Here is a 55,041-nt window from a genome sequence, read left to right as displayed (position 1 = left end):
CTAGCTGATGGCTCATGAACGCGATGCCTTGAATCATTGCCTGCCATCGCAATCCGAACATCTCGGCAACGGCCCCAGAGACGAGTGGACCTACGCCCAGCCAGAGGAACCCCATTGCGGAGGCGAAGATGAGCGTGGACGCGGGCGTTGGAAAGGCAGCAAAGTACCAAGCTATGACTAGTGAGCGAACAACATAGATTGAACCAAGGAGCACAAGCTTCGACCAGCGACTTCCAGCCCATCCAAAGAATAGACTCCCGGCGACGTTGAATAGCGCAACGCAACTGAGCGCTTCCGGGGCGAGCATGGGGTCCATGCCGCACAAAGCCAGATAGGAGGGCAAGTGTGTCGCGATGAACAGCAACTGCATGCCGCAGACGAAATACGCTGTCGTCATAACCAGAAAAGCAGGTCGATGCAGTGCCAAGCGCATTGCTGCCAAAGCACTCTTGTCCGCGCGGTTGCGGGAGGCCGTATCCGGTAGAGGGATCCGATCCACGCGTCCAGCGACCCAAGCGGCAGGAAAGAGCAGTGACGCAAGCGCAAGCACGGCTAGAACGCCAGCTCGCCATCCGTAGACATTGGTAACGGATTGTCCAAGTGGCGCCGCAGCGAGTGCTCCGAGCGAGCCGACTCCGACGATGAGGCCGAGCACGATGCTTCGCCTTGGGCCCGAGGTGGCTCGGGAAGCGACCGCTTGAGATATCGCTGAGCCGGTGCAAGCCAGCGATGCTCCGACGAGCACGCCGGCGCCGAGCATCACTGAAGCCGTGCCGTTAGCAGCCGACAGAATGCCGAGCCCTGCAACGTAAAGTGCAGCCCCAGCAAGCAGGATCGGTCGAAAACCGAACCTGCCCACAAGTGCACCTGAAAAGGGCTGCAATATCCCCCAGGCGAGATTCTGTATCGAAATCGCGAGCGTGAGATCGGAGAGCGTGAGCCCGAGGTCCTTGACCATTGGCTGAACGAATAGCCCGAATACCTGCCGTATCCCCATGCTGATGCTGAGCATCAGTCCGGTAGCAATCAGGATTGTTATTGGACGGTAGTTTGGACCGGAATTGTCCACGGTGTTCTCCCTAGAGCTTTGCAATCTTGGCAGGAAGACTTGATTACACAGAACAGTGTTGTAGCCTCCCGAGGTACGATCGACCATTCCTTTAACTACACTCTTCGGTGTTATCATGGGTAGATGGGCGCCCAAGGAGGCAATGCAGGAACGGATCCTGGAGACAGCCGACCGACTATTTTATCGGAGGGGAATTCGCGCTGTAGGCGTTGACACCGTCGCTGCGGAGGTAGGGATCAGCAAGCGTACCTTGTACAACCATTATGCTTCCAAAGAGGCCCTCGTGCTCGCGTACCTTCGTCGTCGACTCCTGCCACCCATAGCGGAACGCGGAACGCCTTCGAAGTTAATCGCAGCGGCCTTTGATCGGCTTGGCCGGTCGATGACGCGAGCCGGGTTCCGCGGATGCGCGTTCATCAACGCCGTCGCGGAACTTGGAGAGCTTGGAGAGAATGCAGCTGAAGCCCGAAAAGTCGCGGTGTTGTTCAAGGAGCAACGTCGGGTCTGGTTCCGAAATCTCGCCGCCCAGGCAGGGGCGGCAGATCCAGATACGTTGGCCAGCCAGCTCTTGTTGCTCTGGGAGGGGGCAATTGTGTGGGCGCTAGTAAGGCGCAATGAGTTTGGCGCCCAGTCAGCGCGGAAGGCGGCATTGGTACTTCTCGCTGCAGCTTGCCCGGCTACGCGGCTGCGGAACGCTCGCAAGATGGACAAGGTCGCAGCGACATACCCGGAACCACCACCACGTCGTGGTGGCAGGCGGAGCAACGGCGCTCACCGTTGACGGCGACCGGTCCCGCTGTCGTCAGGGCGTGGTCGGTCGGTTGCTTCTGCGCCAGACTGACGTCTTTGGCCCTCGGTAACTTCGTCGAAGAGGATCCAGGCTGCAGATCGACGTCGGCATCAGAGATCGTGGCCGGGCGCTCGCACGGTGACATGCCTAGTACGGCCCGGCACATTGAAATGGCAGCCCCAGCGTAGCCGTTGTTCTTATGGATGATCATCTCTGCAATGACACCGTCGAGGACAATCATCAAACAACGTGCCTTGCCCGCGGGATCGAGGATGCCTTCAGCTCTGAGTTCGTCAGCCAGCCACGCCTCGAAGCGCCTTTTGTGCGCGGCAGCGACACGACGCGCGGGATGGCCAGGCAGGTTGGCGAGTTCCACGGCAACCCGCAGGAATCCACAGCCCCGCCATTTGGGGTCTGCGGCGGCCTTCGCTAGCTCTCCAAACATTCGCTCCAATCGTACAAGGACCGGGCCCGGAGCCATGCCGAGCCAAGTCCGGTAGCGCTGCATAGTCGGCACGTCTCGCTCTGCGAGGTAGGCGGCGATCAAGTCGTCCTTGCTGCGGAAATGATAGTATAGTGTCCGCTTGGTGATAGCAGCTTTCTCGGCGATACGGTCAACGCTAACTGACTTGACGCCTTCGCTGTAGAACAACTCGTCTGCTGCCTCGATGATGCGACGACGCGTCGCCGTGGTATCACGGCTCATATTGAACCCTCGCTAATTGGAATATCGCATTTGGCGCAACCACGCGGACATGCACGATAGACATGGCGGCAAGCGGACGTGGCAAGCACTGGCGTGAATATCGTTCGACATGCCTGCGACGACCGTGGCGGGTTTGCTTCTTGCTCGTCAGACCAGCCTAACGGCTTCATTGGCGTTGGGAGTCGACTACTCAGTATACTATCGGCTCCAAGACTCCCCGCTGGTACAGAGGGGAATTTAGCGAGTCTCTGTCCAAACAGACACTGGCCCGTGTAGCGATCGAGCTGGCCACAGCCAGCGGGCAATCGTGCATCGCTCGACGATGGTGACTTAAAGGCTGCTGCCGAGTGTGGTCTGCTGTCGGCAGGCCATGTAAACTGGCGCCTTCGTCGAATGACATGGCGGTGTATTCATTTAGCTTGCCCTGCCGATGATATTGCTTACCCCCGGTGGGTGTCGTTACAGCACTTGCTAGTCGCGGCGCCATGCAACCGCGGTTTGCCCATTTTGAACCACGCACGTGCTATCTTGCCATGCTCGATCTGATATATTGCGAGCACATCGATTTCACCTGCGCCCTCCGGGAAGGTTCGCGTAACCACCTCCTGATCGACTACGACATCGCCTACGGTCATTCGACCGATCAGCTTGCCATGCAAATTCAACTCGCCGAAACGCGCTTCGTGTCGCGCTTTGATCTCGGCTGTGCCGTTGGCAACTAATCTCGTGGGAAACTCATAGTACTGAGCATCATCCGCCCACCACCGCATGAACGCCTCGATATCGCGGGCGTTGTAGGCTTCAAGCTGCTTTTGCACGGGAAGCTCAATGCTCATATGTTGTTCCAATCGCAAGGTCAGGGTTGGATGCGCTGCACGCGAAGTGTCATCCCCATCAAGTAAGAAGTTCCTGGAGGCCACTTACAATGCTGCCGACCAGTTCGCGGGCACTTGTTCCTTGGACAAGGCCAGCGGCCTGTCCACACGACAGAGAAAGCAAGTCATCTCGGTCCTGTGAAACGGCTGCGCTGCGCATTGTGTTGATGAGCCATGCCTGGGCAGGATAAGGCAGAAGAGGTAAATCACCGGCCGCACACGCATCTGAAAGCCCGTTACGCACACTGCGAGCCAATCGTCCGCTGAACGCTTTTGTCAGGACCGTCTCCTTGACGGGGACACTCAATATCGCCTGGCGATGCGGCTGGGGCAGGTTGGCTTCAGCGCACGCAAGAAAGGCGGTGCCTATCTGTGCCCCTTGCGCTCCCAGCATGAGTGCGGCTGCGACACCCCGCGCATCGGCAATGCCGCCTGCAGCAATTACTGGAGCGGTAACGCTGTCGACCACTTGGGGAACCAGAGCCAGCGTACCGATCAGGGATTCCTCCGCGGGCCGCAGAAAGGAGCCACGGTGGCCGCCAGCCTCGAAACCCGAAGCCACGATCGCATCCACGCCGGCGCGATCTAGAATGATCGCCTCCGCGACGGTGGTGGCCGTGCCAATGGTTGCGATGCCGTGAGCCCGGCACTTATCTAGCACGTGCGTTGCAGGCACTCCAAAGACAAAGCTGAAGACTGGCGGCCGAACCTCCAGCAATGCCTCAATCTGCTGTTCGAAGGCCGGACCAGCGCACGAGCTTGGCACCCCCGGCGGCTCTATTCCCAGCAGGTCGTACCACCTGCCCATTCGCTCAATAGCTCGAGCGAGTTCGGCTGGCGAAGTATCAGATTGTGGACCGGGAACCCATAAGTTGATTGCGAACGCCTTACGGGTTCGCGCCCGAATAGTGTCAACAAGCTGAGCAATGGACGGGCCGTCAAGGTTGTTGGCTCCAAACGAGCCGAGGCCCCCAGCTTCGGATACAGAAACTAAAAGCTCAACGGTCGACAAACCTCCGCCGTATGGGCCTTGAATCAAAGGATACTGCATATCGAGCAGCGCGGTGAGCCTGTTCCGCCTCATGTCGGGCCGCTGCATGCCTGAATCATCCACCTTCACAAACTCTTATCCAACGTTACGGTCAGAGGCGGCAGGGAGGTTTGAGTCTACTCGTCGTATCGTTCGACAGATCGATCGCCTTTCTGTGCACGTCTGTGACACTTGGAGCGCGGTACTTAGTCCACGGAGCAAATCTCACAACTCTATACCGGATTTCTGAATCGCTGACCGGGCAGAAGCTCGTATGGCGGCAGCCAGCCTGGCGCGTTGGCGATCCGCTGAAGCCACGCCCAAGTGGCAGGATGAGATTGTGGAAGCTCGTAGCCTGTCTCCTCCGCTGGATAGGATAGATATGCGCACATCGAAATATCAGCGATACTCATGCCCACACCGAGTACGAAGTTGTGGCGCTCCAGTCGGCGCTCCGCGATCGCAAGAGCAGCGTCGACCCGGCTGCGCATGAAATTCAGAACGCTCGGATCGGGATTGCGTGTGAAGGCACGCATGAACCGATAGGTGGCAAGATAGCTGGTCAGCTTGTGATTGTCCCAAAACAGCCAGCGTAACAGCTCGTAGTGCTGTTCCTTACTGGCGGCGCCGAATTGACCGAACCGCTCCGACAGACGTAACAAGATCGGTGCTGTTTGCGTGAGGCGGCTGGTTCCATGTTCGAGTACCGGTACTTCGCCCATTTCATTGACGGCCTCTCGCCAAGATGGCTTTCGGGTCTCACCGCCGAGGAAGTCTACCCAAACGAGCTCGAAAGGTTTGCCACACAGCCTCAACATGAGCGCCAGCTTGTAGCTGTTTCCGGATTCGGGGAAGTAATGAAGCCGAAACTTGTCCATTGTCTGCTAAACCCAGACAGTCTCAACATGCTCCGCTGAACGTGGCGACAGGACGCCAGGGCGGTAGATCCGCTGGCAGTCGTTCAGTGGGCAACGACGGCAAGTGCTCATCCGCTGTTAGAATGCGCAATCCACTGGCCGGTATACGATTGCGTTCAGCATGAGCGGCGATCACTCTAGGAGATACCCGCGATCTGACGAAGCGGAGGTGATTGTCCAGCCAGCTGTCGGGTACGGCGTTGGCAGCACCGGGTTCGCCGCCCGAAGGTGGAAACATGCGATCCGTTGGGCGCGAAGCCAAGTTCGCGGCGAGCTGCACGCCTTCCATCATGTCGCCTCATCAAATCGTTCCGTGTGTTCGCCGGAGTGAGCCGCGAGTACGCCTTCGTCACTCCGCCTCTCGATCGCTCGTATCACTGCGACCATGTCCAGCTCACCGAAGCCCAGCGCCATCGCTTCTTGGTAGAGCGCGACGCAAACATCACTTAGCGGCGAAGCGATTCCGGCCGCGCGAGCAGCCTCGGTCACGAGCGCAATATTCTTCAAAGCATCAAAGATCGCTGCCTGTCGCGCGAAGTCGTGATCGCGGAGCTTCGCCCCTTTTCCTCGGGAGACATCGCTAGCCATCGGTCCTGCATCGAGAACAGAAACGAGTCGCGCGAGGTCGAGGCCGTTACGCTGTGCGAAATGCGTCGCCTCAGCGAGGCCAGTCACCAAGGTGATCAGAAAGATGTTGACGGCAAGCTTCATCAGAAGAGCGCCAGGAACGTCACCGCACTCCACACTCTGGCGGCACATCGGCGCGAGCAGCGGTCGAATTGCTTCGACATCCTCTTGTTGGCCGGCAAGCATCGCGACGAGCTGACCTGCCTCTGCCGGCTTTCGGGAACCGGAGACTGGCGCCTCGACATAGTGGCCGGCGGCCGCACGCACCTCTGCGGCTAACGCCTTGGAATAGCTCGGTGACACGGTGGACATATTGACCAGCGTGCGCCCGCTCACCCGCGGCGCGAAGATATCCTTGCCGCGCGCGAGGACGTCGTCGATGGCCGACTCGTCAGCGAGCATGAGGATGATAATTCCGCAGGCTTCGAAGAGCGCACCGAGATCCGGTGCTGCGCGGGCGCCGGACTGCACCAGCAGGTCGCATTTGGCCGGAGAGCGATTCCACACTGTGAGCTGCCTACCCGCCCTGACCAGGTTCAGCGCCATGGGTTCGCCCATCGTTCCGAGGCCGATGAACCCGACAGTGTTAGGGCTCGCGGTCATTGTCCCTCCGTCTGATCCAGCCTGAGCGCCGCAAAGGAGATGATGGGTGCATTGGTCTGGCCATTGGTTGCGCCATACAACTATATGAGCCTGCGCACTGAAGAGCAAGTTCGTTGGACCGGAGCTCATAGCTAGAACGACCACGCCGAGGTCTAACCTCCTAAAAGTTGCCTAACCCGCCGTCCGAATACCGTTCCGAATTCAAAGCCGCGGAGCGCAACCGCCTTGCTACACTTCGCCGCTTTCCATCGCTCGGCTCCTATTCGCCTCCGTCGGGATGCCGAGTGCCATGATCGTGACGCCTGCGAGCAGCAGAGCGGCAACGGCCGCATTGATATGGAGCGCGGTCAGATCCGCAGCCCGAGCGCTACCAACCGACCCGAACACCGCAACGCCGACTGCGCCGCCACATTGGCGCGCCGTGGTGAGTACGGCTGATGCCGTGCCTGACCAGTCCGGGCGCACGCTACCGAGAACGATTGCCATGGCTGCAGGTATCGCCACGCCCATCCCAGCCGGGATCAGCACCAGGCCGGGAATCATCGTCCAGAGGCCATCGTTCCAGACGAACAGTGAAGCATACCCAAGCCCCATGACGGAGCCGCCCGCCACGATAGAGCGGGACAGGCCCCAGCGGCGGATAACCGGTATGCTGACGAGATTGGATAGAATGAACGTTGCGGTCAGCGGCAGGAGGGCTAGGCCGGTGGTGAAGGCATCGAGCTTGCGGCCCTGCTGCAGATGCAGGCTGAGGCTGAACAGCATCCCGTAATAGGCAAGGTTCGAGATTGTCCCGAAGGTAACGGCACGCGCAAATCCCGCCGAACGGAACAGCGAGGGCGGCATCATGGGCTTGGCGCTATGGGTCTGAACGCGCAGGAAGGCCACGGCCGCGACGATCGCGAGCAGGAGAGCTGCGGTCGGACGTCCCTGATTGAAACCGCGGGCGCCGAATTGGACGACCGCCATGGTGAAAGCGGTGAGCGCGCCAGCAAGTAGCGCCTGGCCGGCATAATCGATGCCTCTTGGATGCTCCGACGCGGGTGTGGGTGGAACGCACTGCCTCACGCCGATCAAGCCGAGCGCGCAGCACGGTAGTGCGGCAAGGAAGACGAAGCGCCAAGTAGCTGTCGCGACAATAGCGCCGCCGAGCACTGGCCCTAGCGCCAAGCCGATGCAGCCGAGGGAGGTCCAGAGACCGATCGCCCAAGAGCGCAGGTCTCTGCCACCTCCGAAGATGTAATTGAGGAGAGACAGTGATGCCGGCACGGTGATTGCCGCGGCGATGCCTTGCATGAGGCGGGCGGCGATGAGGTACGGAATGGCCGGCGCGGCGGCACAACAGATCGATGCGAGCAAGGTGAGCTGAAGCCCGGCGAGATATGCGCGGCGTCCGCCGAGCCGGTCGGCTACTGCTCCTGCCGCCGGCATCGCCGCCGCGAACGAGACGGTGTAGGCGTCGACGATCCACTGCAGCCCGGCACTCGAGGCCTTGAGATCTGCTGCCATGGCAGGAACGGCCAGGTTGACGATGCCCACGTCGAGCTGGACGACGAAAAAGCCCAATGACAGGATCGCCAAAATATGCAGCCGGCTTTCGCGGCGCATGGACGCCGATTCGATCAAGCTCATAGTCAAATCCGATGAGAAGCTCTCGGGCCCGGCCCGAACGCAGGTCCGTGGGCGATCAGGCGAGAAGCGCGCTCGCCTCCTGCCAGAGCTCCTTGTAAAGGTCAGCGGCCGGCACAGGCCGGGCCAGCGCGGCTGATTGGCCAGCCCAGGCCTGGATGCGGTCAATGTCATTGGCTTTGGCTCCCGCGGCGCGCATTGCTGCCGTCAGGCCGCGCTGCACCGGATAAGGCGCCGGAACTGGGGCATCCGGCGCCGTTGCCGCCTTGACGAAACCAGTCGCGATGCTGCGCCCAGCCCGGCCGCTGAACACGCGGCTGACGATCGTGTCCTCCGGAAGTGTCCGGCTCAGGGCATCGGCCCATGCGGGCGCGATCTTTGCCTCCGGGCACCGGAGGAAGCCCGTGCCGATTTGCGCAGCGCTCGCGCCAAGCATCAAGGCCGCGGCGACGCCGCGGCCATCGGCGATGCCACCGGTCGCGACAACCGGCACCTTGACCGCGTCGACCACTGCGGGCAGCAGCGAGAACAGCCCAATCTGGGTGCGCTCAGCGGCTTCCGCATCGAAACAACCGCGATGGCCGCCAGCTTCCGACCCCTGGGCGACGATGACCTCGGCGCCGGCAGCCTCTGCGGCCTTTGCCTCGGTCACCGTAGAGATGTTGGCGAACCACGTGATCCCGCGGCTCTTCAGAGTCTGGACCATTTCCGGTGGATAAAGACCCATGACAGATGAGACGATCGGTGGCTTGGCCGCGAGCATCGCTTCGAACTGCGCCTTGAAATCGGGCGGGGTCGCGTCACCAGCTTCGGGCGGCACCGCAGGCCCCCACTGCTTCAAGAATTGCCTCACGGCCGCTTCCCGCGCTGCATCTCGGAGCGGGGCGGGATCTGGGATCCAGTTGTTGAGCTGATAAACGCCCGTGCTTTGCCGGCGTACTTCGTCGGCCCAATTCGTAATTTCCTCCGGCGTCATCAGCAGCACGCCGCAGGCGCCGAGGCCGCCGGCATTGGCAACGGCGATCGACAGTGATGGCGGGCAGGCGCCGGCCATCGGCGCTAGCAGGATTGGCGCCTTCAGGCCGAAGCGGTCGCAGAATGAGCGGGTGCGATCTAAGATGGCTTGCATGGACATTTCTCCCGGTCAGGCAGCTTCGAGGAACTGCTCGATGCGGGATGCGGCCCAAACGGGCGTCTCCAGCATCATGTAGTGACCCGCTTCTCGCGAGACCTGAACAGACAGGTTGGGAAAAAGAGGGCCGAAATTCTTGACGATCGTCGCTTCGCGATACGCCTCAATGTCGTGCTCACCGACCAAGACGCTCACGGGCGTCTGGAGCCCCGCCACCTCGTCGGCGAAGTCCGTGCCCGTGAACATTCGCAGGTAACCCATCATCGGCTCGGATTGACCGCCCGCCGCCATGAGGTCGAGTTTGCGCGCGACCCATGCAGAGCCGTACCGGTACCCCGTGCGCGCCCCTACGGCAGCGGCTGCCGCTGCTCGGTTTTCCACAATCGCGGCCATGCTCCGGAAGCCTGCTTCATCGGTCTTGAAGCCGGAGGCCGGTACGGGCGAGATCAGCAGCAGACGGTTCACGCGATCCGGCGCGTCTGCAGCGACCCGCTGGGCGATCACGCCTGACATCGAATGGCCGACAAGACAGAAGCTCTCGAACCCTAACGCGTCGGCGAGGCGCAGCACGTCCGCCGCCGCCTCAGCAGCTGAAAAGTCTCCCAGAAAATTACCGGACAGGCCGTAACCGCGCAGATCAGCGAATAGGTAGGTAAAGCGCCCCGCATCAACGTAGCTCAGCATCGGAAGATAGTTGTGATGCGCGGCGAGCCATTCGTGCAGCACAAGAACTGGTACAGATCCTTCGCCATACTTGTAGTGCCCCAGAATCATCAAATCGATATCAGCGGGGATAGCAGTTCCCATATTTCCAACATTGGACGCCATGGTTTGCTCCGAAACGCAGCACCGCTTGTGTGTAGCGTTGTTTGCCGGATCGGCGGGAGCGATTTGATCTGATTGCAACGATCTCTGCAGAAGATCGCCCCTACTCGGCGGACACAGGACCTCAACATCGATCCTCAGCGCCAACATGGGCAACCTCACGCCCTACGCGTGGCTCAACGGTGTCTAGCCCAAACGAATCACCGCTCTCCGCTTGAGCCCTCAGCGTTCGGCAGCGCTGAACCGGCCTGCACGGACAGCGTCGTTGCGAGAAAGGCGCGCAAGGCGCTGAACTCATAAATATCGTTCCTGCGGATAAAGAGAGTCTCGACCTCTCCTTCGCGCGGCGGCAATTTGTGCAGTTGAAGATTGCCGCGGCCATTTGCGCGTTCCAGCACGCTCCGGGGCAGCATCGTGAAGCCGAGCCCCGCTTCAACACAGCCGACAATTGCGTCGAGCGTGCCGAATTCCAGTCGGTCGAACTGCGAGACACCCTGCGCTTCTAACCAGGACTCTAGTCGCTCTCGATACGCACAGCCGGGTGCCTTGATCAGGATCTTGCAGCCGGGTGTGACCACTCCTTCCAAGGACTGCACTGTGGAGGCCGTCGCAACGACCAGCTCCTCGTGGAAAGCGACATTCCCCTTGATGTCGGGGTGCCGGATCGGCGCACAGACAAAGGCCCCGTCCAACTCATGGTTGAGAACCTGTTCGATCAGCGTACTGTTGGTGCCGATCCTGAGGCTCAGCTTCACCTCCGGGTATTTGCGTCCGAAAGCGGCGACGACGGAAGGCAGTCTCAACGAGGCGGTTGTCTCGAGCGAGCCAATAGCGAGCGGACCACTGGGCGAGTCGGTGTCCGTCACTGCTCGTTTGGCCTCGGCTAATGTCGAGGCCACCTTGACCGCGTAGGGTAGCAACTGCTGTCCGGCATGAGTCAGCGTCGCGCCCCGGCTGTGGCGGCGAAACAATGCGACGCCGAGTTCTTCCTCAAGGAAGCGGATTCGCGCGGTCACGTTGGACTGGACCGTGTTTAGCTCCTGCGCCGCCTTATGCATTCCGCCCAGGCGCGCCACGGCCTCGAAGATGCGTAGATCAGCGGCGTCCATGCAAATCAGCTTCCATACTTTCGTCAGGTATCTTGTGCGGGCCAATCATCATGAGCGGACGCGCCAGGGCAAACAGAGGTTTGTGATCGGGGCGATCTCGGGATGTGATCGCAGGTGCCTTACATGCACATTCCAATTGTCGCTTGCCCTCGCGCCAGCTTGGTAATATAGTTGTAGCACACAACTAATCGGCTGTCACGATGTCCGCGAGTCCAAAAACCATAGAGCGCTTACGAGACGCCTCCCGTCAGCTCGTTCGTGAACTCGGTTTCATGAGGAGCTCTCTCGCTGGTACCGATCTGCCGCCATCGGCTGTTCATGCACTCATCGAGATCGACGGCCGGGAAGGAATTACCGCCAAGGAACTCGCCGAACGGCTGCGCCTCGAGAAATCGAGCGTGAGTCGCATGCTCCGCAAACTGATCGAGGCGGGCGAGGTCGCCGAGGAGCAGGGAGAGCAGGACGGAAGAACCAAATCGCTCGTGCTGACGTACAGCGGGCGAAAACTGGTAGGGAAAATCCACTCCTTTGCGCGAGCTCAGGTCAAGGACGCCTTGGAACGGCTGCAGCCTGAGGAGCATCGGATCGTTGTCGATGGAATCAGTCTCTACGCCCACGCATTAGGTGCGGAGGCGCCGGCCAAGCATGATGACGATGTTCGTATTGAACGCGGGTACAGGACCGGGCTTATCGCCCGGACCACAGAGATGCACGCGCGCTACTATGCGCGGGCGGCCGGCTTCGGCCAGTCGTTCGAGTCCGTGGTCGCCAGCGGCCTTGCCGAATTTTGCGGGCGACTGGACAACCCGCGCAACGCAATCTGGACGGCGATGCAGGACCAATCGCTCGTGGGCGCCGTTGCGATCGATGGCGAAGATCTAGACCCTGGGGTCGCTCACTTACGCTGGTTCATTGTCGAAGACGGGCAGCGCGGCCGCGGCATCGGGAAGAAGCTGCTCTCCACGGCAATCGCCTTCTCGGAGGCCAGTGGCTTTTCAGAAATCGATCTTTGGACGTTCGCCGGTCTGGATGCCGCGCGTCATCTCTACGAGGCGCACGGCTTCGTCTGCGTCGAAGAGCGGCCGGGAACCCAGTGGGGCGCTCAGGTGAATGAGCAACGCTTTGTGAGGCGCGTGCAATGAATGCCCCCTCGCTCGTCGAACTTGCTGGAGCGCTTCCGGCGTACGCGCCAAGTGCGCGCCTTGCGGGGCGCATTTGCCTGGTGACGGGCGCGACGAGCGGTATTGGCCGAGCAGCCGCATTGCGCATGGCCAAGGAAAAAGCACAGGCAGTCGTCATCGCGGGACGGCGGCAGCCTCTGGGTGAAGCGCTGTCAAAGGAACTCCGTCAACTTGGCACTGAAAGCCTGTTCATCGCGACCGACGTCTCTCGGGATGCAGAGATTGAGAAGCTGGTTGAAAAGACGGTGACGCGTTTCGGACGCCTAGATGCGATCTTCAACAATGCCGGCTTCCAGGAGAAGCGCGCACTGCTAGCGGAGCAGACCGACGACGTTTACGCCCAGGTCTTCGACACCAATGTCCGCGGCATGTTCAATGCGATGCGTCATGAAATCACCGCGTTACAGCGTTCCGGAGGTGGAGCGATCGTCAACAACGCGAGCGTCAGCGGCCTTCGCAATCCAAATCCTGGCCTTTCGCTTTACGGCGCTTCGAAGGCGGCTGTCATTTCGCTAACGCGAGCGGCCGCCATGGAATACGCCGGCCGTGGTATCCGAATCAACGCTGTCGCTCCAGGGCGTGTGGTCACCGATATGATGCTCGGATCCGCCATCGCGGACATGCGCCAAGTCGCGAAGGGATTGCCTTTGCGCCGAATGGGTCACCCCGAAGAAGTCGCGTCCGCCGTTGTCTGGCTACTATCCGACGAGGCCTCCTATATCGTCGGTCATGTGCTCTGTACGGATGGTGGCTTCCTAGCGGGTTGATGGTTTGACGACGAGGAAGGACCAACACCTACTGGCTTCCGAGCGTGCTAGAGAGACAGCAATGCCAACTTGTCTTTACCGGACCGAGCGGCCGGTGACACATCACTGGTCCGATCTTTACTGGCTGTTGGGCTGCGACAAGTCTTGGGTTTCACGGGGCGCCGTCTCAAGATCATATCCGCAACGTGACCCCGCTCCAATCTCCGATGCATAGGAATTCCCAATCGAGAGCGTTGCCGAAGGACGTAACTTCCGCCTTGGTCGGCCGACACCTGCTCGCGACTCCAGAATGGAACATCAGCCTTCGTTCCGTGTGGCACTCGATCGTTGCGGCGGAGCAACTGAGTTTTCATCGGGCGGCCTCCGTGCTCGGAACCGATCAGTCGGTGGTCAGTCGTAAGATCCGTGCATTGGAGGACCAACTCGGTGTTTCCTTATTCGAACGCAACCGAGCTGGCGTCCGTCTGACACGAGCTGGAAAAGAGTTTATCAATCAGGCGAAGTCGGCATTGAGCGATCTCGACTACGCCGTCAAATCGGCCCGGTGCGCCGGCAATGGCTCGCGCGGACAGCTTCGCATCGGCTTCTTTTGTTCGCTGGCCGCGGGCTTCCTTCGTCAGTTGCTGGTTGAGTTTGCGCGTGCGCATAAGACGGTTACTATCGACGTGAGCCATGGTGCTCCGCGCGATCATATCCAGCAGATACGCGATCGGGCCATGGACATCGCGTTCTTCACTGGGCATCCAGAGCTGCCAGATTGCGACGTCGAACTCTTGTGGCATGAGCGCGTATTCTGTGTTGTGCCAGAAGGCCACCCCCTTGGATCGGTTGAAGCGGTTGATTGGTCAAGACTTCGTAACGAGACATTTATTGTCAGTCACGACGAGCCGGGGCCCGAGATTCACGAGTATCTTATTATGCGATTAGCGACTGTCGGCTTTCATCCGAAAATTAGGCGCCTAGCCGTCTGCAGGGAGAGCCTAATTCATCTGGTAGCTATGGGCTTCGGCCTGACCCTGACCAGCGAGTCAACTATAGCTACGCCATTTCGGGGTGTCATGTTCAAGCCGATATGCGGGCAGACGGACGTTCTGCCTTGCGTCGGGGTGTGGTCACCTGCGAACGACAATCCAGCCTTGCGGCGCTTCGTAAGCTTGGCGCGGGCCTTAAAGACGGCGCGGGCAGCAGCGCGGCCGGAATGACGCGACAAACTCGAGCAACGAGAGATGATGACTGTGGCGTGGCGACGGCTCGCGTGTTCGACCCAAGATCAGCCTTGCGATGGCCTCAGCAAACATTCTGATGCGCTGACAGTCATGTGTGTGGACCAGATCAATCGCACCTATCCGAGAAACGTGGCGATGGATGGCAGGGCGAGGCCCTGAGCGGCTGGCTCGTCGATAAGGGATGAGTTCTCTGCGGGAATTTGCATGAAAGTTGTGCTTAGTCTGGAAGACGGCGATGGACTCCGTTGTGTGGACATCCTCGAAATTGGTGATGGCATTTTCGCTTTCAAGGAATACCGGAAAGACGTCGAAGATCCTAGTCGATGGTTTTTAGTGAACGATTACTCGAAAATGACGGTTTCCACGCGCGACCAAGCTGTGACCGCAGCATCCAAGACAGTCCCTTGGTTGAAGATGGGACCCGACGGCTCGGCAAAGTCCTGATATTGCCTTCTGGTTTTGTGCTCGACCGCGTTGGTCTCGTGGCGCGTCTGTATACCGACTGGTGTGTTTTGCTTGGTGAATTTGCGGTTAGCGTTCGGCAGCCAGGCCGTGCAAGAATGGAAACGGTTCGCCCATGCGCAATCCGCCATCTACAGCAACGTTGCAACGAAAACTCTCTCTTTACACGCTGACGATGCTGGTCTTGGCGGCTACCATTCTCTCGCTGAGCCAGGGTATGCGACAGAGTTTGGGGCTCTTCCTGCCGCCCTTGAAGAGCGAACTCGCGATTTCAGCCTCGACCTTCGGTTTCGCTATGGCGATCCAGAATATCGTTTGGGGCATAGGCCAGCCGATCATCGGTATGTTCGGCGACCGCTACGGCGCGCGTCCGGTCCTGATTGTGAGTGCAGCTATTTATGCTGGCGGCTTACTCCTAATGGCCGCAACCGGGTCGCACGCCGGTCTGGATGGCGGCCTCGGGGTAATGGTGGGACTTGGCGTCGCCGGCACTAGCTACGGTGTGCTGATAGGCTCAGTCTCCCGCGCGGTCCCGCCAGCGCGACGTAACCAGATGGTCGGCCTTGTTGCCGCAGCCGGCTCGCTCGCAACCTTCGTCTTGGCGCCTTTGGGACAATACGTGATCGGTATCTTTGGTTGGCGGCCGGCCTTGGCGGTCTTTGCGGGATTCGCGATCCTCATGGGCATTCTGGCAACTATGATCAGACGCGAAGGCACCCTGATCGATCAGGCAAATGCTGAAGGCGAAGCGTTGTCGCTTGGCGGCGCCTTGCGCCAAGCCGCCGCGCACAGCGGGTTTGTTGCTATGACGGTCGCATTCTTCGCTTGCGGCTTTCAGCTGATGTTCATTACCACTCATCTCGCCCAATTCCTTGCACTGTGCAGCGTATCGGCGACTATCAGCGCCAGCGCTATCGGCATCATCGGCGTGAGCAATGCGGTCGGCTCTTACCTGTTCGGCTGGCTTGGTGCCCGTTACAGCCAAAAGCGGTTGCTCGCGTCTATTTATCTGCTGCGCACGGTGTCGATCGCGCTTTTCATTGCCACGCCGGTCACCCCGGCATCGACGCTGACATTTGCCGCCGTTATGGGCTTTCTCTGGCTTGGGGTCGTACCTCTGGTGAGTGGATTGCTGCGTACGTTGTTCGGTCTACGGTATTTCAACACACTTTTTGGCATCGCCTTTTTCAGCCATCAGGTGGGCGGCTTTCTCGGCTCGTGGCTTGGCGGCGTCACCTTTGATCTTACCGGTTCTTACTCACTCGCTTGGTACGGGCTGATGGTGGTCGGCCTGACCGCAACAGCGATCCAATGGATGATGGATGACCGCGCGAGACCTGGCGCAGGAGCCGCGACGCCGCTGCCGCAGCCGAGCCTGGTCTGACGCCGTTGCAGCCAATCTATTCCTGCGCCGTGCGAACACGAAAGGAGGACTGAATAGTGCAGCCTCCAGTCAAGATAAACCTGCCGCAGCGCAAATCGAGGACATCTCCGGCGCATTCTCCTGCTGGATGTGGTTCTTCCATGGCTCGCGGTCGTAGCGCTGGAAAGCTTTTCTCCGAGCCTGCAATCCTTGCATTTGCAATCGGTGGGCTCTTCCCTGCAGCTTCCATTCTCGCGAGCTGGATCAAATTTCGTCGCGCTGATTGGATCGGCGTTGTCATCCTCTCAACTCTGGTGGGCGGGCTGATAACAGCATTTTTTTACAGGAAAAATAGAATTTGCTGCAATTAAAGCCGCGCCCGCTTTCGGACTTTTCGGACTGGGTGTGCCTCGTCTCAGTTTCTTCAAAGCGACCGCTGATGTTCTACGTGGCCCGCGCGTCCGAAAGCGGAGGCGATCCGGAAATACTTGCCTTCTGGAATGAAAGATTGGCGCAGCCAGGCTTCGTCGCTAGGATGCGACGCCTTAGCCTTGTCTGGGGGCTCGCTTTTGTCGCAGAAGCGGTCCTCGGCATAGGCGGCTCCCTTTTATTGCAGCCGCATCTCGTCCTCGTGGCAGAGCCACTGCTCGCGATCTTCACAGTGATAAGCCTTCTAGCGTGACTCATTCGCGTCGTCCAAGGGCCGAAGTGGCTCGTCCGGATTCCGCCAAGGCGAGCGGCGCCTATGGAATCTGAACTCGGTCACATGCCTCTTTTCTTTCTTGACGTCGTCGAAGACGGGCCGCCTCCAAGGCGACATATAACGACCGAGCTCGGCGCATGGTAGGAAAGCGCTTATGGCTTCCGCCTCGCGCTTGTGTGATCGCTCAGAAATGTTGTAGTCGCCAGGCAGATGTATACTGGAATGAATCTTCCAGCTGCGTCGCTCACGTAGACTGCGCCTGCTTTGTATCGCGCCGTGCCCTGGCGAACGCTCGATCTGTAGCCATGAATCGCTGAATCATAGGCGGAATTAGCTTTAAGGGGTCGGCTACAGGTTTGCCCGACTCGCGTGCGAGCACCTCAGCGTAGGAAACCAAATCCCGATGCAAAGCTGCAGAAAGCTCCAATGTCACCTTCACAGGCTTGTCGTCCTCAAGGGCACCAAGCTTCAGCTTTGCCATTGCTTATGCTCCGTACGGTTCGAGAACCAGGTCGCGCGTCACGATCACGCGGACCGGGAAGCCGGGCCGGATGGTCAGCGTCGGCGCCACGTTCAACTGCCGGCGGATGATTTCCTGGCCGGCGTCGTTGATCGTGTCCTGGCCGCCGTTGCGGATGGCGCGCAGCAACCGGTCATCGTCGTCGATCGCGAGCTCGGCGCCGACGCTGAGAAGCGTGGAGAGGCCCGCGGCCTTGGCGAGGTCCCACCAGTGATAGTCGACGCCATCCTCGAGGCCCGCATAGCCCGCCGCGTCCGCGCCCGGCTGGCGTTCGAGCACGATCGAGCGGCCGTTGGGGAGGATCAGCCGATTCCACACCAGCAGCACGCGGCGCTGGCCGAACTGCACCGCGTTGTCGTATTGGCCGATGATGCGAGTGCCCTGCGGCACGAGGAGAATCCGCCCGGTCGGGCTGTCATAGATGTTCTCGGTCACCTGCGCCGTGATCTGCCCCGGCAGATCGGAGCGAATGCCGGTGATCAGCGCGGCCGGGATCACCGCGCCGGCCTGCAGGACGTAGGGCGAGGCCGGTGGCATCACGCGATCCGGGGCGACGGTGCGGCGATCGACGGCGGCATTGAGGAAGGCGAGCTGCCGCTCCTGGGCGCGCTCTTGCGCCGTCGGCGTGTTGAATTGGCCGGGAAGCCCGAGGCCGGTCAGGTTCGCGTTGGTTGCGGTGCCGCCTGGCGCCGTCGAAGCCGCAACCGTCCGTGCTTGTGTCTGGAAGAAGACACGGCTCGTGCGTGCTGCTTCCGCTTCGGCGAGCCGGCGTTGCTCCGCCGCATCCACGGTTGGCTGTACGGCAGGCGGCACGACCGGCTGTCCACGATCCTGGGCGTTGAGGATCGGGCGGCCAAGGTCGCCCGGCAGCGGCGGTCCAAGTCGCGGGCCGGTGTAGTCGCGCGGCAAGCCAGCAAGCCCGTCGGCGGTCGGCCGATTGGTGGTGGAATAGAGTTCCTCGTTGCGGGGGCCGGCATCGCGGGTTTGCAGCGCGTAGATCATGGCGCCGCCGAGGCCGATCGACGCGACCAGGCCGATCCCTGCGAGCGCCTTGCGCGACAGGCGGGTGACGCGGGGCGGATCGCCGCGCAGCCGCATGGGGGCCGCGGTATCGCTCGCTTCCTCTGTTCCGAGGTCGCGGTCGCGATTGTCGGTATCGCTCATGAGGACGGCCTCCCGTCGCTGCGCGAGATCCTGACCGTTTGCTGATGGTCCCCGCTGCCGAGGCGAAGCTCGGCGGCGCTGAAGAGGCGATCGACGATCAGGATGTTCTGGTAGATGCGGCTATTGGCGATCTGGAGCTCGCCTTCCGAGCCGATGACGAAGAGCGGCGGCATCTCGCCCTGGACGATGCCGCGCGGAAACTCGACATAGACCCGACGTCCATCGTCGTAGACAGCGACCGGCCGCCAGGGCGGATTGTCGCCGCTCAGGGCGTAGCGGTAGTTGCGCGCCGCGGCGGCGGGAATGACCGGCGTCGCCGGCATGGCCTGACGCTGCGAAGCGGGCGGCTGCGGATAGGCCCAGGCCACGGCCGGCATGTACGGGTTGGCGCCGGCGCGCAGCTCAAGCATGTAGATGCGGCGGTCCGTGGTGATAACCAGGTTGGTGGTGATGTCAGGCCGCGTCGGCTTCACCAGCACGTGGACACGACGCGTGATCCCCGATCCGCTCTCGGTGTCGCCGATGATCCAGCGCGCGGTGTCGCCGGCGGCGATCGGGCCGGCGCCGGTCAGGCTTTCGCCGGGCTCCAGCGCGATATCGGTGATCTGCCCCGGCGCGGTATAGACCTGATAGAGCGCGCCCTCCGACCACGGATAAATCTGGATGGCGTTGTAATAGCCCTCGCGGCGCGGCTCGACGCGGGCGGCGGCATTGGCGTTCGCCACGCGCGCCGTCGGGGAATTGGCAACCGCCCCGCCATGGCTGGGAGTCCAGGCGGGCGGAATGTGCAGCGGTCGTGGCCGGTCGGTGAGCGCGGCCGGGACGGGCGGCAGCGGCGGAACGTCGGAGTCGTAGCTGATCTGCGGCGGCCGCTGTGTGGCGCATGCGCTGAGCAGTGTGGCCGACAGAAGCGCGGCCGGGATTGCGGATTTACGGAAAGCCGCATTTGCGGCGCGGACGTTCGTTCGGCTCATTGCCCCAGCTCCCGCGACCAGTTGATCGCATTGACGTAGATGCCGAGCGGATTGGCGCGGAGCCGCTCGGCGTCACGCGGCGGCTGCACGACGATGGTGAGGATGGCGGTCCAGCGCTCGGTCGATGCGAGCTGGCCGTTCTCGTAGCGCCGCTCGGTCCAGGCCACGCGGAAGCTGTCGGGCGAGGCCCGGATGACGCTCGAGACGTCCACCGCGACCTGCTGCTTGCCGACCTTGGTGAAGGGGTCGTTGGCGCGCGCGTAGTCGTTCAAGGCGGCGGCGCCGCGGTCGGTGGTGAAGTCGTAGGCGCGAAGCCAGTTCTGCCGGACGACGATCGGATCAGCCGGGATGGAGCGGACCTGCTCGATGAAGCGCGCAAGATGGAACGCGACCTGGGGATCGGTCGGGCGATAGTCGGCAACCGCGGGCGCGACCGCTTGCGCCTGGCCGAGATTGTCGACCTGCACCACCCAGGGCACGACGGTGCCGCGCGCCGACTGCCAGACGAGAGCTGCGGCGAAGCCGGCGGACAGGAACAGGCAGCCGAACGCCATGAGGCGCCAGTTCCTCGCCTGCACGCGCGCCGAGCCGATGCGCTCGTCCCATATCTGCGCTGCGCGCTGATAGGGCGTCTCGGGTGCGGGAGTCTTGCCGTAGTGTGTGGAAGGTCGCTTGAACATCATTGATCTCGTTGGGAGAGATTGACGGAGGCGCCGCCGCCATGGCTGTCGCCGCTGCGGATCGCGTGCGCGGCGGCCATGACGCCGTGATGGAGCTGCTGCGAGCGCTTCATGCGCCGGGCCCAGGCGGGGGGACCGTCAGACGCGGAAGCTCCTGACGCATCGACTGCGCCGCCGCCGATCGTGCCCATGGTCGAGGCGCCGCCGGTCGCCTCGAAAGCAGACTGGGCGCCTCGCGCGTAGCTGGAGTGCAAGCTGTCGGCCGCCCGCGCGACCGCGCGGCGAAGCGGCGAGACGGCCGCGCCCCCCGCGGCGCGGGCGACGCCTGAGGCGACGCCAGCCGCGCCGGATTGCCCGGCCGCCCCGAGGCTGTAGGCCGTCGCCGCGCCTCCCGCGAGGGTCGCGGCTCCGCGCGCTGCCGCGGCGGTGCCTGAGATCGCGGCCGCGCCGCCGCGCAAAGCGAGACCGCCGGCTGCACCCGCTGCGACCGCCGCGCCGCCGGCGGCAAGGCCGGTGCCCACGGCCGCGCCGGCGCTGAGCTGCGGGCCGCCGCTGACCAGGCCATTGGCGATGCCGGGTCCGAAGATCCCGAGGCCGAGAAGCGAGAGCGCCGCCAGCACGATCGCCATAGCCTGATCGATGGTGGGGCTAGCGCCACCGAAACCGGCGGTGAACTCGGAGAACAGCGTCGAGCCGATGCCGATGATGACGGCGAGCACGAGCACCTTGATGCCGGAACTGATGACGTTGCCCAGCACACGCTCGGCCATGAAGGCGCTCTGCCCGAACAGCCCGAACGGGATGAGGACGAAGCCCGCGAGCGTCGACAGTTTGAATTCGATCAGCGTGACGAAGAGCTGGACGGCGAGGATGAAGAACGCGAGCAGGACGAGCGCCCAGGCAAGGAAGAGGCAGGCGATCTGAATGAAGTTTTCGAAGAACGACCAGTAGCCCATGAGGCCCGAGATCGAGTCGAGCAGCGGCCGGCCGGCGTCGAGGCCCGTCTGCGCGACGCGGCCCGGGCGGAGCAGATCGGCCGTCGTGAAGCCGGTTCCGCTCGCCTTCAGTCCGAGGCCGGCGAAGGACTCGAAGACGATCTGCGCGAGGTTGTTCCAGTTGCCGATGAGATAGGCGAACACGCCGACGAACAGCGTCTTCTTGATGAGGCGGGCGAGGATGTCGTCATCGGCGCCCCAGCTCCAGAACAGAGCGGCGAGCGTGACGTCGATCACGATCAGCGTGGTCGCAACGAAAGCGACCTCGCCGCCAAGGAGGCCAAATCCGCTGTCGATGTAGCGGGTGAAGACCTCGAGGAAATGGTCGATGACGCCGGTGCCGCCCATGATGCTACTCGCCGCCTGGCGCGGCGCCGCGGCTGTGGCTCTCAGTGCTGGAGCCCGGCAATCCGGACCCGGTCTGCAGGCCTGTCGTGCCCGGCGTCAGGAAGCGCCGGCGGCTCTCCGCCCAGGCGCGCAGGCATGCGGGGTCGCGCGGGCCGGCCTCGCCAAGGCTCTGACAACGGAACAGCTCATCTCGGAGCGGGTCCGCCGCACCCGTCTGTGCCGGTCGCGGCATCGCTGCCTCCGGCCGCTCCTCCTTCCGGGTCAGCTCGATTACCGTGGCCGTGATCGCGACGGCGACAAATGCGACCGCTCCGATCCGGGCGAGGAGTTTGGAATCCACCGCCGCGCCCCATCAGTTGCCGCTGCTCGGGAACATGCTGGCATTGCCGGGCTGATAGCCGGCGCCGGGGGTGAGGAAGCGCCGGCGCTGCTCGCGGCCCTGTTCCGCCGCGGCCGCGCGTTCGGCGTCGGCAAGAGCACGTGCGCGTCCATCGGCCGCCACGACGGCGGTGAGGTCGGCGAGTTGCTGGGCCTGGAGCGCGAGGATCTGGTTGCCGGCCTGGGTCGCCTGCAGCGCGCCGGTCGCGCCCTGGCTCTGGCCGACCAGCGCCGACATCTCCGTCCGATTGGTGTCGAGATTGCCGACGACGGTCGCCTGGACGCGCATCGCGTCCTGCAAGCCGCCGACCGTGTTCTGCCAGCGCGTGCGCGCATCGGCGATCAATTGCTGGTCGGACGCGGACAGCGAGGCATTGCCGTAGGTCGTCTGAAACGCCTGGTCGATCTGCTGAACGTCGAATGCGATGTTCTGCGCCTGACCGAGAAGCTGCTGGGTGCGCTGGATGGACTGCTGCAGACGCTGCAAGGACGAATACGGCAGGCTCGCGAGATTGCGGGCCTGGTTGATCAGCATCTGCGCCTCGTTCTGAAGTGAGGTGATCTGGTTGTTGATCTGCTCCAGCGCGCGAGCCGCCTGCAGCACGTTCTGCGCGTAGTTGGTCGGGTCGTAGACGATCCACTGGGCCGAGGCGGGGGCGACCATGACGGGAGCGAACGTGAGCGGAAGCGAAAGAGCCGTCGCGGCGAGAAGCGCCGCGCGCGAGCGACGGATTGTCATGACGGAATCTCCAGATTGGTGAGGCTTGGGATGAGGTCGGCCGCCCACGCGACGCCGCGGTGGCGCAGCCATGCCGGCAGGAAGCCGTCGCGGCTGTGCTCGGCGAGGATGCGGTCGATGGCTGCCTGGTCGGTCTTGGAGGACGCGGCGCAGAGCGCGAGGGCGACGTCGGAGAGGCCGAGCTCGAAGAGGCGATTGCCGCGGCGGGATTGGCAGTAGTAGTCGCGCTTCGGCATCGCGCGGGCGAGGATCTCGATCTGGCGGTCGTTCAGGCCGAACCTGCGGTAGATCGCGGCGATCTGCGGCTCGATCGCCCGCTCGTTCGGGAGCAGCAATCGCGTCGGGCAGCTCTCGATGATGGCCGGCGCGATCGGCGAGTTGTCGATGTCGGAGAGCGACTGCGTGGCGAAGACGACGCTGGCGTTCTTCTTCCGCAGCGTCTTCAGCCATTCTCTCAGTTGGCCCGCGAAGCCTTCGTCATCGAGTGCGAGCCAGCCTTCGTCGACGATCAGCAAGGTGGGCCGCCCGTCGAGGCGATCCTCGATGCGATGAAACAGATAGGCGAGCACGGCCGGCGCCGTGCCGGTCCCGATCAAGCCCTCGGTCTCGAACGCCTGGACCGACGCTTCACCGAGATGCTCGTGCTCGGCGTCGAGCAGGCGGCCATAGGCCCCGCCGACACAGAAGGGCCGCAGCGCCTGCTTGAGATCGTTCGATTGCAGGAGCACCGCGAGGCCGGTAATCGTGCGTTCGACGACGGGCGCGCTCGCCAGCGAGGTCAGCGCGGTCCAGAGATGCTCTTTGACCTCGGGTGTGATGGCGACGCCCTCGCGCATCAGGATCGCCACGAACCAGTCGGCGGCCCAGGCGCGTTCGGGGACATGGTGGATGCCGGCGAGCGGCTGCAGTGAAACGCTCTCGGCCGATCCTTCCGTGAGACCGCCGCCGAGGTCGTGCCAGTCGCCGCCCATCGCAAGCGCCGCGGCGCGGATCGAACCGCCGAAGTCGAAGGCGAAGACCTGCGAGTTGGAATAGCGCCGGAACTGCGTTGCCATCAGCGCCAGCAGCACCGACTTGCCGGCGCCGGTCGGACCGACGACCAGCGTGTGACCGACGTCGCCGACGTGCAAAGAGAACCGGAACGGGGTGGACCCTTCGGTCTTGCCGAACAGCAAGGGTGGCGCAGCGAGGTGCTCATCGCGTTCCGGTCCCGCCCACACCGCCGACAGCGGGATCATGTGGGCGAGATTGAGCGTCGAGATCGGCGGCTGGCGCACGTTGGCGTAGACATGCCCGGGCAGCGAGCCGAGCCAGGCGTCGACCGCATTGATCGTCTCGGGCATCGCGGTGAAGTCGCGGCCCTGGATGACCTTCTCGACCAGCCGCAGCTTTTCGGCGGCGATGCGGGGGTCATTGTCCCAGACCGCCACCGTCGCGGTGACGTAAGCTTCGCCGGCGTAGTCGGCGCCCAGCTCCTGGAGCGCGAGGTCCGCATCGGCCGCCTTGTTCGCGGCATCGGTGTCGACGAGAGCCGACGCCTCGTTGGTCATCACCTCCTTCAGGATCGCCGCGATGCTCTTGCGCTTGGCGAACCACTGCCGGCGGATTTTTGTGAGCAGCCTGGTCGCGTCGGTCTTGTCGAGGAGGATGGCGCGCGTCGCCCAGCGATAAGAAAACGCCAGCCGGTTCAGCTCATCCAAAATGCCGGGCGTGGTTGCCGTCGGGAAACCGACGATCGTAAGCACGCGAAGATGCGCGTCGCCGAGCCGCGGCTCGAGGCCGCCGGTGAGCGGGTGGTCGGCCAGCAGCGCGTCGAGATACATCGGCGTCTCGGGCACGCGCACGCGATGGCGCCTGGTCGAGATGCAGGAATGGAGGTAGGTCAGCGTCTCGCCGTCATCGAGCCAGGCGCATTCGGGCATGAAGGCCTCGATGAGCTGCAGCACGCGGTCGGTGCGATCGACGAAGCCACGCAGGATCTCGTGCGGATCGACGCCGCGATCGGCCTTGCCCTCATAGAGCCAGTTCTCGGCGCGCGCGGCGTCCTCGACAGGCGGCAGGTAGGTGAAGGTGAGGAAGTAGCTCGACTCGAAATGCGCACTCGCCTCCTCGAAGTCCGCCTTGCGCTCGGCGTCGACCAGCGCGGAGGCGGCATCGGGAAAGCGGCTCGATGGATAGGCGCCGACGCCGTGGCGCTGCGCCTCGACGAAGATCGCCCAGCCGGAGCCGAGGCGACGAAACGCATTGTTGAGGCGGCCCGCGACCGCAACCAGCTCGGCCGGCACGGCGGAGTCGAGGTCGGGGCCGCGAAAGCGGGCCGTGCGCTGGAAGCTGCCGTCCTTGTTGAGGACGACGCCCTCTCCGATGAGCGCCGCCCAGGGCAGGAAGTCGGCGAGGCGCGAGGAAGCGCGGCGATATTCGGCGAGGTTCATCATCGGCCGCCTCACACGCCCAGGAAGCCCGGAATGCGCAGATGCCGGCGCGTGACCTCGGCGAACATCGGATCGCGCTTCGCCGCCCACACCGCCGCGAAGTGACCGACAGCCCAGAGGCCCAGGCCGACGAGCCAGAGCCGCAGGCCGAGCCCGAGCGCGGCGGCGAGCGTGCCGTTGAGGATGGCGATCGAGCGCGGCGCGCCGCCGAGGAGGATGTGTTCGGTGAGCGCCCGATGCACCGGCACGGAGAAGCCGGGCACCTCGGCGGCGTCGAGGGTACCAGCGGTCATACCAGCGCCCCGCCGCCGAAGCTGAAGAAGCTCAAGAAGAACGAACTCGCGGCGAACGCGATGGACAGGCCGAACACGATCTGCACCAGCCTGCGGAAGCCGCCGCTCGTATCGCCGAAGGCGAGCGTCAGGCCAGTGACGATGATGATGATCACCGCGATGACCTTGGCCACTGGGCCTTCGATCGATTGCAGGATCTGCTGGAGCGGCTGCTCCCACGGCATGGACGAGCCGCTGGCATAGGCCGGCGCCGCGTAGAGAAGTCCTGCCGCAGTCAGACCGATGGTGCCGATCCGGTCGAGAACCGAGCCGATGAATAGGCCTTGCTTAGTTGATGGCTGTCGGGCGGCGGTCATGCGTGATCTCCTGCTGAGCCTGCTGTCGCGGCGGTGATGCGGTAGTCGCCGCCGGGTCCAAGGCCTTCGACGCGGGCGAGCTCGGCAAGACGGCGCGAAGCGCCGCGGCCGCTCAGCACCGCGACGAGATCGATGGTTTCGGCGATCAGCGCGCGCGGGACCGTGACGACGGCTTCCTGGATGAGCTGCTCGAGGCGGCGGAGCGCGCCGATGGCGGTGCCGGCGTGGATCGTGCCGATCCCGCCGGGATGTCCGGTGCCCCAGGCCTTCAGAAGATCGAGCGCCTCGGCGCCGCGCACTTCGCCGATCGGAATACGGTCGGGGCGCAGGCGCAGGGAAGAGCGCACGAGGTCGGAGAGCGTGGCGACGCCGTCCTTGGTGCGCATGGCGACGAGATTGGGCGCCGCGCATTGAAGCTCGCGCGTATCCTCGATGAGGACGACGCGATCCGCCGACTTCGAGACTTCCGCGAGGAGCGCGTTGGTGAGCGTGGTCTTGCCGGTGCTCGTCCCCCCAGCGACCAGGATGTTGCGGCGGTCGGCGACGGCGCGGCGGAGAATCTCGGCCTGGTCGGCCGTCATGATGCCGGCGGCCACATAGTCCTGCAGACCGAATACGGCGACGGCGGGCTTGCGGATCGCAAAGGTCGGCGCCGCGACCACGGGCGGCAGCAGGCCCTCGAAGCGCTCTCCCGTTCCGGGCAGCTCGGCCGAAACGCGTGGGCTCCCTGCGTGGACCTCGGCGCCGACATGATGGGCGACGAGCCTGACAATGCGCTCGCCGTCAGCGGGCGACAGTCGCTCACCCGTATCGGCCAGGCCCTCCGAGAGCCGGTCGATCCAGAGCCGCCCGTCCGGGTTGAGCATCACCTCGACGATCGACGGGTCTTCCAGGAAACCGGCGATGGCCGGGCCGAGGGCGGTGCGCAGCATGCGGTTGCCGCGAAGGACCGCCTCGGATTGCTGGAATGAAACCGCCATGTCGTCCCCGTTCTGCGCGGGACCGCTCGCGAGCGGTCCTGGATCGGGGATGAGTAGAAGAGGCAGAAAATCGGGCGGCGCAACAAGCGCGATGGGGTCGTCGTAGTGTGGCGTAGAAATACAGGGAAACGGCGAAGCCGCTGACGACTTGCGAGCGTCGTGATCTCGCTTATTCGTTACTCGGTTCGCCCGGAACGTCCTCGGAGATTTCTTGGCCGAGCTTTGGCCCCTTGGCGAGTCGCCGGCCGAGCGCGGCGACGAAGGCGTCGTAGCGTTCGCCGGCCTTCGCACGCGCGGCGGCCTGCGCGGGCTCTGGCAGCGGTGGGTTCGTGGTCAGCCAGAAGCGGACGAAGACCGCGAGTGTCTCGACGGCGATGCCGAGATCACGCTCCAGGCGCGCCATGCGTCGATCGAGCTGATCGAGCCGCTTGGTGAGCGCTGCCTCCTGCCGTTCGGCGACGTCGGGTGAGAGGAATGAGGCGATGGCCGCCTCTGCGACGAGGGAGCGCGACTGGGCGCGTCGCGCGGCATATTCCGCCAGCGCCCTGGCCACGCCGGGTTCGAGATAGACGGACAGCCGCTGCTTCTTGTTCGGGTTCGGCATGGCGGCCTACAGCTCCATGCCGTCGTTGGGATCGAGGGAGACCTGGCGCGCGAGGCCTTGGACGAGACGGTTCATGCGGCTCAGCCGTGCGGCATCGTCCGGCTCGTCATCATTGGGATCGATCTCGAACTCGTTGTCGATCGGCGGCTTCTTCTCGACCGGGGCCACGCGACTGAGCTCCGGCTGGCGCCGCTTCTCGGAGCCAGTCGTGTCCTCGTCATCCATGCCGCTCACGAGCGGCGCGGCTTCCTGCAAAGGTCGCGACGGCATGGGCGTGCCGGTCCAGTCATTCGCCTGCTGGTCTTCCGCCGCCTTCAGCACCGGCGGCGGCAAGATGCGCGCCAGTAATCTCCGATCCTCGAAGTACCGTGCCTTCTTGGCGCGGATGGGCGGTGTGCCGGCGACCATCACGATCTCGTCTGTGGGCGGGAGCTGCATGATCTCGCCCGGCGTGAGCAGCGGCCGGGCCGTCTCCGAACGCGACACCATCAGGTGTCCGAGCCAGGGGCTCAGGCGATGTCCGGCATAGTTGCGCATCGCGCGCAGCTCGGTCGCAGTGCCGAGCGCGTCGCTCACGCGTTTAGCCGTGCGCTCGTCGTTGGTCGCGAAGCTTACCCGCACATGGCAATTGTCCAGGATCGAATTGTTCGGTCCGTAGGCCTTCTCGATCTGGTTGAGGCTCTGTGCGATCAGGAACGACTTCAACCCGTAGCCGGCCATGAAGGCCAACGCGCTCTCGAAGAAGTCGAGGCGTCCGAGCGCCGGGAACTCGTCGAGCATGAGAAGGAGGCGGTGTCGCCGGGACTTCGCATGGAGATCTTCCGTCAGCCGCCGGCCGATCTGGTTGAGGATCAGCCGGATCAGCGGCTTGGTCCGCGCAATGTCGGACGGCGGCACGACGAGGTAGAGCGTCGTCGGCTGCGCGCCGCCGACGATGTCGGTGATGCGCCAGTCGCAGCGGCGCGTGACGGCCGCGACGACGGGGTCGCGGTAGAGGCCGAGGAAGGACATTGCGGTGCTCAGGACACCGCTGCGTTCGTTGTCCGACTTGTTGAGGAGCTCCCTGGCCGCGCTCGCGATGACCGGATGCGGTCCGGCCTCTCCCAGATGCGGGGTCTTCATCATGGCGGCGAGCGTCGATTCGATCGGGCGGCGCGGATCGGAGAGGAAGGAGGCGACGCCCGCGAGCGTCTTGTCCTCCTCCGCGTAGAGCACGTGGAGGATGGCGCCGACCAGCAGCGCATGGGAGGTCTTCTCCCAATGGTTCCTCTTCTCGAGCGAGCCTTCCGGATCGACCAGGATGTCGGCGATGTTCTGGACGTCGCGGACTTCCCATTCGCCGCGCCGGACTTCGAGCAGCGGGTTGTAGGCCGACGACCTCGCATTGGTCGGATCGAACAGCAGCACGCGCCCGTGTTGCGCGCGGAAGCCGGAGGTGAGCTGCCAGTTCTCGCCCTTGATGTCGTGGACGATGGCGCTGCCGGGCCAGGTGAGCAGGGACGGGATGACCAGACCCACGCCTTTGCCGCTCCGGGTCGGGGCAAAGCAGAGGACGTGCTCGGGCCCGTCGTGCCGGAGGTAGTCGCGGCCGAGCTTGCCGAGCACGACGCCGTCGGGGCCGAGGAGGCCGGCGGCCTTCACCTCATCGGGCCGGGCCCATCGCGCCGAGCCATAGGTGTCGACGTTCTTCGCCTCGCGGGCCCGCCATACCGACATGGCGATTGCGGCGGCGACCGCCATGAACCCGCCCGACGCCGCGATATAAGCGCCCTCCACGAAGATCGCCGGGGCATAGGCGTCGTAGAAGAACCACCACGCATAGAAGGAGGGGGGATAGTAGACCGGCCAGCCGAACACGACGAACCAGGGTTCGCCGAGCTGTGCCTGGAAGCCCAATCGCCATGCCGTCCATTCCGTCGCGCCCCAGGTTGTCGCAAGGATGATCAGCGCGACGACCAGAATCTGACCCCAGAGAATCTTGGTCGCGGACATCACGCGCTCTCCTTGTCCGATCCTCTCGTCACAGGCCGATCCCCCGCTTGCGGGTGAAGCTCCAGTCGATCCCGCCGTCGCCGCGCGCGACGCCGGAGACATGGCGGCCGAGATGCCGTTCGAGCGAGGGCGACCAGGGCACGAGCTGGAAGCCGAGGCCGTCGTCGAGCATCGCGAACCGGCCGGAAGCTAGATCGAAGCGGCGGCGATAGGTGCCCGCGACGTATTCGCCGGCGGTGGACTTGACGGCCGTCTGGCCGGTCTCGGTCGTGAGATGTTCGCGCAGCGCGTCGAGTTCGCGGCGCCGCAGCGTCTCAATCACGTTGCGGCTGAAGCTGACGCCGCGGCCCTGACGCTCGGCGAGCCCTTGGCCGATGAGATGCTCGGCCCGGCGGTCGAGCGCGTCGCGGACCTCGGCGCCGAAGCCGCCGGCGCCGAGCGGGATCGGCTCGCGCGCAATCGCCTGGCGGTCGAGCCAGGTGGCGCCGTTCGCCGTGATCTGCTGCTCGAGCGGAAGGTCCGACCGGACGGCGAGCGCGACGCGCCGCCGGCCCTGGGCGTCGTCGAACTTGCGCAACTCGACGATCGAGCCTGGGGCGGAATCCCCGGCGGCGTTGAGATCGGGAAGCCTGATGTGGTGGGTGCGGCCATCGATGCCGTCGACGACGGCGTAGGCGGTGCCCTTCAGCTCGTCGTCGAGCCCGCGCGCCAGCAAGCGGCCGACGATCGGCTCGTCCAGGCTCTCGCCGGCCAGCACGTAGTTCGAAGGCCCGCGTTCGAGGCCGCGCTCCGCGAGGCCGCGATGAATCCGCTTGATGATGTCGCCGCGCTCGCCGAGCTCGCGCAGGCGTTTCTCGACCTCATCGGAGATGACCCATTGGCCAGGGCCGATCTGCTCGGCGAGGCCGAACCCCTCCAGCTTGCGCAGGCGGCCGACCTTCAGCGCATGGAATTCGTCGGGCTGGCGGCCGGCATGCGGCGCGAGATCGATGATGCCCGTCCGATGGGCGTCGCGTGCGAGCTGGCGATCGAGGTTCGTCCAGCGCTCGGCCGCGATCTGTCGCTCCAGCGCGGTGCGGATGTCGCGATCGGTACGGGGGCCCAGCTCCTGGGTGATCAGCTCGCGCGCCCGGTCGCGCATGCCTTCCTTGATGTAGTCGCGCGCGATGACGAGGTTCTCGCCGTCGTCACGAACGCCGCGCACGATCAGGTGGACATGCGGATGCTCGGTGTTCCAGTGATCGACCGCCACCCAGTCGAGCCTCGTCCCGAGGTCTCTCTCCATCTGGCCGACCAGGTCGCGGGTGAACCGCTTGAGGTCCGCCATCTCGATCGCGTCGTCCGGCGACACGATGAAGCGGAAGTGGTGGCGATCGTCCGCGCAGCGCTCCGCGAAAGCCTTCGGATCGGCGTCGTCAGTACCGGGACCAAAGAGCCGCGCCTTCTCTCCGTCCCGGGTGACGCCCTCGCGCCGCAGATAGCCGAGATGGGTCGCGAGCGGCGCGCCGCGTGCGCTGTGGCGGACGACGCGCGCCTTCACGACGGCGCCGCGCGAGCGCGACGTGATGAGGCGGTTCGCCTGCACCGTGGCGCGCTGGCCTCGGCCGAAGCGCGAGCGATGGCCGGGCCCGATCGTCCCCTTGCGCGAGACGGAGCCGCCGGCGCGCTGAGCGGCGGCGAGCGCCTGCGCGATGAAGGGCCGTGCCCGCTGCGCACGGGTGGAGCGGATGCGGCCAGGGCGGATGCGGAAGTCGTCCTCGGCGCTCATGGCCGCGGCCCCGCACATCGCGCCAAGCGACGGAATTCGTTGAAAGAGTGCCGAAGCCGCAGGCTGCGCCGGGACGGCGCACCTCGCGGTTTCGGCATGCAAGCTATTGAAAAACCACGACCGTCATGGCGCGCACATCGCGCCCCTTTATCCTGCCATCGTGCGGACGTGGTTGCGCCCTCCCGCCTCACCACACGCTCTTGTGCGCTGGGGGTCGCTACATCGCGATTGGGCAACGAGCGCGTCATTGCTGCGGGTCCGGACTCGCTTGCGCGACGAAGAGGCCGGAGGAGCGCGGTGAAAGCGCTGCCGCGTCCCGCGCTCGTGGTGCTGTCGCGTTGTCACCGCGCACGCGCTGGTCTTGCGATGGTTTTGCATTCGGACTGCCGTTCGCGCGCACGACGAACAAAGGAGAGCGAGTCCAGGCGAGCGGATCAGCGGCCGAAATTGTGGTCGCGCGCCCGAGCGGCTTGCCGCCGACAAGGGCCGCCAGCGTCGCGACATAGGCACGCGTCTCCGCCGGCAATGCGCGCCCGCCCGCGAGGTATTGCTCGTACCGCTGCGGGCCGGCATTATACGCCGCGAGGAAGCCCGGCGATCCGTAGCGGTCGTGCATCTCGCGCAGGTACGCGGCACCGGCCAGGATGTTGTCGCGCGGATCGAAAGGATCGCGGCCGAGACCGTAGCGCATGCGCAGCTCCGACCAGGTATTCGGCATGATCTGCATCAGGCCCATCGCGCCGTTGCGAGAGACGGCGTGGACATCGCCGGCACTTTCCGCGTCCATGACGGCCCGTATCCATGCGATGGGCACGCCGAAACGCCGCGCCGCTTCCGCGATGTAGTCAGCGATTGTGTGGTCGCTCCGAAGACGCGCGGCAGACGCGTTCTGCGCAAGCGCAACGCTGGTGAACGGCGCGGCGATCAGCAGGCCGGAAAGGAGAAGAGCGGGAAGACGCCGGACGAGCGAGCGTCGCCCGGCGTCTTCACTCCGTTTCCACGATGTCGAGCGGATGGGCATCGCCTCAGTCCCGCTCCGGCCGCTTCTGGGGACGGTTCCAGTGCAGGCCCCAGACGGACTTCGCGTCGCCCGACTGGAACAGGTTGGCGCGGATCGGCTGGCTGAGCGCCGGGTCGTCGATCTGGACGGAGACGTAATCGCCGGCCTTCTCGCCGGTACGCTTCCAGCCGGCGCCGATCTCAGGCCCGTTGCTGTCGCCGAGATGGACGCGGTAATCCGGCGCGTTCTCGGCGTCGGAATGTTCGGCCGGAATGAGCACGATCTCGCCGTTCAGCGTGAGCGTGCGGACGTGCCCGGCATAGCCGTTCTTGGTGCGGGTGAACTCTCCGATCTGTGGCATTGAAAGCTCCCTATGTGCGGTGAAGAGGGTGTGCTTGGTGCGCCGTCACCGCGTTGCGGCACGCCATTCGAACCGGCCGTCGCCGTCCTCGTCGGTCCACAGCGGGATCGCGCGGCCGATGATCGTGTTCGTGGAGAGCGGGCCGAAATATCGGCCGTCCATGCTGTCGGGAGCGGCCCAGTTCATGAGGAAGATTTCGCCGTCGGCGATGCGGCGGCAGCCCTGCCAGGACGGCAGGCTGCGGCCGGCACGGTCGCGCGCCAGCGCGTCGCCCATGTCGATCCCGTCGATCGTGATGTGCGCGCCGTCGCGGCAGACCTGCTGTCCCGCAATGGCGGCGATGCGCTTCATCAGCGGCACGCCGCGCGGCAGGTAGCGGCGCTCGGCCATGAAGGAGGCGAGCGGTTCGGGCGTGCGGATGGCGACGAGGTCGGTGACTTCGAGATGACGCGCAGGCGCGATGGAATAGAGGCCGAGCGGCACGCTGGCGGACGCGTTCCAGATGAGCTTCGGGGCAACCGGAAGGCAGGAGAGGACGCCGACCGCCACCACGGCGAAGGAGGTCGTCACGATGTAGCCGAAGCGCGTCACGGCTCGACCCTCCGCCGCAGGAGGATCGCTCGATGCTGCTCGACGGTGTAGCGGCGCGGCTCCTGGCCGGCGGTCAGGCGGTGGTGGACGTGGCGCCAGTGATGCGGCGACACCTCGGCCGGGTCGATGCCGATCGCCTCGATCGCATCGACGATCTGGAGGACGCGCTCGACCCTCGGCCAGCCCTCCATCTTGAGAAGGATGTCGCCGCCGGGGCGCACGAAGGGCAGCGTCTGATAGCGCTCGCCGGGCGTGATCGCGCGCACGATGTCGATGCGCGAGAGGATGGTGCCGTGGTCGTTGGAGGCCCAGCGCACGAAGGCGAAGGTGCTGTTGGGCGTGAAGGCGAGCACACGGCGGCGCCGGTCGAGGATCTGCTCCTCCTTCTCTTTGCCGAAGCGGATCCAGTATTCGACCTTCTTCTCGATCCAGGTCAGCTCGACGCGTGTCAGGCCGTCGGCGGGAAGCGGCGACGGCACGAGGCGCAGGTGAGGCGCACCGGTCATGGCTGGTCTCCTTCGACTGGAGGGAATTCGCGGGCGAGCAGGTCGCGCAGCATGTCCGCGACGGTCAGGCCGCGCTGGAAGGCTGCGATCTTGATGCGGCCGCGCAGCTCCGGCGTGATGTCGATCGTCAGCCGCGCGCTGAAAGCGGCCGCGTCGTCGTTGCTGTTGGGGCGCGGTGCAGATGCCTTGATCCAGCGTTCGGGATCGGCCGGCCGCGCGATGAAGGCGCGTTTCGGGGAGCGCTGCGTCATCGCGCCAGCCTCCCGACTTCGGCCGCAAGAGCGGTGATCTCGCGCGCCGCCGGACTTTCTGTGTGTACTTCCCAGACGAGGCGGCCGGACTGCGCGGCCTCGGCGAAGGCGACACGCTGACCGATTCTGGAGGCGAGCAGCGGCGGGTCGTGATCGGCGAGCGTGAGCGCGGTCTCGCGCGCGATGACAGTGCGCGCGGCGCATCGATTGAGGACGAAGCGGGCGACGAGCTGGGGGCGATAGATGCGCGCCTCGCTCAGCAGCGTGAGCATCTCGGCCGATCCCCAGCCGTCGAGGGGCGACGGCTGCACCGGGATCAGGATGATGTCGGCCGCGAGCAGCGCCGAGCGCATGAGCCCGGCGACGCGGGGCGGACCGTCGATGACGATGTGATCGGCATTACGCGCCAGCTCGGGGGCTTCGCGATGAAGCGTGTCGCGCGCCAGGCCGATCACGCCGAACAGGCGCGGCAGGCTTTCGCGGGCGCGCTGCTGCGACCAGTCGAGGGCAGAACCTTGCGGATCGGCGTCGATGACGGTGACGCGCTGGCCGCGTCGTGCCCATTCGCCGGCGAAATGGAGGGCGAGCGTGGTCTTGCCGACACCGCCCTTCTGGTTGAGCAGCGCGACGATCATGGCGCCGCCTCCCGTTGACGGCACTCATCCACAGGTGTGGAACGCGGAGCGGCCGTTAGAAAGATTCCGAAGGAATCTTGGTTAGAAGAGTTACGCCGCGCGCATTGCTTTGAATCGACGCTCGGATTCGATGAATCCGGTCCCCGATGGCACGAGGATCGGGTCCCCGATGGCACGATAGGTCCAGTCCCTGATGGCACGAGGCGATTCACAGCTTGTCCCCAGCGCGGGAGGTCTGACGCTGAACTGGCGGAGGGAGGGCCGCGGGATCGACGGGAACGAAAGCGAGGCGTTCCGGGGCGTCCGCCGGCTGCTCGATGGTCAGCCGGTAGCCGGGCAGCGTCTGCCGGCGGACGATCTCGCGCAGGTCGTAGGCGAAGTGCTTGAGCGGCGAGAGGCTGCCGGACTTCGCGTGGAGATACGCAATGTCGAAGCTCCAGCCGGACGGCTGGCGGCCACCGTGCTTGCGCACCAGGCGGTAGAGCCAGCGCTCCAGTCCGCCGGTCAGGCGGAAGTAGGCGCGGTCGATGGTCAGCACCAGCGCGTCGTCGAGGACGGCGGCGAAGAACCAGTCCGGCACGATCAGCTCGAGGCCGAGCGGACGGCCGTGCGCGTCCGCTCGCTCCTTCCATTCGTTGATCCAGGAGAAGCGATGCATCCGCCGTTCGGTCGGCTGGCGGATCGACGTCGCCACGGTGGTCGACTGCAAGCGGTCGAGAGCGGCTTTCAGCCGGTCATAGTCGCGCACGCTCACGCCGCGGCCGATGAAGGAGAGAATTTCGTATGGCGTCGCCGCCATCAGGCGTGACGGCCGCAGGCCGAGATCGCGCGCCTCGACGATTTGCGAGGCCGCCCAGATCAGCACGTCGGCGTCCCAGATGGTCGCCATTCCGTGCTCCGGGACCGCTTCGACGCGGATGACGATCGGACCGGCCTTGAAGTCGATCGGCGTCAGTCGTTTCGACTTGGCGAGCGAGAAGAACGGATAGGCCATGAGGTCCTGCGCGTCGCGTGGCGCGAGGTCGCCGGGCAGCGCCCGAAAGAGATCGAGCTGCTCCCGCTCGCCATTGCGTCGCGCCGAGGACATGGCCCGTACCTCAACGGCGGTCGCGGCCGGCCTGCACCGGGGCCGGGCCGTGACGCTTCGCCGGCAGCACGGAGCCGCGCGGATCGGACGTCGAGGTGACGGCGCCGCGGTCGGCCCAGGCCTTGAGATCGTCGAGCGCGTAGACGACGCGGCCACCAAGCTTCCGGTAGGCCGGGCCGGTGCCGTAGGTGCGATGCTTCTCCAGTGTCCGGCTGGAGAGGCCGAGGAAGTCGGCGGCCTCCGGCGTCCGCAAGAAGCGCGGCGGAAAGCCGGCGAGATTGGTCATGTCGCACCTCCGGGCGTTCGTTGAGGCTGCCGGCGAGCACCGGCGAACGGCGGCCACGGTGGCGGAGGGGCACTGCGTCGGGGGATGGCGAAGATGCGAGTGCTGAATTCGCACCCCCGCGGCGGCCCGAGCTATGGGCGGCGGCGCCGGCGCAGGAGGGAGCGATAGCCGCCGGCGATCAGCGCGAGGCCATCCTTCACGAGATCGATCGTCGCGTCGCGCAGGGCGGAGGTTTTCCAGGGGGAATCGGCAACGCGCGCGGCCCCGAAGATCGCCTCGGCGATCTCGCGATAGCTCGCGCCTTCGTGGCGGCCGTCGACGGCCTGAAGCATGCGGCGGAGCCGTCGTCGCTGCTGGCTCGTCAGCCTCGCGTCGGCCGGGACGCGCCGGCCGTTGATGGCCCGCCAGAGGCGGGCGACCGCCTCGATCCGGTCAAGCCCGTCGGCTCCCAGCGCAACCAGGGCCACGAGCGGGCGCGCCGGCGAAGCATCGGACACGAGCAGGACCCGCACCGTCTTCGATCCGCGGCCGTGGACGATGCTGAGCCCGTCGGGGCCGGCGCGGGCGGTATCCGGATCGAGTTCGGGAAGGACGGTGCTCTCGACGGTCGATGCGGCAGGAACGGTCGTGAGAATAACCGTTCCGGGGTCAATGTCTGGCGCCCAGAATACGGTCGCTGCGGTCGCGTCGAGCGCCGGGTCGATCGCGAAAGCGGAGCCCCCAGCGCCGCTGGATCGTCGCGGCAAGGCGCTCGGTCGCGTCGGGGGAGCGCGTGCTTTCGGCAAAATCCCGTTGATAGACGGCGTTGCGCCTCAGGCATTCCCAGGCAAGGTCAGGCGCGACGAGCTGATCCAGGTAGTCGTAGGTGTCGGACGAGCGCCAGCGCGATGTGTCGGGCCCCATTCTGTTTCCTCCCCCGACCCGCGGGCCGGGCGCGTGCGAAGGAGCTGTACGATTGCGAGGCCATCGGAGTTGGGGAAGTCCCGTTTTGCGCAACACGCGATGCCGTGACGGCATCACGGATGGGCATCACTTGTCCGTCTCACGGGCGAGCTGCCGGTAGCCTTGCTCGGTCATCCAGCGGGCGCGCGCGAGATGACTGCGGTGCACGCGGCTGGCGCGTTCCGGTTCTTTTGCGGGATCGATCCCGAAGAGGACCTCGACCGCCTCGCGCCAGTCAGCGCCGTCCGTTTCGGCGTCGAGCAGGCGCAGATAGAGCTTCATGTGCGCACGGTCGTAGCTGGTCAGAACGGCGCTCTGCGGCGGTTCGTCCATGAACGGATCGTGTGTCAAACTGAACCCCGCGGGCCGACGCTGGCGCGCGTCGACGAGCTGTTGACGCTACGCCCACGGGCGCTGAGCGCAAGGCGACGCGTCGGCACGAAGGATCGATGCCCGCGGCGCCCCGCGGCATCATCGGTTCTTGCGGGTCTCGGCCTTCGCGCGGACAAGCATCACTCCTTCGCCCTGGTCTGACGACAGGAAGACGATGCCGTTGGCCTCCAGCGTGCGGCGGACCTGATCTTCCGTCGACTCGTAAACGGCGCGATGGCCCGACTCCAGGCGCTTCAGCGCCGTCAGCGATACCAGGGCCTTGTCGGCGAGCGTCTCCTGCGTCCATCCCAGCAGCGCGCGAGCGGCCCGCGATTGTCGGGCGGTGATCATGCATGATCACCTCCCACCGGGCCGATCGAGCGTGCCAGAACTACGACTAAAATAGTCGCTCTTGGCCAACGAGGCGAGCAAAATTGGCAGCCAAAGACGGGAAGTTGGGCGAATCGCGCCGAACCGATTCGGTCGCCCCGCCGTGTCGGCTGCAACGAGCTGGCCAAGCCCCGCCCGGTTGCCCGGGCGGGGCTTGGGGCTTGCGCCTCATTCGCCGTTGCGGCGGTTCGGGCGGGACCAGATCAGGCTGTAGCCGTCGCCGTCCTCGTCGTCGAAGAGGTTGGCGTAGATCGGGGCGGTGAAGCTCGGATCGTCGAGCTTGAGGCCCAGATAGTCGCGGCCCTCGTTGGAGCGCTTGGCCCAGGCGGCGCCGATCTCGACGCGGCCCGCGAAGACGCGGTGGCTGGGGGCGTTCTCGCCGGAGCGGTTGGCTTCGGGGACGATGCGGACGTTCTTGGCCTGGACGCTGAGGGTGACGATCTGGCCGACGAACTCGTTGCCGGACTTCTTGAAGGTGCCGATGGTCGCCATGATGGTTCTCCTTGATGTCTGTTTCGAGCCCGCACCATTGCGGCCTCGATGGCGATCGGCAGGCCGCAGGCGATCGACGCCGCACCTGCTTGCAGGCCGGAGCGGAGCGGAGGATGGCTGCCGGGAGACTTTCTTGTTTCGCGAGGAATGGGCGCAGCCCAGGGGAAGAAAGTCGACCGGCGCCATTGCGGCATAGGCGATCGAGGCGAAGCCGGCCTGCGGCCAGATCAGCCCATCACAGAGGCCGCATGGAGCGCTCGATCAGGCAGAGAGGATCAAGGAGAACCTGGCGCCGCCATCGTGCAACCGAGAGGGACGGCGGGGTCGGCGCACGGCGCTCATCCCGCGTCGAGGCGCCCGGCCGCATCGATGCTCCCGATGAGCAGGGACAGGCCTGCGATCAGCCCGCTGCCTTCGAGGGCGTGGAGGTTCGTCGCGCGGGCCAATCCCGCGATCGAACGCTGCCCGCGACCGATGGGTCAGCGCGACCCAGCACTCATCCCCCCGAATTGCCAATAGGCGAGGAGCAGCGCACAGGCGGCGTGATCTGGTCACGCCCAGAGCGCTGAAAAGGCCTCAGGCGCGCGCCACGCCCTGTCTGGTCCGGCCGGGCGGGGCCAGCGTCGCCAGCCGGGCAAGAGCGGTGATGCCGACGACGACGGCTCCGACCAGCGAGAAGACGACCTGCCAAGTTTCGGAGGGCATCGTGTGCTTCACGATGCCATGTGTCGCGTGATAGCCGGCGATGGCGGCCGGCGCGACGAAAGCGGCGGCAATCATGAGCCGCAGCCAGAGCGGCCTGGCGAATGCGAGCAGGAGATGTCCGGCCAGAAGGGTTGCGAGGCCGGCGACCGCCCCAACGGTGATTCCGCCGAGCCAGCCGGCGCCTGTGCCATACACCCAGACGCCTGCCGTGACGCCCGCGAACAGCGGCAGCGCATAGACGGCAAGGTAGAACAAGAGACAGCAGATCACGCCGATGGCGGCGATACTGGCGAGCACGCTGAGTAAAATCATGGTGGTGGCCTCCGTGAGACAAGGATCTGACGGTCGCGCCTTCCACCACCACCACGGCGCAACGGCTCTATAACATAAGATCGATGGCGCGTGAGCGGACATCGCGAACGGTTTCCGTTTGGTGCAGATGAACCTGATTGTTCCGCAACGGAAGTAACTTCGCTGGCTGCCAATCAGCCGCCGGCGGTCCAGGGATCAATGACTGTCAGGCCGGCGGCCGCGAACGCGGTGGTGTCGCGCGACGCCACGGCGAAGCCCTGCGCGGCGGCGATCGCGGCGATGTAGCCGTCGGGCGTGGGGAAGCCCTTGCCGGCCTTGCGCGCCTTGACGGCGAGGTCGGCGTATCGCCGCGCCGCTTGCGTATCGAAGGACAGTATCCTCGGCTCGAACAGCTCCATCACGCCGTCGAGCGTGGTTGCCAGGCGGTCCTTGCGCTTGCCCCTGGGCAGGGCGCCGATGCCGAACATCAGCTCCGCGATGGTGACGCTGGAGAGAAAGAGCGTTTCCGCGGCCTGGGCGTCGAGCCATTCCCGGACCGACGGGCGCGGCTCGGGCTTCATCGCCTCGGAGACGACGTTGGTGTCGAGCAGGATCATTCGATGCGCATTGGCTCGGCGGGCCGGGTGTCACGAGCCTGTTCGAGCGCCTCGACATCGGCATTGGTGAGCCCGATCTCGCGGCTCATCTCCGAGAGCGCGGTGCCGATCTTGAGCCGCCCCGCCGGGCGCACGGCGGCTTCCAGAATGGCGCGCATTTCGGCTTCCGTGCTGCGGTTGTGCTGCGCCGCCCGGACCTTCAAAGCGCGATGCGCCTCCTCCGAGAGGTTGCGAATAGTGACAGCGGGCAAGATAGCATCCCCTGAAAATTGACTGCGATGCTATCAATATGGCGGAAATGATAGCATTCTTCAAGGGTGATGGCGGCGCTCAGGCGCCGCCGAACCGCCAGACCGGGATGCCGAGCTTCTTCGCCTTGTCGGCCAAGTTTCCCTGGATGCCGGTGCCGGGGAAGATCATGACGCCGATGGGCAGCACCTCCAGCATGGCGTCGTTGCGCTTGAAGGGCGCGGCCTTGGCGTGCTTCGTCCAGTCCGGCTTGAAGGCGATTTGCGGCACGTTGCGGTGATCGGCCCAGCGCGCCGCGATGCGCTCGGCGCCCTTCGGCGAGCCGCCATGCATGAGCACCATGTCCGGATGCCTGGCGTGCACCTGGTCGAGCCTGGCCCAGATCAGGCGATGATCGTTGAAGTCGAGCCCGCCGCTCAGCGCGACCTTCGGGCCGGGCGGCAGCATGACCCCGGTCTCGGCGCGCTTCTTCGCGGCGAGGAAGTCGCGGCTGTCGATCATCGCCGCGGTCATGGCGCGGTGGTTGACAAGCGAGCCGCTGCGCGGCCGCCAGGCCGAGCCGGTGTGGCGCTCGAAATGCTCGCAGGCCTGGTCGCGCATGAGCTCGAAGGCGTCGCGGCGTTCGATGAGCGTCTGCCCCTCGGCGATGAGCCGCTCCAGCTCGACGGACTTGACCTCGGTGCCATCCTGCTCGCGCTGGCTGCGACGCTGCGCCTGCTCGTTGTTGTCGAGCTCGTGGGCGACGCGGTCGGCGGCGCGATGGAAGAGGTTGACGGTCGACCACAGCAGGTCCTCGAGATCGGGCTCGAGGCGGGTGCCGCCGAGCGTGGCGACGAGGGCGTCGAAGATGTCGGCGATGGCTCCGGCGACGGCATTGCCCTCGGGAAGCGGGCGCGGGTCGGGTTCGTCCTGGAAGGGGCGGAAGCCATAGAGCTGCAGCTCGGTGAGGACGTGATCGGTCGGGGACGAACTGTGGTGGGGTTCGAAGTCGTCGTCGGTGGTCATGGGATGCTCCGTCGCTGGATCGGCCGCGACCCTCGCGGCCTTCATGGCGACGGAAGACGGCGGGCGGGCCGGCCCTGCACCCGGAGCGAAGCGCAGGGCCGAAGCGCCAGCGGAGGATGGCGAAGGCCGGCTATTTTGCTTGGCGATGCAAAGGCGCGTCAGCGCCGGCGGAAAATAGCCGGCCGCAGCCATTGCCGGGCGGGCCGCTTGCCGTCCCGTTCGCCTCTCAGGAAGGCCGCGGGCGCGGCTCTGTCCCGGCGCGAGGAGCATCGGCCGCCGGTGTGACGGCGAGCCCCATCATCCGTTCCGGCCGCACGTCCCCATTCATCAGGGCTATGCGGCGTCGGCCATGAAGCGAGCGGCATCCCGGGACGCGATCTGCGCCCGAAGGTCCTTGCGCAGTACGTTGGGGCCGAGCATCCGGAGATCCTCGTTGAAGTCGGCGAGCCTGGGCGAGAGTACGATCGCCTCGATGCTGTCGGCGGACGCGCGCTCGATCAGCGCGGCCATCGCGCCATCGCCGGCCGGATCGTCGTCACGCGCGATGTAGAGCCGGCGCAGTGTGTCGGCGAAGAGGATGGCCGAGAGATGGGCTGCCGACAGAGCGGCGACCATCGGCATGTCGGGCAGCGCCATCCTGAGCGAGAGCATTGTCTCGATGCCTTCGCCCGCGGCCATGACGTCGCCGGCGATGCCGAAGCGGACGGCGTGTCCGAGAAGATCGCCCATCGCGCGGCGCGGCGTGTCGATCGGCGCCTTGCCGAGACGGACGGGGTCGAAACCGTTGGGATCGAGCCAGGTCCGGTGCGCGCCGGTGAGGCGGCCGTCGAGATCGGTGACGGCGGCGATCATGGCGGGCCAGGTCTCCGTGGCGGAATGCTCGTCCGGCCGGTAGTAGCAGCGCGGGTGGAAGCGCAGCGATCCGGTTCCATGCAAAGCCGTAATGCCGCGCCGGCGGAGATACGTCTCGGCGAGCGTGCCGTGGATCGGCCGCGACATGGCAAACAGCCGCCGCGCGGCTTCCGGGGAGCCAGTGGGCGCCGGCTGGACCATCCGCCGACGCTCCCTCGCCTGCGGTTCGGGTTGCGGCAGGCTGAGGAAGGCGCGTGCCTCCCTCGCGACATCCGCGAAATCCACGAGGCCGCAGCTCTCACGGATGACGTCGAGCAGGTCGCCGTGCTCGCCGGTCGCGGCGTCGGTCCACTTGCCGGCCGCGCCCTTGCCGCTCTCCGGGCCGATGAGGCGCACGAACATCGAGCGGCCGGGGGCGTTGCGCACGTCGCCCACCATCCAGTAGCGGCCCTCCCGGTGGCCGTTGGACAGGTAGTGGCGGCACACCGCCTCGGCATTGCGCGCGAGCCGGCGTGCCAGTTCGGAAGCGTCGAGCCGGGACATCACACCGCCTCCCGCTCGGCGACCCGCTCGATGGGATAGCGGTCCATCACCCTGGCGAGGATCGCGGGACCGCTGACGTCGGTGGGCACGAACAGGCGCAGCTTCCACGAGATGATCTCGTGGAAGAGGCCGTAGGCCGTGAGCCGCTCGCGCATGGTGTCGGTGAAGCCCGACAGCTCGATGCGATGACCGCCCATCACCCGGACGCGACGAAGCTGAAGCCCCTCGGCGAGGTCGATGACGGTCTTGCCCTCGATCAAGGCGGAGAAGGCCTCGTCAGGCGTCAGCGAAGGCAGGCCGGTCGCGGTGGCCGTGGCCGCCCAGGCCGGGGAAACCTTGCGGCCGATGATGCGTTCGCCGTCGTCGGTCTGCAGGCGATAGACGCGGGTCGACTCGTTCGGGAGCCGCTTCCAGATCGGCAGCAGCAGGCCCGAGACCATGTGCAGGGTGGAGTCGGTGAACGCGGGGACCTCGGCCAGTTCGGCCGTCCAGGCGGCCGCGAAGCTCGCCTCGTCGGCATCCTGCCAGTGGCTCTCCGCCATCGTGCGGACGGGCACGTTCGGTGCTTCCATCGGCCGGATCAGGCGGACGCGGTACTCGACTTCGCCGTCGTCGAGCATGACGGATGGGGCACGGACCTGCACGGCGGCGCGGCCGGATCGCGCGTTGACGAGAAGCCGCGCGTCGCGCTCGCGCAGCCGGCTCAAGGCTTCGCCGAGCGTGAGGGGCCGGTTCTGCTGGCGCTGCGCGATGGTGAGGAGCCGCGTCTCGGCGCCCGTGCCGGGATGGGTATAGATCATCTGCCGGCCGGTGACGACGAAGCTCTCGGCGCGCAGCGTCTCCAGCCCGACATCGTAGGTGCCTGCGGCGATGGCGCCCTCGATGCGGGCGTTGAGGAGCTGCTCGAATGCCGTGAAGAGCACGCCCTGGAGCTCAATGGTCAGCGCGAGCATGCGGTTGAGGAACGTGCTGATGCCTGGCAACTGGTCCTTGAGCCCGTTCGCATCGGTGAGCGTGAGGCCGGTGGCCGCCTCGAAGCGCTCGAGAGAACAGCCCTCGATCCTGCCGCGGGCGAGCAGATGATAGAGCTGGCGCAGCGCGTCGCGCGCATAGTGGGACTCCAGATTGTCCTCCGGCCGGAACAGGCCCTGGCCGGCGGTCTCGCGCTGGCCGCGCGTGATCGCGCCGAGCGTGTCGAGCCGGCGCGCGATCGTGCTGAGGAAGCGCTTCTCGGCCTTGACGTTCGTCGCGACCGGCCTGAACAGCGGCGGCTGCTTCTGGTTGGTCCGGTGCGTGCGGCCGAGGCCCTGGATGGCCGTGTCCGCCTTCCAGCCGGGCTCGAGCAGGTAATGCACGCGCAGCCGCGTGTTCCTCGCGGAAAGCTCGGCGTGGTAGCTGCGCCCGGTGCCGCCGGCGTCGGAGAAGACCAGGATGCGCTTGTGGTCATCCATGAAGGCCTGCGCCTCGGCGAGGTTGGCGGACGCGGCGCGGGTCTCGACCATGAGACGGTCGCTTCGGCCGGCGCTGCCCGGCTTGCGGACGATGCGGCGGGAGCGCCCCGTCACTTCGGCCACCATGTCGGCGCCGAAGTGCTGGACGATCTGGTCGAGCGCGCCGGGGACGGACGGCAGGCTCGCGAGCTTCGCGATCAGGGCATCCCGGCGCGCGACGGCCTCGCGGCTCTCGACCGGCTGGCCGTCGCGATAGACCGGACGCGACGACAGCTTGCCCTCGCTGTCGGTGTAAGGCTCGTAGAGCTGGACCGGGAAGGAATGGGCGAGATAGTCGAGGACGTATTCGCGGGGCGTGATGTCGACGCGGACGTCGTTCCATTCGTCGGTCGGCAGCTCCGCGAGGCGCCGCTCCATCAGGGCCTCGCCCGTCGACACGATCTGGACGACGGCGGCATGGCCTTGCTCGAGGTCGCGCTCGATCGCGCGGATCAGGGTCGGCGTCTTCATGCTGGTGAGCAGGTGTCCGAAGAAGCGCTGCTTCGCGCTCTCGAACGCCGATCGCGCGGCGGCCTTGGCCTGCCGGTTCAGCGTGCCCGATCCGCCCTCGCTGCCGCCGGTGATGTTGGCCGCCCGCATGGCGGCGTCGAGGTTGTTGTGAATGATCGCGAAGGCGTCGGCATAGGCGTCATAGATGCAGGTCTGCTCGGGCGTCAGCGCGTGCTCGACCAGCTCATATTCGACGCCGTCGAAGGAGAGCGAGCGGGAGGTGTAGAGCCCGAGCGCGCGCAGGTCGCGGGCGAGCACCTCCATCGCCGCGACGCCACCGGCCTCGATCGCCTCCACGAACTCGGCCCGGGTTGAGAACGGGAAGTCATCGCTGCCCCAGAGGCCTAGCCGTTGTGCATAGGCGAGGTTGTGCACGGTGGTCGCGCCGGTGGCGGAGACGTAGACGACGCGCGCATCGGGTAGCGCGTGCTGGAGCCGCAGGCCCGCGCGGCCCTGCTGCGAGGCCTCCTGATCGCCGCGTTCGCTCCTGGCGCCGACCGCGTTCTGCATGGCGTGCGCTTCGTCGAAAATGATCACTCCGTCGAAGCCGGAGCCCAACCATTCAACGATCTGCTTGACGCGGGAAAGCCTTTCGCCGCGGTCGTCGGAGCGCAGCGTGGCGTAGGTTAGAAATAGGATGCCTTCCCGCAGCGTGATCGGCTTGCCCTGCGGGAAGCGGGAGAGCGGCGTGATGAGCAGCCGCTCCATGCCGAGCGCGGACCAGTCGCGCCGCGCGTCCTCGATCAGCTTGTCGCTCTTCGAGATCCACAACGCCTTGCGGCGGCCCTGCAGCCAGTTGTCGAGGATGATGCCGGCGGCCTCGCGTCCTTTGCCGACGCCCGTGCCGTCGCCGATCATGAAGCCGCGCCGGAAACGGACCGCGCCCTCGGCGTCCTCGGCGGCGGCGGTCACCACGTCGAGCGTTTCGTCCACCGTCCAGGCGCCGGCGAGATAGCCGGAATGCGCTTCGCCGGCATAGATCACGGTTTCGAGCTGGGCGCCGGAGAGCAGGTTCAGGATGTTCGCGGGCAGGCGCGGACGATAGCTCGGTTTGGGCGGCGCGACGGAGGCCATCGCCGCCGACTGGACGAGCTGCGTCGGATGGTCCTGAGCGCCGGGAATGCGGATGCTCTGGAGCGCGTAGTCCTCGTAGATGGAATCGGAGAGACGCGCGCCTTGCGGCGGCATCCAGTCGATCGTCTCATAGGCGAACTCGACGCCTTCGGGTTTAGAGGCGGCGCTGGGCTGAGGGGCCGCGCGCGCGCTGCGCGCGACGGAGCGGCGAGCCGTGCGCGCTGTGGTGACAACGGGTGTCCCCACCGAGGCGTCGACCGGCAGCCGCGTCGGAACGTGCTCTGTGACCCAGGCCAGCAGCGTGGCGGCGTCCGGCGCGACACCGGGCGCGGCCGGGAAGATGGTGGGATCGTCGGCCGGACGCTTGTCGATCACGGTGAGCCGCGTCGGGAACGTCGTGCCGTGCCTGGCATAGACGCGGCCGTCGATGGCGGCGGAGAAGACGACGCGGCCGCGCTCCTGAAGCCGGACATAGGTGTCGCGCCAGGCCGGTGCATCGGGCGCGAAATTGGCGCCGGTGATCGCAACCAGGCGGCCGCCTTCGCCGAGCCGAGCCAGTGCTGAGCCGATATGGCGGAGCGCGGCGTCGGCCATGCGGCCCTGCACGTTGGCCATCGCCGAGAAGGGCGGGTTCATGATCACGACGCTCGGAACGATTGCGGCGTCGAGGTGATCGTGAATCTGCGCGGCGTCATGCCGGCTCACGGCGATGTGCGGAAAGAGGAGGGCGAGAAGGCCGGCGCGGGTCTCCGCCAGCTCGTTGAGGACAAGCGCTCCGCCCGCCATCTCGGCGAGGATGGCGAGGAGGCCGGTCCCGGCCGAGGGCTCGAGCACGCGGTCGCCGGGCGCAATGGCAGCGGCCGTCGCGACCGCGAGGCCAAGCGGAATCGGCGTCGAGAACTGCTGGAAGGCTTCGCTCTCGATCGAGCGGCGTGTGTGCGTCGGCAGGAGGCCGACGATCTTGTTCAGCATGGGAAGAGCGACGGCCGGAGAACCGGCCTTGCGCAGAAGCGCCTTTCCGAATTTGCGGAGAAACAGGACGGTCGCGGCCTCGCAAGCGTCGTAGGCCGTCTTCCAGTCCCAGGCGCCGGAAGCATCGGAGCCGCCGAGGGCATGCTCCATCGCGGCGCGAAGGATCGCCGCCTCAACCTGACGACCCTGTTCGAGATGAGGAAGGAGAAGGTGGGCAGCCGCAACAGTGCACGCGGCGGCGCCGGAACGGGGTGCAAGTGGCGACGCCGCGGCCGCGGGCGCGGCCGCGAGAGCGGTGGACAGGGTCATGTCGGGGAACCTCTGGGAGAGCGGAGACGGGCGAGCCGGCCGGCGCTCTCTCTCTGGACCGCACCGGCTCAAACCCGTCCCGGCCAGGCTCTCCCTCTCGTCCCGCAGCCTTCACCGCGCGCCGCCACGCACGCGAGAATCAGGGAGTCGGTTCGTCCGGCAGGGTTGCTGATGGCGGCACGTAGGCGTCGAAGGGGTTGCCGTCGGCGAGATGGCCGAACGGCGTGAACACGAAATCCGTGCCGTCGCGCCCCACGGCGCAGATGACGTAGCGCGGCTCGCCGGTAACGGCATCGGTGCATTCCATGAGCGCGAGGTTGCCGTCCGCCGCAGCACGGAGCAGCGTCGCGAAATTGGCGCGGGCGTGATCGGGGATGCTCATGGCGCACCTCGCTTTCCCGGCCGGGTGGACAAGGTGCGGTCGAGCCAGCCATTGGTCGCGATCCACGCGACGGTTTTGCGGCGGCCGAGATCGAGCACATGCGCGCCGCCACCGAAGGCGTTCACGCGCGGGCGCGAGCAGGTATTCGCCCACTGAAAGCCCCACCGTCCGGTGAGGCCGAATTCCTCGGCGCAGCGGAGCACGAATTCGATGACGGCCTGCGGATCGCCGGTCGTGTCATCGCGAATCCAGAGCCGCGTTCCGCCATGCTCGGGCTGGATGGAGAGGAGGAACGCCTCGGATGGCGGGTCATCGGCGGCGTTCTCCTCCATCATGCGATTGTAGAGATCGAGCGCACGCGCGGCGTTCTCCGGCGTGCGGACATCGAGAAGGCAGGAGAAGTGCGTGAAGAAGTCAGCCATGTCAGGCTCCTGAAACGACGAAGCCCGGCGCGATGGCCGGGCTGGTTGAAGAAAGGAGATTGCGGTCGGTGGGTCAGAGCCGGAATTCAGCGACGAGGCGCTGCGCGTTGGCGTGATGCGCCAGCATCTCGCGGTAGAATTGCTTGCGGGCCTCCCGCTTCGCCGGATCGCGCCGTGCCGATCGCGTGAGTTTGCGCCGTGCCGCGCGGATCACCGTGCGGTCGCTGTCCCAGACGGTGACGCCGAGGCGGAGATAGGTGCTGTGCATCTCAGCCTCCGTCCGCCTGCTTCGCCGCTCGCAGGGCGGCGAGCGCCGCGCGGAATTCCGCCGCGCCGACTTCCTCCGACAAGTCGATGTTGGCGGCGACGGACACGCATGCACTGTGAATGTCAGCGTCCGGCACGGCGTCCGCGGTCACACCTGCGAATTCCGGATCGGTCTCGATGATCGCGCCAATCTGGTCCCGAACGCGGTCCTCCTGGAGCTGCGCGAGGACGTGACGTGGGCGTGGAGCCGTGACGGGTTCGTCGGGATCGCGCGCTCCAGCAAGGATCGCTTCGGCCTTCGCGACCGCGGCGCTCGCCCGTGCGAGCCAGTAGGCATCCGTGCGCCGCTGGGCGACCTCATCCGCAATGACGATCTTCAGAAGGCCGAACAGCACCTCGAAGTGCGCGGCCTTCCGCTGAATGGTCTCATCGAAGTGCGACGGGACCGGGACGGCCTCGCCCGAATAGGCGGCGTCAGCGCCGATCCAGATGCCGGTGACATAGGTTTCGCCGGCGGCCTCGTAGTCGAGCTTGTCGTTGGACCAGTCATCGTCCTCGATGGCCTGGCGACAGGCCTCGGCCGGTGTCGCGGCATGATAGGTGCGCTGCCGGTAGACCGGCACGCGGTAGGTGGTCTCGACGGTATAGGTGGGCATGACAGCCTCCTGAAAACGCGAAAGCCCGGCGCGATGGCCGGGCTGTTGGGGTTGGATGGAGAGAAGGTCGGGCTAGGAGCCGAACTGCCATGACGGCCAGGGCTGGCCGTCATCAGCGGCCTTCACCGCCGCTTCGAGATAGTCGGCATCGCCTTCCACGACGGTCGGGTTCTCGACGGGCGTTTCGTCGATCACCGTCACGCTGCAGACGAGGCCGTCCTCGACCTCGACATGGACGGGCACGAGATACTGGAAGACGACGCGGCGAGGCGTGGCCGAGCTGAGCTTGGTCATCGGATTGCTCCTGATTGTGGGGCGGCAGGAGCGGCGAGGCCGCTCCCGCCGTGGTCGCGTCACTCGGCGGCGATCATCGCCGGGTCGTCGGCATCGCCTTCGCCGTCATCCGCCTGCTCGTCCTCATCGTCGGCGAGGAAGGCCGGCAGTGTTTCATCGCCTTCACCTCCGCTTACATCGACCGAGGTCGTCGCATCGCGATCGGCGGACCGCAGCGGCTCCGGCAGCCAGCCGGTGTCGGCGAGCAGGCGTTCGGCCTCCTTGGCCATCTCGGGCTTCTTGAGATGGTCGATGAGCTGAGCCTTCTCCTCGCCGAGCGCTTCCCGCACGGCTTCGACGATCCGGCTCTTCGTGACGCGGCCGAGATAGTTCGCCACCGTCGGCCGCCAGCCGGCCTCCACCATGTCGAGGCCGGTGGCGCGCGCCAGCCGATCGGCATCGCGCATGCGCCGATCGAGACCGTGCTGGGTGACGCCATAGCCGCTATGGGGATTCGGGCGCTCGTAGAGCGCGTTGATGCCATAGCTGACGCAGTGGGCGAGCAGCGCGAGGCGGCTCGCATCGTCGAGGCCGGCGATCCAGTCCCACAGCCGATCGTCGTCATCGAGCGGCATGTCCGCCTCCCAGGCCTCCACGCGTGCCTGGATGGCCTTGGCGGAAGCGCTGTCCTTCAGGTCGGGGGCCTGGACGGGGAAGTGGACCTCCCGGACCGACGCCTCGGCGGCGCAGCCGTGCGCGTTGCGCTTGAACGCATCGAGCACCAGCCTGTGTAGGAGCGCCGTCAGCGCGACATGCGGATGGTTGGCGACCGCGTCGCGCAGCGCCAGCGTGCGATGGGCGGTGAGCTCGATGACCAGCCGCTCGGGCAGCGGCTTGATGGCGTCGTCCTCCTCGTCATCGTCCGCGTCCGTGCCCTGGCCGCCAATCGTGATGACGGCGCGTTGAGCGGACGGCGCCGCGGGAGCATCGTCCCCGTCGGATTCTCCGTCGGTTTCGGCGTCGCTGCGTCCGACGGTGATCGGCGCCTCGTCTTCGGGCCGCACATAGCCGCGATCGACCACGAGGTCGCCGTCTCGATCGACGCTGACGAAAACGCCGGCGCGCGCGATGTCGGCGGGGTCATAGACGACGGGACGCTTCTCGAAGGCTTCAAGCGCCTCCTCGATCTCGCCCAGGCGCCGGTCGATCTCGTCCGGCAGATCGTCGGCGCCGTCATATTCCGCTTCGAGCCGGTCGTACTCGGCGCGCAGCGCCTCGCGTTCGTCCCGCTCTTTCTCGGTGAGATCGACGAAGGTGCCGCCGATCTGGCGCAGGCCGTGGTCGTAGCCGTAGGGCAGGTCGAGGTCGATCTTGATCCACTTCCAGCCTTCGCTCGCGATCCCATCCGCGACTGTCTTCAGCTTCTCGCTGACCAGGCGGTGAAGGACCGAGGGATCGGCAAGCCAGCCGCCGTCATCGTCCTCGAACAAATCGCGCAGGACGGCGCCGCCGGCCGCGACATAGGCATCGATGCCGACGAAGCGCGCGCGCTTGTCGGAGGCCGGGATCGTGGTCTCGGTAAGAAGCTGGCGGATATGCCAGGGCTGCCGATTGTAGGAATGCTGCACGGCCTCCCACACCTGCTCCTGGCGCTGGTGGTCTGGGTTGACGGTGAAGGCCATCAGCATGTCGAGCGTCATCCGCTCCTCGGCATAGGCCTCGCGCAGCAGGGGCGAGACGGCGTTGAGGCGAAGCCGCTGCTTCACGACCTGGACGGTCGTGAGATAGGCCGCGGCGATTTCCTGCTCGGTCATGCCCTTGTCAAGCATGTCCTGGAAGGCGCGGAACTGGTCGAGCGGATGAAGCCCGGCGCGAAGCAGGTTCTCGGCGAGGGAGTCGTCCTCGGCGAGGATCCTGGTGTCGGATTTGCGTACGATGCAGGGGACGAGCCCGTCCTTCGGGAATCGCTTCGCCTTCACGAGGCGCTCGATGGCGCGATAGCGGCGTCCGCCCGCTGGCACCTCGAACATGCCGGTCTCGTTGCCGTCCGCGTCGAGGATGGCGCGAACGTTGAGGCCCTGCACGAGGTCCTCGCGCCGGTCGATGTCGTGGACCAGCTCGTCGAGCTCAACCTCCGGCCGGGTGCGCCGGACATTGGACTCCGAGAGCACGAGCTTGTTGAAGGGGATGTCGCGCGAGCGCGAGAAGACGATCTTCCTGGCAGCCTTTGCCATGTCGGGATACTCCGCGACGGGCGCCGAGAGCCTCTCTCCCGGCTTCCAACCCGTCACGAAGCGAAGCGCCGCCCTCTCACTCTGAGGACGGCGCCTTCCGGCGATCCGGAGGGGCGTAGAACCGGAGAAGCGCAAACGCGCATCTCCGGCGCGGCGGGTTTCAGGATAGGTGTCACGCGCCGTCACGTCGAGGCGAAGCCGCTCGGTAGAGGATGCGCTCGGCCGCCCGGATGCTTCCCGCCTGGCGGGCGGCTTCCGCCCAGACCGAGATCGGAAAGTCGCCGGTGAAGAGAATGTCGCGCTCGATCCCCATGCCGAACGGCAGGACGATCGAAGCGAGTTCTTCGAGCGAGAAACTGCCGAGCTCAGGATAGCCGAGATCGGCGAGGCCGAAGAGGGTATGGCCATCTGCGTCCAGTTCGGTCGCGAGCCAGATGCCTTGGCCCAGCGGGTTGAAGAACTTGACGACGGGCACATGGTCAGCGCCGCGTTCAAGGCCATTGGCGAGCAGGCGCTCGCGCAGGTCGTCGGTCAGGAGGATCATGCTGCCCTCCTGTCGTTCGCGGGTTCGCCGGCGATCTCCGTTTCGGGGAGGAACGCCAGCAGCCAATCGGCCGCCTTGCTCGCCTGGGACGCGGCGCGGACGATGGCGCGATTATCCTCGCGCAGCACCTCCAGCCACGAGCCGATGTAGTCGGCGTGGCGCACGGTCGGATTGATGCCGAGCGAGGCGCAGCAGAAGGCCGCGTTCATCTCGGCGACCAGTTCCTCGAAGGCGTACTTCTTCGAGCCGAAGGAGCCCGATAGGTCGCGGCCGAGACGCGACGCATGGCCCGTGGCGTGGCCGAGCTCATGCAGGGCCGTGCGGTGCCAGTTGATAGGCTCGAAGTAAGACTGCGGCGGCGGCACCTGGACGTAGTCTTGCGCCGGGACATAGAAGGCGCGGTCGCCGCCGATGCGGAAATCGATACCGGTTGCCTTGATCAGCGCCTCGACGCGCGGCTCGATCAGGCCGGGTTCCGGCGCGGGCGGTACGACGGCAAGGCCGTCGGGCAGGTCCTCGCACTGCGCGACATTGAACACGGTGAAGCGCTTCAGGAACGGAATGGCCTGCGCTTCCTCGCCGGTCTCCTGCGCGCGCTTCTTCTCGTCGTCTGGAATGAAGCGATCGGCGTAGACGACGGTGGTGCCGCGCTCGCCCTTGCGGACATGGCCGCCGAGCGAGAGCGCCTGGCGGAAAGTCAGCCAGCTCTGGACCGGAAAGCCATGCTCGACGACCGCGCCCCAGAGGATCAGCACGTTGATCCCGGAATAGGCGCGGCCGGTGGCGGCGTTGACCGGCATGGCGAGCGGCGCCTTCGCCGCCGCCGTGCCCCAGGGCTGGACCCAGGGCACGCGGCCGGCCTCCAGCTCGGCGATGATCTTGTTGGTGATGTCGTCGTAGAGACTCGTCCGGTCGGCGCCGGCGCGAGCATGGCGGTCGTGTCTGAACATCGCGGTTCTCCGCGACGGGCGCCGGAGGCCTCTCCTCCAGCCCTCAACCCGTCACGGCAAACCCGGTCCGCACTCTCACTCTCTTTATGGGGGGCGTTGCGGGGTCTCCCCGCTAGAAGGGGTCGGCTCGAGACCGCGGCTTGGCCGCAGGGGAAGGCTTTCTCATTTAGATTGATGCGGAATATCGTAGCTTGGTTACGATCCAGCCAATGAATTCAAACTTGCCGCGTTTGCAGCTCCGCCGTGAGCTTTTCCAGCCCTGGCCAGCAAGCTCGGTCCATCCCAGTTGCCGAAGGCAGCGATCGGCCGTGGGTGCCGCGCTCGGCTGACGGCCTTCTGGTACTGAATCCGTGAAGCAGGACCAGGAGCAGGGAGGCCTTCTCGCAACCCGACCTTGAAGATCACTTGAATTACCCGGCCATTGGCCGTACAATATATCAGATCGAGGAGATGGAGGTATTGAGATGGCCGAAGCAATCCGGAAGCCGACTCGTGGTCGGGTTCGCGGTGAGCGTCTTGAGACCCGCGTGACGGCCGAGCAGAAGAAGCTCATCGAGCGTGCCGCGGCACTTCAGGGGCGGACTGTGACAGACTTCGTGCTTACAAGCGTGCAGGACGCCGCCCGACGCGCGATCGAGGAACACAGCCAACTCGCTCTCTCACTGCGTGACAGCGAGGCGTTCGTTGATGCGCTGCTGAACCCGAAGCCGATCAATGATCGCCTTCGTGAGACGGTCCGCCGTTATCGCCAACGTGCCGGCGTCTGACGCGTGCCTCGCAGTATCGAAGAAAAGCTCCGCGTCGAGCCGCTAAGTTCAAGCCATGACCGATCGGAGTTTGAGAGTGGGGTAGAGCCACTCGACAGATATTTTCGGACACAGGCAGGACAGGACGCACGGAAGAATATGGCCGCGCCTTTCGTCCTGGTGCTGCTGGATGGGATGATCGCGGGATACTACACGCTCTCCGCGACGTCTGTGCAGATCGCCGAGCTGCCGGCGCAAACGGTGCGGAAGCTGCCGAGATATCCGCTGGTCCCGGCGACGCTTGTGGGGCGACTCGCAGTGGATCGGCATCACCAGGGAAAAGGCTATGGGCGCTTTCTCTTGGCCGATGCCCTGTATCGGGCGGCCCGGAGCGAGATCGCGTCTTTCGCGGTGATCGTGGATGCGAAGGATGAGAACGCGCGGCGCTTCTACGAACGGGAGAGCTTTCTGCCATTTCCGGATCAGCCAATGAAGCTGTTTCGGCCGATGACAGATATCCGGCGGCTGTTCGATTAATTAATGCGCCAATGTTGAACGCATCTTAAGGAAATAGAAGAGGAGCGGGGGATCAGAATGAAGGCGTTTGAATTCGACCATCGTCTCGTCGATTCCTATGCCCGTTTCTCGCGGTCATTCAGCACTATTCGATCCGATGATCTGAAGTCGGAAATCGATCGGCAGTACGATGCCGGGCGCTTCTGGCCAGGCGCGCTTCTGTCTCTCAACCCTCGATATCTTCAGGGGCCGACAATCGACGATCTGGTCGCCTCGGGCGATCTCGACGAAGCGACTGGCAAAATATTCCGGTTCGGGTCGACGCCTCTGCGGTTCTATCGTCACCAGGGGCAGGCTATCGCCAAGGCGCGGGCGGGCCAGAGTTATGTGGTCACCACGGGAACCGGATCGGGCAAATCGCTTTGCTTTTTCGTCCCCGTGGTGGACGCAATTGTTCGCGCACGGAAGGCGGGCAAGGGGCGTAGAACCAGCGCCATTATCGTCTATCCGATGAACGCTCTGGCGAACAGCCAGATCAACGAGATCGAGAAGTTCATATCCCAATCCGACCTGCCAGCAGAGATCAGACCGGTGGTGCGACGTTACACTGGCCAGGAGAGTCAGGAGGAGCGGCAGCGGATCGCAGACAACCCGCCGGATATTCTACTCACCAACTTCATGATGGCCGAACTGCTCCTAACCCGGCAAGACGGCCTCGACACCAAAGTTATAGAAAATGCGAGCGGTTTGAGGTTTGTCGTTCTCGACGAGCTGCACACGTATCGGGGCCGCCAGGGCGCCGACGTCGCCATCCTCGTCCGCCGCCTTCGCAATCGCTGCACGCCAGACGAGACTCCGATCTGCATCGGAACATCGGCCACTATGGCGAGCGAAGGGTCTGATGCCAATCGCGCGCAAGCCGTAGCGAACGTTGCATCGCGTCTTTTCGGGGTGTCCATAGGACCGGAAGCGGTCATCGACGAGTCGCTTGAACGGGCAACGGATGACCGATTGAAGCTTGATGATGTGCGGCCGAAGCTCGCGTCTGTCCTGACATCTGCGCTCCCAGACGTGTTGACCGATGAGGTCCTGAGGGAGCATCCCTTGGCGGTCTGGACCGAATTGGCAATCGGGCTGGACGACGCGCAGGAGCTCAAGCGCAAGAAGCCCATTCCGTTTGAAGAGGTTGTGGGGCTGCTATCAAAGGATAGCGGCGTCGATCCCGAAACCTGTCGAAGTAGCCTCGAGACATTTCTAACCCGCGTCAGCCTGCCGGAAACAGAG

General features: G+C 65.4%; 60 protein-coding genes (2 of these 60 running past the window's edge). 9 read left to right on the top strand and 51 right to left on the bottom strand.

Annotation, left to right across the window (positions count from 1 at the left end):
• Positions 1–1,012 carry the 5' portion of an MFS transporter gene (locus B5D62_RS09195; protein ID WP_085933430.1) on the bottom strand. 191 nt of this gene lie to the left of the window's left edge, so only the first 1,012 of its 1,203 coding nucleotides appear in the window; the start codon lies at positions 1,010–1,012; its stop codon lies off the left edge, out of view.
• A 172-nt stretch (positions 1,013–1,184) separates the two neighbouring features.
• On the opposite strand from B5D62_RS09195, the gene B5D62_RS09190 reads away from it, so the two are divergent.
• A complete protein-coding gene (locus B5D62_RS09190) occupies positions 1,185–1,850 on the top strand; it encodes a TetR/AcrR family transcriptional regulator (RefSeq protein ID WP_336470154.1) in 666 nt (221 codons plus the stop codon).
• Here B5D62_RS09190 and B5D62_RS09185 read toward each other — a convergent pair.
• From B5D62_RS09185 to B5D62_RS09145, 9 genes are all read right to left on the bottom strand, one after another.
• Entirely contained in the window at positions 1,747–2,565 is an 819-nt protein-coding gene (locus B5D62_RS09185; RefSeq protein WP_085933428.1) for a TetR/AcrR family transcriptional regulator, read from the bottom strand. The two genes, B5D62_RS09190 and B5D62_RS09185, sit on opposite strands and share 104 nt — an antisense overlap.
• Before the next feature lie 440 nt (positions 2,566–3,005).
• Positions 3,006–3,401, bottom strand: a complete 396-nt coding sequence (locus tag B5D62_RS09180; RefSeq protein ID WP_085933427.1) for a nuclear transport factor 2 family protein — start codon at positions 3,399–3,401, stop codon at positions 3,006–3,008.
• A gap of 58 nt (positions 3,402–3,459) precedes the next feature.
• On the bottom strand, positions 3,460–4,539 hold the full coding sequence (locus B5D62_RS09175) for an NAD(P)H-dependent flavin oxidoreductase (RefSeq protein ID WP_218190986.1): 1,080 nt from the start codon (positions 4,537–4,539) through the stop codon (positions 3,460–3,462).
• A 164-nt stretch (positions 4,540–4,703) separates the two neighbouring features.
• The gene (locus tag B5D62_RS09170) at positions 4,704–5,348 is read right to left on the bottom strand and encodes a glutathione S-transferase family protein (protein ID WP_085933426.1); all 645 of its coding nucleotides are present in this window, start codon (positions 5,346–5,348) and stop codon (positions 4,704–4,706) included.
• Positions 5,349–5,675: 327 nt separating this feature from the next.
• A complete protein-coding gene (locus tag B5D62_RS09165; protein ID WP_085933425.1) occupies positions 5,676–6,617 on the bottom strand; it encodes an NAD(P)-dependent oxidoreductase in 942 nt (313 codons plus the stop codon).
• 228 nt (positions 6,618–6,845) lie between these two features.
• Entirely contained in the window at positions 6,846–8,249 is a 1,404-nt protein-coding gene (locus B5D62_RS09160; protein WP_170920843.1) for an MFS transporter, read from the bottom strand.
• Between the two features lie 55 nt (positions 8,250–8,304).
• Positions 8,305–9,375, bottom strand: coding sequence for an NAD(P)H-dependent flavin oxidoreductase (locus B5D62_RS09155; RefSeq protein WP_269435086.1), 1,071 nt, complete (start codon positions 9,373–9,375; stop codon positions 8,305–8,307).
• 15 nt (positions 9,376–9,390) lie between these two features.
• The gene (locus B5D62_RS09150) at positions 9,391–10,206 is read right to left on the bottom strand and encodes an alpha/beta fold hydrolase (protein WP_170920842.1); all 816 of its coding nucleotides are present in this window, start codon (positions 10,204–10,206) and stop codon (positions 9,391–9,393) included.
• 197 nt (positions 10,207–10,403) lie between these two features.
• Entirely contained in the window at positions 10,404–11,312 is a 909-nt protein-coding gene (locus B5D62_RS09145) for a LysR family transcriptional regulator (protein WP_085933421.1), read from the bottom strand.
• Positions 11,313–11,512: 200 nt separating this feature from the next.
• Here B5D62_RS09145 and B5D62_RS09140 point away from each other — a divergent pair, with 200 nt between their 5' ends.
• From B5D62_RS09140 to B5D62_RS09120, 5 genes are all read left to right on the top strand, one after another.
• Positions 11,513–12,454, top strand: a complete 942-nt coding sequence (locus B5D62_RS09140; RefSeq protein WP_085933420.1) for a bifunctional helix-turn-helix transcriptional regulator/GNAT family N-acetyltransferase — start codon at positions 11,513–11,515, stop codon at positions 12,452–12,454.
• A complete protein-coding gene (locus B5D62_RS09135; protein ID WP_085933419.1) occupies positions 12,451–13,260 on the top strand; it encodes an SDR family NAD(P)-dependent oxidoreductase in 810 nt (269 codons plus the stop codon). The genes B5D62_RS09140 and B5D62_RS09135 overlap by 4 nt, the downstream gene beginning before the upstream one ends.
• 233 nt (positions 13,261–13,493) lie before the next feature.
• Entirely contained in the window at positions 13,494–14,462 is a 969-nt protein-coding gene (locus B5D62_RS09130) for a LysR family transcriptional regulator (protein WP_170920841.1), read from the top strand.
• Between the two features lie 228 nt (positions 14,463–14,690).
• Positions 14,691–14,930 (top strand): hypothetical protein, encoded by a 240-nt coding sequence (locus B5D62_RS09125; RefSeq protein ID WP_085933417.1) that lies wholly within the window; start codon positions 14,691–14,693, stop codon positions 14,928–14,930.
• Positions 14,931–15,063: 133 nt separating this feature from the next.
• Positions 15,064–16,332 carry an MFS transporter gene (locus tag B5D62_RS09120; RefSeq protein ID WP_085933416.1) on the top strand — a complete coding sequence of 423 codons (1,269 nt, stop codon included), beginning with the start codon at positions 15,064–15,066 and terminating at the stop codon, positions 16,330–16,332.
• A 926-nt stretch (positions 16,333–17,258) separates the two neighbouring features.
• Here the strand turns inward: B5D62_RS09120 and B5D62_RS09110 are convergent.
• The 41 genes from B5D62_RS09110 to B5D62_RS08910 all read right to left on the bottom strand — a co-directional run bounded on the left by B5D62_RS09110 (position 17,259) and on the right by B5D62_RS08910 (position 52,495).
• On the bottom strand, positions 17,259–17,495 hold the full coding sequence (locus B5D62_RS09110) for a DUF2274 domain-containing protein (RefSeq protein ID WP_085933414.1): 237 nt from the start codon (positions 17,493–17,495) through the stop codon (positions 17,259–17,261).
• 3 nt (positions 17,496–17,498) lie between these two features.
• Positions 17,499–18,698, bottom strand: coding sequence for a TraB/TrbI/VirB10 family type IV secretion system protein (locus B5D62_RS09105; protein ID WP_170920840.1), 1,200 nt, complete (start codon positions 18,696–18,698; stop codon positions 17,499–17,501).
• A complete protein-coding gene (trbG, locus tag B5D62_RS09100; RefSeq protein ID WP_085933413.1) occupies positions 18,695–19,672 on the bottom strand; it encodes a P-type conjugative transfer protein TrbG in 978 nt (325 codons plus the stop codon). Before trbG ends, B5D62_RS09105 begins: the two co-directional genes overlap by 4 nt.
• A complete protein-coding gene (gene trbF / locus B5D62_RS09095; RefSeq protein ID WP_085933412.1) occupies positions 19,669–20,352 on the bottom strand; it encodes a conjugal transfer protein TrbF in 684 nt (227 codons plus the stop codon). Before trbF ends, trbG begins: the two co-directional genes overlap by 4 nt.
• Entirely contained in the window at positions 20,352–21,695 is a 1,344-nt protein-coding gene (gene trbL / locus B5D62_RS09090; protein WP_085933411.1) for a P-type conjugative transfer protein TrbL, read from the bottom strand. Before trbL ends, trbF begins: the two co-directional genes overlap by 1 nt.
• 4 nt (positions 21,696–21,699) lie before the next feature.
• A complete protein-coding gene (gene trbK-alt / locus B5D62_RS09085; protein WP_085933410.1) occupies positions 21,700–22,035 on the bottom strand; it encodes a putative entry exclusion protein TrbK-alt in 336 nt (111 codons plus the stop codon).
• 12 nt (positions 22,036–22,047) lie between these two features.
• Positions 22,048–22,812 carry a P-type conjugative transfer protein TrbJ gene (trbJ, locus tag B5D62_RS09080; RefSeq protein ID WP_085933409.1) on the bottom strand — a complete coding sequence of 255 codons (765 nt, stop codon included), beginning with the start codon at positions 22,810–22,812 and terminating at the stop codon, positions 22,048–22,050.
• Positions 22,809–25,247, bottom strand: a complete 2,439-nt coding sequence (trbE, locus tag B5D62_RS09075; protein ID WP_085933408.1) for a conjugal transfer protein TrbE — start codon at positions 25,245–25,247, stop codon at positions 22,809–22,811. The genes trbJ and trbE overlap by 4 nt, the downstream gene beginning before the upstream one ends.
• Positions 25,248–25,255: 8 nt before the next feature.
• Positions 25,256–25,537: a VirB3 family type IV secretion system protein gene (locus tag B5D62_RS09070; protein WP_085933407.1), complete on the bottom strand. Its 282-nt coding sequence runs from the start codon at positions 25,535–25,537 to the stop codon at positions 25,256–25,258.
• Positions 25,534–25,893, bottom strand: a complete 360-nt coding sequence (locus B5D62_RS09065) for a TrbC/VirB2 family type IV secretion system protein (protein WP_139373776.1) — start codon at positions 25,891–25,893, stop codon at positions 25,534–25,536. Before B5D62_RS09065 ends, B5D62_RS09070 begins: the two co-directional genes overlap by 4 nt.
• Positions 25,890–26,873, bottom strand: a complete 984-nt coding sequence (gene trbB / locus B5D62_RS09060) for a P-type conjugative transfer ATPase TrbB (RefSeq protein WP_085933406.1) — start codon at positions 26,871–26,873, stop codon at positions 25,890–25,892. Before trbB ends, B5D62_RS09065 begins: the two co-directional genes overlap by 4 nt.
• Before the next feature lie 169 nt (positions 26,874–27,042).
• Positions 27,043–27,477 (bottom strand): CopG family transcriptional regulator, encoded by a 435-nt coding sequence (locus tag B5D62_RS09055; RefSeq protein WP_085933405.1) that lies wholly within the window; start codon positions 27,475–27,477, stop codon positions 27,043–27,045.
• A gap of 6 nt (positions 27,478–27,483) precedes the next feature.
• Entirely contained in the window at positions 27,484–29,469 is a 1,986-nt protein-coding gene (locus B5D62_RS09050; RefSeq protein WP_085933404.1) for a conjugal transfer protein TraG, read from the bottom strand.
• A 28-nt stretch (positions 29,470–29,497) separates the two neighbouring features.
• Positions 29,498–31,237 (bottom strand): relaxase/mobilization nuclease domain-containing protein, encoded by a 1,740-nt coding sequence (locus B5D62_RS09045; RefSeq protein ID WP_085933403.1) that lies wholly within the window; start codon positions 31,235–31,237, stop codon positions 29,498–29,500.
• Positions 31,238–31,481: 244 nt separating this feature from the next.
• Positions 31,482–32,258, bottom strand: coding sequence for a lytic transglycosylase domain-containing protein (locus B5D62_RS09040; RefSeq protein ID WP_085933402.1), 777 nt, complete (start codon positions 32,256–32,258; stop codon positions 31,482–31,484).
• 4 nt (positions 32,259–32,262) lie between these two features.
• Positions 32,263–32,598, bottom strand: coding sequence for a DUF736 domain-containing protein (locus B5D62_RS09035; protein ID WP_085933401.1), 336 nt, complete (start codon positions 32,596–32,598; stop codon positions 32,263–32,265).
• 45 nt (positions 32,599–32,643) lie between these two features.
• Positions 32,644–33,189 (bottom strand): S26 family signal peptidase, encoded by a 546-nt coding sequence (locus B5D62_RS09030; RefSeq protein WP_085933400.1) that lies wholly within the window; start codon positions 33,187–33,189, stop codon positions 32,644–32,646.
• On the bottom strand, positions 33,186–33,695 hold the full coding sequence (locus tag B5D62_RS09025) for a DUF2840 domain-containing protein (protein ID WP_085933399.1): 510 nt from the start codon (positions 33,693–33,695) through the stop codon (positions 33,186–33,188). Before B5D62_RS09025 ends, B5D62_RS09030 begins: the two co-directional genes overlap by 4 nt.
• Positions 33,692–33,946 (bottom strand): ribbon-helix-helix protein, encoded by a 255-nt coding sequence (locus B5D62_RS09020; protein ID WP_085933398.1) that lies wholly within the window; start codon positions 33,944–33,946, stop codon positions 33,692–33,694. The genes B5D62_RS09025 and B5D62_RS09020 overlap by 4 nt, the downstream gene beginning before the upstream one ends.
• On the bottom strand, positions 33,943–34,581 hold the full coding sequence (gene parA / locus B5D62_RS09015) for a ParA family partition ATPase (protein WP_085933397.1): 639 nt from the start codon (positions 34,579–34,581) through the stop codon (positions 33,943–33,945). Before parA ends, B5D62_RS09020 begins: the two co-directional genes overlap by 4 nt.
• A gap of 208 nt (positions 34,582–34,789) precedes the next feature.
• Positions 34,790–35,668 carry a replication initiator protein A gene (locus B5D62_RS09010; RefSeq protein ID WP_085933396.1) on the bottom strand — a complete coding sequence of 293 codons (879 nt, stop codon included), beginning with the start codon at positions 35,666–35,668 and terminating at the stop codon, positions 34,790–34,792.
• A 10-nt stretch (positions 35,669–35,678) separates the two neighbouring features.
• Positions 35,679–35,954: a helix-turn-helix transcriptional regulator gene (locus tag B5D62_RS09005; protein WP_085933395.1), complete on the bottom strand. Its 276-nt coding sequence runs from the start codon at positions 35,952–35,954 to the stop codon at positions 35,679–35,681.
• Positions 35,955–36,085: 131 nt separating this feature from the next.
• Positions 36,086–36,700, bottom strand: coding sequence for a DUF2285 domain-containing protein (locus B5D62_RS33935; protein WP_231714750.1), 615 nt, complete (start codon positions 36,698–36,700; stop codon positions 36,086–36,088).
• A complete protein-coding gene (locus B5D62_RS33930) occupies positions 36,603–36,857 on the bottom strand; it encodes a transcriptional regulator domain-containing protein (protein ID WP_085933394.1) in 255 nt (84 codons plus the stop codon). Before B5D62_RS33930 ends, B5D62_RS33935 begins: the two co-directional genes overlap by 98 nt.
• Before the next feature lie 126 nt (positions 36,858–36,983).
• Entirely contained in the window at positions 36,984–37,229 is a 246-nt protein-coding gene (locus B5D62_RS08990) for a DNA -binding domain-containing protein (RefSeq protein WP_037016610.1), read from the bottom strand.
• A gap of 138 nt (positions 37,230–37,367) precedes the next feature.
• On the bottom strand, positions 37,368–37,619 hold the full coding sequence (locus B5D62_RS08985; RefSeq protein WP_055459953.1) for a helix-turn-helix domain-containing protein: 252 nt from the start codon (positions 37,617–37,619) through the stop codon (positions 37,368–37,370).
• Between the two features lie 207 nt (positions 37,620–37,826).
• A complete protein-coding gene (locus tag B5D62_RS08980) occupies positions 37,827–38,150 on the bottom strand; it encodes a DUF736 domain-containing protein (protein ID WP_011315360.1) in 324 nt (107 codons plus the stop codon).
• A 576-nt stretch (positions 38,151–38,726) separates the two neighbouring features.
• Entirely contained in the window at positions 38,727–39,167 is a 441-nt protein-coding gene (locus tag B5D62_RS08975; protein WP_085933393.1) for a hypothetical protein, read from the bottom strand.
• A 173-nt stretch (positions 39,168–39,340) separates the two neighbouring features.
• Complete coding sequence (locus B5D62_RS08970) at positions 39,341–39,763, bottom strand: type II toxin-antitoxin system VapC family toxin (RefSeq protein ID WP_085933392.1); 423 nt, start codon at positions 39,761–39,763, stop codon at positions 39,341–39,343.
• The gene (locus B5D62_RS08965) at positions 39,760–40,014 is read right to left on the bottom strand and encodes a FitA-like ribbon-helix-helix domain-containing protein (protein WP_085933391.1); all 255 of its coding nucleotides are present in this window, start codon (positions 40,012–40,014) and stop codon (positions 39,760–39,762) included. The genes B5D62_RS08970 and B5D62_RS08965 overlap by 4 nt, the downstream gene beginning before the upstream one ends.
• A gap of 79 nt (positions 40,015–40,093) precedes the next feature.
• Positions 40,094–41,017, bottom strand: coding sequence for a DUF2493 domain-containing protein (locus B5D62_RS08960; protein WP_085933597.1), 924 nt, complete (start codon positions 41,015–41,017; stop codon positions 40,094–40,096).
• A 333-nt stretch (positions 41,018–41,350) separates the two neighbouring features.
• Complete coding sequence (locus B5D62_RS08955; RefSeq protein WP_085933390.1) at positions 41,351–42,412, bottom strand: DUF7146 domain-containing protein; 1,062 nt, start codon at positions 42,410–42,412, stop codon at positions 41,351–41,353.
• Positions 42,412–46,767, bottom strand: coding sequence for a bifunctional class I SAM-dependent methyltransferase/DEAD/DEAH box helicase (locus tag B5D62_RS08950; protein WP_085933389.1), 4,356 nt, complete (start codon positions 46,765–46,767; stop codon positions 42,412–42,414). Before B5D62_RS08950 ends, B5D62_RS08955 begins: the two co-directional genes overlap by 1 nt.
• Before the next feature lie 139 nt (positions 46,768–46,906).
• On the bottom strand, positions 46,907–47,149 hold the full coding sequence (locus B5D62_RS08945) for a DUF6117 family protein (RefSeq protein ID WP_085933388.1): 243 nt from the start codon (positions 47,147–47,149) through the stop codon (positions 46,907–46,909).
• On the bottom strand, positions 47,146–47,571 hold the full coding sequence (locus B5D62_RS08940) for a hypothetical protein (protein ID WP_085933387.1): 426 nt from the start codon (positions 47,569–47,571) through the stop codon (positions 47,146–47,148). Before B5D62_RS08940 ends, B5D62_RS08945 begins: the two co-directional genes overlap by 4 nt.
• Before the next feature lie 73 nt (positions 47,572–47,644).
• A complete protein-coding gene (locus tag B5D62_RS08935) occupies positions 47,645–47,839 on the bottom strand; it encodes a hypothetical protein (RefSeq protein ID WP_085933386.1) in 195 nt (64 codons plus the stop codon).
• A 1-nt stretch (position 47,840) separates the two neighbouring features.
• Positions 47,841–48,494, bottom strand: coding sequence for a hypothetical protein (locus B5D62_RS08930; protein WP_085933385.1), 654 nt, complete (start codon positions 48,492–48,494; stop codon positions 47,841–47,843).
• Positions 48,495–48,566: 72 nt separating this feature from the next.
• Positions 48,567–48,788 carry a hypothetical protein gene (locus B5D62_RS08925; RefSeq protein WP_085933384.1) on the bottom strand — a complete coding sequence of 74 codons (222 nt, stop codon included), beginning with the start codon at positions 48,786–48,788 and terminating at the stop codon, positions 48,567–48,569.
• Between the two features lie 59 nt (positions 48,789–48,847).
• Positions 48,848–51,001, bottom strand: coding sequence for a ParB/RepB/Spo0J family partition protein (locus tag B5D62_RS08920; RefSeq protein WP_085933383.1), 2,154 nt, complete (start codon positions 50,999–51,001; stop codon positions 48,848–48,850).
• Positions 51,002–51,173: 172 nt separating this feature from the next.
• Positions 51,174–51,545, bottom strand: a complete 372-nt coding sequence (locus B5D62_RS08915; RefSeq protein WP_085933382.1) for a DUF2958 domain-containing protein — start codon at positions 51,543–51,545, stop codon at positions 51,174–51,176.
• Positions 51,542–52,495, bottom strand: coding sequence for an ArdC family protein (locus B5D62_RS08910; RefSeq protein WP_085933381.1), 954 nt, complete (start codon positions 52,493–52,495; stop codon positions 51,542–51,544). The genes B5D62_RS08915 and B5D62_RS08910 overlap by 4 nt, the downstream gene beginning before the upstream one ends.
• Before the next feature lie 464 nt (positions 52,496–52,959).
• On the opposite strand from B5D62_RS08910, the gene B5D62_RS08905 reads away from it, so the two are divergent.
• The 3 genes in view from B5D62_RS08905 to B5D62_RS08895 are tightly spaced (at most 57 nt apart) and all read left to right on the top strand, a layout consistent with a single transcriptional unit that may run on beyond the window.
• Entirely contained in the window at positions 52,960–53,262 is a 303-nt protein-coding gene (locus tag B5D62_RS08905; protein WP_085933380.1) for a type II toxin-antitoxin system TacA family antitoxin, read from the top strand.
• A 3-nt stretch (positions 53,263–53,265) separates the two neighbouring features.
• Complete coding sequence (locus B5D62_RS08900) at positions 53,266–53,778, top strand: GNAT family N-acetyltransferase (protein WP_085933379.1); 513 nt, start codon at positions 53,266–53,268, stop codon at positions 53,776–53,778.
• Between the two features lie 57 nt (positions 53,779–53,835).
• Positions 53,836–55,041, top strand: the 5' end (the start) of a protein-coding gene (locus tag B5D62_RS08895) for a DEAD/DEAH box helicase (protein WP_085933378.1). It continues 3,975 nt past the right edge of the window; the window shows 1,206 of its 5,181 coding nt (coding positions 1–1,206); its start codon is at positions 53,836–53,838; the stop codon falls past the right edge of the window.

This window comes from Enhydrobacter aerosaccus (assembly GCF_900167455.1).
Classification (GTDB): Bacteria; Pseudomonadota; Alphaproteobacteria; order Reyranellales; family Reyranellaceae; genus Reyranella; species Reyranella aerosaccus.
The sequence above is the reverse complement of the archived record's forward strand: the minus strand, read 5'-3'. Positions and strand labels throughout refer to the sequence as shown.

Bases quoted from the DNA above. Each gene is read 5' to 3' on its own strand.
- B5D62_RS09190 (WP_336470154.1), top strand. From the start codon at position 1,185: ATGGGTAGATGGGCGCCCAAGGAGGCAATGCAGGAACGGATCCTGGAG.
- B5D62_RS09185 (WP_085933428.1), bottom strand. From the start codon at position 2,565: ATGAGCCGTGATACCACGGCGACGCGTCGTCGCATCATCGAGGCAGCA.
- B5D62_RS09180 (WP_085933427.1), bottom strand. From the start codon at position 3,401: ATGAGCATTGAGCTTCCCGTGCAAAAGCAGCTTGAAGCCTACAACGCC.
- B5D62_RS09175 (WP_218190986.1), bottom strand. From the start codon at position 4,539: ATGCAGCGGCCCGACATGAGGCGGAACAGGCTCACCGCGCTGCTCGAT.
- B5D62_RS09170 (WP_085933426.1), bottom strand. From the start codon at position 5,348: ATGGACAAGTTTCGGCTTCATTACTTCCCCGAATCCGGAAACAGCTAC.
- B5D62_RS09165 (WP_085933425.1), bottom strand. From the start codon at position 6,617: ATGACCGCGAGCCCTAACACTGTCGGGTTCATCGGCCTCGGAACGATG.
- B5D62_RS09160 (WP_170920843.1), bottom strand. From the start codon at position 8,249: ATGAGCTTGATCGAATCGGCGTCCATGCGCCGCGAAAGCCGGCTGCAT.
- B5D62_RS09155 (WP_269435086.1), bottom strand. From the start codon at position 9,375: ATGCAAGCCATCTTAGATCGCACCCGCTCATTCTGCGACCGCTTCGGC.
- B5D62_RS09150 (WP_170920842.1), bottom strand. From the start codon at position 10,206: ATGGCGTCCAATGTTGGAAATATGGGAACTGCTATCCCCGCTGATATC.
- B5D62_RS09145 (WP_085933421.1), bottom strand. From the start codon at position 11,312: ATGGACGCCGCTGATCTACGCATCTTCGAGGCCGTGGCGCGCCTGGGC.
- B5D62_RS09140 (WP_085933420.1), top strand. From the start codon at position 11,513: ATGTCCGCGAGTCCAAAAACCATAGAGCGCTTACGAGACGCCTCCCGT.
- B5D62_RS09135 (WP_085933419.1), top strand. From the start codon at position 12,451: ATGAATGCCCCCTCGCTCGTCGAACTTGCTGGAGCGCTTCCGGCGTAC.
- B5D62_RS09125 (WP_085933417.1), top strand. From the start codon at position 14,691: ATGAAAGTTGTGCTTAGTCTGGAAGACGGCGATGGACTCCGTTGTGTG.
- B5D62_RS09120 (WP_085933416.1), top strand. From the start codon at position 15,064: ATGCGCAATCCGCCATCTACAGCAACGTTGCAACGAAAACTCTCTCTT.
- B5D62_RS09110 (WP_085933414.1), bottom strand. From the start codon at position 17,495: ATGGCAAAGCTGAAGCTTGGTGCCCTTGAGGACGACAAGCCTGTGAAG.
- B5D62_RS09105 (WP_170920840.1), bottom strand. From the start codon at position 18,698: ATGAGCGATACCGACAATCGCGACCGCGACCTCGGAACAGAGGAAGCG.
- trbG (WP_085933413.1), bottom strand. From the start codon at position 19,672: ATGAGCCGAACGAACGTCCGCGCCGCAAATGCGGCTTTCCGTAAATCC.
- trbF (WP_085933412.1), bottom strand. From the start codon at position 20,352: ATGTTCAAGCGACCTTCCACACACTACGGCAAGACTCCCGCACCCGAG.
- trbL (WP_085933411.1), bottom strand. From the start codon at position 21,695: ATGGGCGGCACCGGCGTCATCGACCATTTCCTCGAGGTCTTCACCCGC.
- trbJ (WP_085933409.1), bottom strand. From the start codon at position 22,812: ATGACAATCCGTCGCTCGCGCGCGGCGCTTCTCGCCGCGACGGCTCTT.
- trbE (WP_085933408.1), bottom strand. From the start codon at position 25,247: ATGATGAACCTCGCCGAATATCGCCGCGCTTCCTCGCGCCTCGCCGAC.
- B5D62_RS09070 (WP_085933407.1), bottom strand. From the start codon at position 25,537: ATGACCGCTGGTACCCTCGACGCCGCCGAGGTGCCCGGCTTCTCCGTG.
- B5D62_RS09065 (WP_139373776.1), bottom strand. From the start codon at position 25,893: ATGACCGCCGCCCGACAGCCATCAACTAAGCAAGGCCTATTCATCGGC.
- trbB (WP_085933406.1), bottom strand. From the start codon at position 26,873: ATGGCGGTTTCATTCCAGCAATCCGAGGCGGTCCTTCGCGGCAACCGC.
- B5D62_RS09055 (WP_085933405.1), bottom strand. From the start codon at position 27,477: ATGCCGAACCCGAACAAGAAGCAGCGGCTGTCCGTCTATCTCGAACCC.
- B5D62_RS09050 (WP_085933404.1), bottom strand. From the start codon at position 29,469: ATGTCCGCGACCAAGATTCTCTGGGGTCAGATTCTGGTCGTCGCGCTG.
- B5D62_RS09045 (WP_085933403.1), bottom strand. From the start codon at position 31,237: ATGAGCGCCGAGGACGACTTCCGCATCCGCCCTGGCCGCATCCGCTCC.
- B5D62_RS09040 (WP_085933402.1), bottom strand. From the start codon at position 32,258: ATGCCCATCCGCTCGACATCGTGGAAACGGAGTGAAGACGCCGGGCGA.
- B5D62_RS09035 (WP_085933401.1), bottom strand. From the start codon at position 32,598: ATGCCACAGATCGGAGAGTTCACCCGCACCAAGAACGGCTATGCCGGG.
- B5D62_RS09025 (WP_085933399.1), bottom strand. From the start codon at position 33,695: ATGACCGGTGCGCCTCACCTGCGCCTCGTGCCGTCGCCGCTTCCCGCC.
- B5D62_RS09020 (WP_085933398.1), bottom strand. From the start codon at position 33,946: ATGACGCAGCGCTCCCCGAAACGCGCCTTCATCGCGCGGCCGGCCGAT.
- parA (WP_085933397.1), bottom strand. From the start codon at position 34,581: ATGATCGTCGCGCTGCTCAACCAGAAGGGCGGTGTCGGCAAGACCACG.
- B5D62_RS09010 (WP_085933396.1), bottom strand. From the start codon at position 35,668: ATGTCCTCGGCGCGACGCAATGGCGAGCGGGAGCAGCTCGATCTCTTT.
- B5D62_RS09005 (WP_085933395.1), bottom strand. From the start codon at position 35,954: ATGACCAATCTCGCCGGCTTTCCGCCGCGCTTCTTGCGGACGCCGGAG.
- B5D62_RS33930 (WP_085933394.1), bottom strand. From the start codon at position 36,857: ATGGGGCCCGACACATCGCGCTGGCGCTCGTCCGACACCTACGACTAC.
- B5D62_RS08990 (WP_037016610.1), bottom strand. From the start codon at position 37,229: ATGGACGAACCGCCGCAGAGCGCCGTTCTGACCAGCTACGACCGTGCG.
- B5D62_RS08985 (WP_055459953.1), bottom strand. From the start codon at position 37,619: ATGATCACCGCCCGACAATCGCGGGCCGCTCGCGCGCTGCTGGGATGG.
- B5D62_RS08980 (WP_011315360.1), bottom strand. From the start codon at position 38,150: ATGGCGACCATCGGCACCTTCAAGAAGTCCGGCAACGAGTTCGTCGGC.
- B5D62_RS08975 (WP_085933393.1), bottom strand. From the start codon at position 39,167: ATGATTTTACTCAGCGTGCTCGCCAGTATCGCCGCCATCGGCGTGATC.
- B5D62_RS08970 (WP_085933392.1), bottom strand. From the start codon at position 39,763: ATGATCCTGCTCGACACCAACGTCGTCTCCGAGGCGATGAAGCCCGAG.
- B5D62_RS08960 (WP_085933597.1), bottom strand. From the start codon at position 41,017: ATGACCACCGACGACGACTTCGAACCCCACCACAGTTCGTCCCCGACC.
- B5D62_RS08955 (WP_085933390.1), bottom strand. From the start codon at position 42,412: ATGTCCCGGCTCGACGCTTCCGAACTGGCACGCCGGCTCGCGCGCAAT.
- B5D62_RS08950 (WP_085933389.1), bottom strand. From the start codon at position 46,767: ATGACCCTGTCCACCGCTCTCGCGGCCGCGCCCGCGGCCGCGGCGTCG.
- B5D62_RS08945 (WP_085933388.1), bottom strand. From the start codon at position 47,149: ATGAGCATCCCCGATCACGCCCGCGCCAATTTCGCGACGCTGCTCCGT.
- B5D62_RS08940 (WP_085933387.1), bottom strand. From the start codon at position 47,571: ATGGCTGACTTCTTCACGCACTTCTCCTGCCTTCTCGATGTCCGCACG.
- B5D62_RS08935 (WP_085933386.1), bottom strand. From the start codon at position 47,839: ATGCACAGCACCTATCTCCGCCTCGGCGTCACCGTCTGGGACAGCGAC.
- B5D62_RS08930 (WP_085933385.1), bottom strand. From the start codon at position 48,494: ATGCCCACCTATACCGTCGAGACCACCTACCGCGTGCCGGTCTACCGG.
- B5D62_RS08925 (WP_085933384.1), bottom strand. From the start codon at position 48,788: ATGACCAAGCTCAGCTCGGCCACGCCTCGCCGCGTCGTCTTCCAGTAT.
- B5D62_RS08920 (WP_085933383.1), bottom strand. From the start codon at position 51,001: ATGGCAAAGGCTGCCAGGAAGATCGTCTTCTCGCGCTCGCGCGACATC.
- B5D62_RS08915 (WP_085933382.1), bottom strand. From the start codon at position 51,545: ATGATCCTCCTGACCGACGACCTGCGCGAGCGCCTGCTCGCCAATGGC.
- B5D62_RS08910 (WP_085933381.1), bottom strand. From the start codon at position 52,495: ATGTTCAGACACGACCGCCATGCTCGCGCCGGCGCCGACCGGACGAGT.
- B5D62_RS08905 (WP_085933380.1), top strand. From the start codon at position 52,960: ATGGCCGAAGCAATCCGGAAGCCGACTCGTGGTCGGGTTCGCGGTGAG.